This window comes from Stenotrophomonas sp. FW305-C-20-S1, from assembly GCF_058783335.1.
The window spans coordinates 1-49,964 of record NZ_JBYTEK010000034.1; the positions used below are offsets into that span (position 1 = coordinate 1).

The following is a 49,964-nucleotide window of genomic DNA, read 5'->3' on the forward strand; positions in this document are numbered from 1 at the left end:
CCCCCCCCCCCCCCCCCCCCCCCCCCCCCCCCCCCCCCCCCCCCCCCCCCCCCCCCCCCCCCCCCCCCCCGCTACCGATACCACGTGATCAATCGCCGCCCTGGTCGGCGTTGGCGGCGCAGGTGAAGGCCTTGCGCTTGTCCACCAGGCGGCCCATCAGGCGGTCGCTCAGCGGCAATGCGTCGCCATTGAGTCGCCAGTCGTAGATCACGCTGAAGGCCAGCACGCGGGCGACATACTCGCGCGTTTCCTTGTAGCTGATGGTCTCGATCCACAGGTCCGGATCGAAGCCCGGGCGCTGGGTCTGCCAGCGTGCGGTCGGCGTCGGGCCCGCGTTGTAGGCGGCGATGGTCACGTAGGGCAGGCCGTCGTACTTGTTCATCAACTGCCGCAGGTACGCGGTGCCGATGGCGATGTTGGTATCTGGGTCGTACAGGCTGTCAGCGCCGCCGTAGCCGGTCAGGCCGATGGACCTGGCCACGCCGGCGCCGGTCGCCGGCAGTACCTGCATCAGGCCCATGGCGTTGGCAGGCGAACGCGCGCGCGGGGTGAAGGTGCTTTCGGCGCGGATCTCGGCGGCCACCCAGGCCGGGTCGATGGCATTGCGTGCCGATTCACGGCGGATCGTGGCGTCGTGGTGCAGCGGGAAGCGCAGGTCGTACAGGCGTTGCTCCTGCGGCTGCTTGCCGAGCGCGAACACCGCGCGGTCGAACCAACCGTTGTCCTGCGCCACGCGCACGGCGAGGCGACGCTGGGTGTCATCGAAGCGCGTCAGCGCATTGTTCCATTCGGCCACCGCCCAGCCGGCGCGGTCGATCTGGTACAGCGCCATCGCCCGCTGGATGGCCGGATCGCGGGCCACCGCGGCCTGCGCCTGCGCGCTGTCGTTGGGCTTCCACGGGCACAGCGTGTAGGGCTGCTGCAGCTTGTCCGCAGCGAGGAAGCCATGGAAGGTCGGTGCGCGCGCGGCTTCGCGGAACAGCGGCTGCGCCTGCTGTGCCTGGCCGGTCTTTTCCAGCATGCGGCCTTCGAAATAGCGCCAGCGCGAATCGTTGCGCTGGGTCGGGCCCATCTTGCGGATCGCTGCCAGCGTCGCTGGCCAATCGCCGCGCGACATCGCTTCGCGCGCGCGCCATTCGTGCAGGCGTTCGTCGTAGGCCGCATCGGGCACGGCATTCAAGCGGCGGGCAGAGTCGGGCAGGTACGACGCCACCGTCCACAGGGCGATCTGGTAACGCACCTGGCCCTGCTGTTCGGCGCTCAGGCCCAGCGCCTGCGCGTACTGCGGCAGCTGCTGTTCGGTAGCATCCGGGTCGGCCTTGGCCAGCTTGGCCAAGCCGTCGGTGGCGATGCGCCGGCTGCGCTCGTTGCGCGGCCAGTTCAGGGCGCTGGCATTGGGCTTGTCGACGAAGGCGGCGTAAGTGTTGGCCAGGGCCAGATCGCTGGCCGGCAGGCCGCGCGCGGCCGAACGCATCACCGCCGGCTGCTGTGCATCGGCAGCAGCATCGATGCGTTCCCAGCGCAGCGCATCGCTCATGCCACCCTGCGCCTGCAGCACGGCGAACACGGCGTCGCAGGCGTCGGGCAACGACTTGCCGTTCTTGCGCCACAGATCCTGGGCTTCACCGATCCACTGCGGGTCCAGCTTGCCGGTGGCCTGGCGCGCTGTCAGCTGCGCACAGCGCAGGCCGAGGTTGTCGGTGGGAGCCCAGTTGGCCAGCAGCGTCGGCCAGTCCTGGCGGCGCGCTACAGAGGGCAGCCAGGCGCTGCGGAAGCTGTTGGCCACGGCCTGGCCCTGGTAGCGCTTGAGGAAGGCCTGTGCCTGCGCCGTATCGACGGTGTCGATGTTGCGCCGCAGGTTGGCGAACTCCAGCCAGCCATACGCGGGATGGCGGCTGAGCGCGGCGGCCTGGCCGGGATCGAACTGGCCACGTTCGGCGGCGGCGATGGCGGCCTTCAGCTGGGCGTTCTGGGCATCGAGGGACTGGGCACTCGCGCAGCCGATCAGCAGCGTGGTGGCCAGCGGGAGCAGGGACAGGGCGGTCGAAGATCGTCGGGTCATGGCGACCAGCATAGCGGGCAGTGGCTGAATTCAGTTTCGCATTGTGTACACGGCCGAAGATGGCAACGACAGCTGAATGATGGTTGGATCCGCACTGCCGCGAGGGCGGTTGTCCGGCGTAGGTTTGGGCTGGGGCGACCGGCCCTGCTGCAGGGAGCGGCACATGGCATTCAGTAGCGCAGGAAGAAGCGGCCCGCTGGCGGACATCAACGTCACGCCACTGGTGGATGTAATGTTGGTGTTGTTGATCATCTTCATCGTGACCGCGCCGATGTTGTCGCGGCCGATCAACGTGCAGTTGCCGCAGGCCACCGATCGCGTGGTGGATCGCCCCGAACCGCCGCCGCCGATCGAACTGCGCCTGGATGCGTCCAGCCAGTTGAGCTGGGACGGGCAGCCGATGGCCATCGGCGATCTGCAGTCGCGCCTGCAGGCGCAGGCCAGTGAGCATGCCGGCAACCTGCCGGAGCTGCGCATCAGCACCGATCCGTCGGCCGAGTACGACGGCATGGCCAAGATCCTGGCCGCCGCCGAAGCCACCGGCATGCAACGCATCGCGTTCGTGCAGTGAGCGATTCATCGGTGCGGCCTTCCCAAGGGAAGGCCGCACGTGTACCGGTAGCGCCGGGTCATACCCGGCGGCAGACCTGCGATGTGCGCCGGGCTTGGCAGAGACCTCTTCGACACTTCGCCGGGCATGGCCCGGCGCTACCGTGACCCGGGCGGGCATGGCCCGGCGCTACCGTGACCCCGGCGGGGAATGACCCAGCGCCACGGCGATGTTGTCGTACGCGCATTCCGGTGAATACGTAGGCAAATGACGTCATCTGCTTTCAGAATCGTCAAATTCGCGTGAAAGAGTGCCGGGCATCACGCCGCGATGTTTACCGCTTGTTTACAAAGGAGACGCTGCCGCCATGCAGGGGGAGCGCGGCAGTCCATGTCCCGACATTCCTTTGGAGAGAGAGCGAATGAATTACCTGCATCACCGCCCCTTGGCGGTTGCCGTCGCGCTGTGCGTGACCGCACTGGCCCCGTTGGGGGCTGCTGCCCAATCGGCCACCACCGACCTGGATCGCGTCGAAGTCACAGGTACCCGCATCAAGCGCGCTGAAGTGGAAGGCCAGGTGCCGGTCCAGACGCTCAACCGCGCCGACATCGAACGCACCGGCCTGACCTCGATCGGTGAAGTGCTGCAACAGCTCACGGGCTCGGGCTCGGCGCTCAATGCCAAGTTCAATTCGTCGGGCAACTTCGGTTTCCCACCCGACGGCAGCGGCGTCGGCGCGGGTTCGGCGCAGGTGGACCTTCGCCATCTCGGTGCCAAGCGTGTACTGGTGCTGGTCGATGGCATCCGCTGGGTCAATGAATCCTCGGCCTCGGGCGTGGGCTCGGCCACCGATCTCAACACCATCCCGCTGGCGATCGTTGAGCGCATCGAAGTGCTGGAAGACGGCGCATCGTCGCTGTACGGCTCCGATGCCATCGCCGGCGTGGTCAACATCATCACCCGCCGCGATTTCGATGGCGGTCAGGTGACGATGAACTACGGTCAGTATGGCAAGGGCGATGGCACGCAGAAGGGCGTGGACCTGGCCTGGGGCAAGAGCGGCGACCGTTACAGCCTGTTCCTGGGGGCAAGCTGGACCAAGCAGGACCCGGTGTATGCGAAGGACCGCGAGCAGTCGCGCTTCCCGATCCCCGGCACCGGCCTGGCCTTCGGCAGCGGCGGCATTCCGCAGGGGCGCTTCGCCTTCGTCGATCCCAACACCGGTGCCGAACAGGACATCGTGCCCAACACCGGCGTGAGCAGCCCGCGTTACGACGGCAGCGCCGGCTGCAACCGCACCGACGACTACCACTGCTTCACCAGCGCCGACCGCTTCAACTTCGCCGAATACAACATGGTGCTGACACCGTCGGAGCGTAAGGGCCTGTTCGGCCAGTTCCGGTTCGACATCACCGACAACGTGCAGTGGTACGTCAAGGCACTGGGCAACCGCCGCGAGTCGACCAACCAGGCCGGCCCGGAACCGCTGTTCTTCGGCCCTGATGGTGCCACCGGCAATCCGCTGGCCGACAACATCGTGGTCTCGGCACTGAACCCGTACAACCCGTTCGGCTTCGACCTGGTGTCGTCGGGCAACATGAGCCTGATCGGCCGCCGTCCGGTGGAAGGCGGCGCGCGCGTATTCGAACAGCAGGTGGACACCACGTACTTCGCCACCGGTCTGGTCGGCAACTTCCAGGCCGCTGACCGCAGCTGGTACTGGGACGTCAACGGCATGTACAGCAAGAACAAGGCCGAGCAGACCAACTACGGCAGCTACAACATCTACAACGTCAACATGGCGCTGGGCGATCCTGCGGTGTGCGCGGCCACGCCGGGCTGCGTACCGCTGAACATCTTCGGTGGCGCCGGTTCGATCACCCCGGACATGCTGCGCTGGATCCAGCCGGTGGTGCGCGACCGCAGCCAGAACGAGCTGAGCCTGTTCACCGCCAACCTGTCCAGCGATCTGTTCACCCTGCCGGCCGGCCCGGTGTCCTTCGCCACCGGCCTCGAACACCGCAAGTACAAAGGTTCGTACCAGCCTGACCCGCTGACGGTGATCGGCCACTACAACGGCGTACCGTCGCAGCCGACGTCCGGCTCCTACGACGTCAACGAAGCGTACCTGGAGCTGAGCGTGCCGATCTTCGCCGACTCGGCACTGGGCAAGAAGCTGGACCTGAGCCTGGCTGGCCGCTACTCGGATTACTCGACCTTCGGTGGCGAGTTCACGCCCAAGTACGGCCTGCGCTGGCAGGTGACCGATGACTTCGTGCTGCGTACCACCTATGCCGAAGGCTTCCGCGCACCGTCGATCGGCGAGCTGTACGGTTCGGCCGCGCGCGCGGATCTGCAGTTGTTCGATCCCTGCTCGGTGGGCCTGGGTGGCACACCGCCGCGTGGCAGTGCGGCCAACTGCGCGTCGCTGGGCGTGCCGACCGGCTTCCAGCAGGCCAACTCGCAGATCTCGGTGACCACCGGCGGCAACCGCGAGCTGGAGCCGGAGCGCTCGCGCAGCTTCAGTGCCGGCTTCGTGTGGAGCCCCTGGTTCGGCAACGATGCATCGTGGTCGGAGCGCTTCGACGTGGAAGTGACGTTCTACCGCCACAACATCGATGGCGCGATCCAAGCGATCAACGCGCAGACCCAGCTGGACCTGTGCGTGGATACCCTGGACCCGATCTACTGCGATGGCATTACCCGTGCCAGCACCGGTGCGGTCAGCAGCTTCAACAACCGCCTGACCAACCTGGGTTCGATCAAGACCGACGGCTGGGATGTGGACCTGTTCTGGACCCTGCCGCAGAGCTCGATCGGCCAGTTCAAGCTGGGATGGAAGAACACCTTCGTCGGTCGCTATGAGGCCACCGGTGCCGCCGGCCAGCGGCAGCCGCAGAAGCCCGGCGTGGAAGTGGCTGACAGTTCGATTCCGGAATGGACCAGCAACGCCAGCATCGGCTGGACGCTGGACAACTGGAGCGCCAACTGGACGGTACGCCACATTTCCGAGCTGACCGAAGACTGCGGTGACGCCGTGGCGTTCCCGGTGTGCAGCAACCAGGCCGCCGGCACCAACACGCTGTCGGCCACCACCTTCCATGACATGCAGGTGGGCTACAAGATCGACTGGATGAAGGGCCTGCAGCTGACAGCGGGCCTGAACAACGTGTTCGACAAGGACCCGCCGATCTGCCTGTCGTGTTCGTTGAACGGCTATGACGCCTCCACCTACGACATCCCGCGTGGCCGTTACTGGTACCTGCGCGCGGACCTGCGGTTCTGATGTGAGTACAGCAGCGCCGGAGAGATTCCGGCGCTGCTGTTGCCGCGGTAGCGCCGGGCCATTCCCGGCGACGTCTTCTTCAGAACGACCAGGTAAACGTCAGCGAGCCGTTGCGACCATCGCCATACGCACCGTAGCCATTGATCTGCGAGAGGTACTTCTTGTCCAGCAGGTTGTTGAGGTTGGCCTGCACGCTGAACTCCGGCGAGATGCGGTAGCGCACGAAGGCGCTGACCAGTGCGTAGCCGCTCTGCTCGATGCGGCCATAGGCCGGCACCGGGTAGTAGATGCGGTTCTGCCAGTTGGCACCGCCACCGACAGTCAGTTCCTGCAGCGACTGCGGGGTGTAGCTGGTGAACAGCTTCAGCGCGGTCTGCGGCAGGTTGGTGTTGATGTCGGCATCGTTGGCATCCTTGGCCACGTAACGGGAGGCGCCGAACGTGGCGTTCCAGCCCGGTGCCAGTTCGCCGTTGAGCTCGAACTCGAAGCCACGGCTCACCGTGCCGCGTGCGGCGCGATAGGCGAATTCGTTCTGGCTGCCGGGCACCGGCTCGCCAGTGATCTGGCCGACGTTGTCCTGTTCGATGCGGAACACCGCCAGCGAGGCATTCAAACGGTTGTCGAACCAGGCGCCCTTGACGCCCACCTCGTAGCTTTTGCCATCCACCGGGTCCAGATAGCTGCCGTTACGGTCCTTCAGCGTCTGCGGCTGGAAGATCTCGGTGTAGCTGGTGTACGCCGAGTAGGTGTCGTTGATGTCGAACACGAGGCCGGCATACGGCGTGGTCACCTTGTGCTGGCGATCCGCGCCTTCGCCCTCGCTCTTCCAGTCGGTGTAGCGCGCGCCGATGATCAGCTTCAACGGATCGGCCAGCGACAGGCGTGCGGCGGCATAGCCGGCCTTCTGGGTGATGGTGCCCTCGCTGGCCAGCGCCAGCGGGTTCCAGTCCGGCTCGCTGATGTTGCCCGTCCAGTTCAGGTAACTGGCGAACGGGTCCCAGCTCTGGCCGGCGCCGCCGACCTGGTAGTCGCCGTAGTTGGCGTAGTCGCGCTTGTTGTAGCTCAGCCCGGCCATGAACTGGTGCTCGCGGCCGAACAACTGGAACGGACCATCAACGTAGCCATCGACACCGGTGACCTTGCGCTCGGTGTTGTAGAAGCCTGCGGACGGCGAAATGCCCGCACCGGTGGTCTTGTCGAAGTTCGAGGCGCCGGTGGTCCAATCGTTGTACGCAGGGTAGAACAGCTTGTCGTCGGCCTTGGTCTGGTCATGCGTTGCGCCGATCTTGAACTTCCAGCCGTTGCTGAAGGCGTGCTGCAGGGTGGCGAACGCGCGCTTGCTGGTGGTGTCCCAGTAGGTCCAGTTCGGGCTGGCGTTGAACGATTCGTCGTACGGGGTCGCGCTGCCGTCGGAGTACAGCATCGGGAAGCCACCCCAGGTCGCGCCGTTGGCGCGCTTCTGCTGGTAGTCGTAGCCCACGCTGAGCTGGGTATCCGGGGTCAGGTCGGCGTCGATCACCGCATAGCCCAGCGTCTTGCGCTGGTTGTAGCGGTCCATCTGCCCATCGGTGTCCAGGTAGCTGCCGATCACCCGGCCGCGCACAGTGCCGCTGGCGTTCAGCGCGCTGCCCACGTCCACAGTGGTGCGGGTGCGGCCCCAGCTGCCGACGTTCACCGACACGCTGCCGGTCAGCTCGGCGCTGTCGGCGTGCTTGCGGATCAGGTTCACCGATGCCGACGGGTTGCCGGCGCCACTGAGCAGGCCGGTGGCGCCACGCACCACTTCCACGCGGTCATACAGGGCCAGGTCCAGGCCGGAGTCACCGTAGCTCCAGTTCTGCACCATCTGCGTGGGCAGGCCATCGAACTGGTACGCATCGATGTAGAAGCCGCGCGCATAGAACTCGGTGCGCTCGCTGTCGGACTGGGTGCTGGTGACGCCGGTGGTGTTGCCCAGCACGTCGATGATGTCGTCCAGCTGCTGATCTTCGATGCGCTGGTGGCTGATGATGCTGACCGACTGCGGGATCTCGCGCGGCGCCAGGTCGAAGCGGGTGCCGGCCGAGGTACGGCGCACCGAATAGCCTTCGGCGCGCTCGCCCTTCACTACGACCTTGTCGAGGGTGGTCGGGTCGGTGGCGGTTTCGGCGAAAGCGGTGGGTGCGACGGCGCAGAGCGCGACGAGCACGGCAACGGACAGCCGCTGCGGCTGCGGGGTACGGAAGGCGGAACGGATCATGCGGATTCCTGCAACGGGCACGCGCGTTCGGCCGTCATCCAGGAGTCGAGGCGCTACGGGTAGGGGAAGGGCGGGCAGGCCGTCCTGGCACCACCGGAAACGAAAGAAATGGTAATACGAACTATTCCTATTTACAAATCATGAACAAACGCCTGCGGCCTCGAGGCTCGGCTCGGTTGCCGTCAGCGGGTGCCCTGCGGTTGCAGCAGCGGCAGCGGGTCCCGCGCGCCGTCGGCGCCATAGATGCCCCAATGCAGATGGGGCGGCGTGCCCTTGGCGTTGCCGCTGTCGCCAACATGGCCGAGCAGGTCGCCGGGTTGCACCACCTGGCCGCGCGCCAGGCCATCGGCCCAGTCTTCCAGGTGCGCGTAGTAATAGCGCTCGCGTCCCGGCCCGATCACCCAGACCTGGCGGCCACCGAGTCCGCTGTCGCGGATGTCGGCGACAACACCGGGGGTAGCGCTGCGCACCGGCGTGCCGCGCTTGCCGAAGATGTCGATACCCGCGTGCGTGCGGTCGCGCCCGCGCGGTGCGCCGAAGGTATCGGCGATCTGCCGGGGCCGCACGCCGTCCACCGGCACCGGCAGTTGCGTGGCCGGTGGCATGCGCGAGAGTGTCCACAGCATCCTCGGTGCGGCAGCCCACGGGCTGTTCCAGAAGGCCATCGCCGCGATGACCAGGATCAGCAGGACGGCGCCACGCAGCAGCCAGCGGCGCAGGCGTCTGGCGTTGGAGGGGGAAACGGTGTTCATGCGTCACCAGTGTAGGAGCAGGACAGGCTCGACGGCATCTGCGTCATGTCAGCGGCACGTCGAACCCGCGCTTCAACGTGCCCAGCACCACCGACGTTCGGAAGCGCTCGATGTTGTCATCACCGCCGAACAAGCGCTCGGTGATTGCCTCGTATTCCTCCATCGATGCCGCCGAGAGCAGCAGCAGGAAATCGCCGTCGCCGGTGATCGAGTAACACTGCTGCACGGCAGGGTCGTCCTGCACGCGGCGGCGGAACGGGGCGACCTTCTCGCGCTGTTCGCTGACCACGCGCACCTCGACGATGATGGTCAATGGCCGGCCGATTTTCGCAGCGTCGATCACCGCCACGTTGGCGGCGATCACCCCGCTGTCCTGCAGGCGCCTGATCCGCCGCTGCACCGCCGGCGTGGACAGGTGCACGGCTTCGGCGATCTGCCGCTGCGGCAGGGTGTTGTCCTGCTGCAGGAGGGCGAGGATGGCGCGGTCGAAGCTGTCCAGCACGGGGGCGGTGGCCATGGTGAGCAGAAGTTGCGCGGACGGGCCGTCAATTGAGCCAAGTGCTCGCCGCCGACGCAATAGACTGGCGGCATGCAGACGTCTCGAATCGCGCCGATGTTGCCGGCGCTGGCGGTGCTCGGCTCGGTCACCGCACTGGCCATTGGTACCTCCTACGCCAAGCAGCTGTTTCCGTTGATCGGCGCGCAGGGCACCAGCGCGCTGCGCGTGGGCTTTTCGGCGTTGTTGCTGCTGCTGTTCTGGCGGCCATGGCGCTGGAAGACCAGCCGCGTGGATGCGGTCACCATCCTGCGCTACGGCCTCACCCTGGGCCTGATGAACCTGTTGTTCTACATGGCCTTGCGCACGATCCCGTTCGGCATCGCGGTGGCCATCGAATTCACCGGCCCGTTGACGGTGGCGATGCTGTCGTCGCGGCGGCCGATCGATTTCCTGTGGGTGGGTTGCGCGGCGGCCGGGCTGCTGTTGCTGCTGCCGATCGGCGGCGGCCCGGCACTGGACCCGGTGGGCGTGCTGTACGCCATGGGGGCGGCAGCGTGCTGGGGCCTGTACATCGTGTTCGGCAAGCGCGCCGGCCACCTGCACGCCGGGCATTCGGTGTCGCTGGGGCTGCTGGCCGCGTCGCTGGTGGTGGTGCCGGTGGGCGTGGTGCATGCCGGCGCGGCGTTGCTGGAGCCGAAGATCCTGCTGGCCGGGCTGGTGGTGGCGCTGGTGTCCAGCGCGATCCCGATGTCACTGGAAATGATGGCGCTCAAGCGCCTGCCCAAGGAGACCTTCGGCATCCTGATCAGCATGGAACCGGCGGTGGCCGCGCTGTGGGCGATGCTGCTGCTGCATGAGCACCTGCATGGCCTGCAGTGGCTGGCCATCGGCTGCACGGTACTGGCCTCGGTGGGCAGCACGATGACCGCACGGCGGTTGAAGGTGCCAGTGGCGCAGGCGGGGTAGCGCTGGGCCATGCCCGGCGGAGAGCGTGCGGACCAACGGTCCGCACCCACCAGGTCAGCCTGCCAACGGGGTCCGCACCACCAGGGCAGCGTTCCAACCAAGGTTGGGCCCTTACCAGGGGCGGTAGCGCCGGGCCATGCCCGGCGAGCGCAGCGGCAGGGCTCAGCGCAGGGCGTCGGCCGGGACGTCGATTGCCATGGCCAGGGCAAGATGGTCGGAGAACGCAGCGGGCACCGCTTCCACGGTGCGGGTCTGCAGGCCGCTGCTGACCAGGATGTGGTCGATGGCGCGGTCGGGGCGCCAGCTGGGGAAGGTCGGCACGATGCAGCCGGGCGGCTGCAGCCGGGTCTTCTGGTACAGCACCTGCATTTCCGGACGTTCGGCCAGGCAGTTGAAGTCGCCCATCAGCACCGCATTGGGATGGTCGGACAACAGCTCGGCAATGAAGCCGAGCTGGGCCATCCGCGAACCGGCGCCCAAGGACAGATGCGCTACCGCAACGGCCAGGCCATCGCGGCCATCGCCGAACTTGGCCAGCAGCACGCCGCGCCCGCCGATACGGCCGGGCAGGGCGTGGTCCTGCACTTCCACCGGTTCCAGCTTGCTCAGCAGGCCGTTGGCGCTGGAGGCGACGCCACCCATGCGCCGGTTTGGCTGGTGGCTCCAGTAATTGAAGCCGGCGCGTTGGGCCAGGTAATGGGTCTGGTTGGTGAAGCCCGAGCGCAGGCTGCCCGGGTCGGCCTCCTGCAGGCCGACGATGTCATGACCGCGCGCCAAAGTGGCAATCGCGTCAAGGCTGCTGCGCTTGCGACCCGCCGGCAGCGCATGTGACCAGCTGCGGGTCACATAGTCGCTGTAGCGGCGGGTACTTGAGCCGGCCTGGATGTTGGCCGTCAGCAAGCGCAGGGTCCGTGTTGTGGGGGAAGTCACGGCCGGGAAAACGTCTCTTTGATCAGTGAGCCTGGGCCGCACCGCGTTCGCGGGCGATCAGGTGGTCGGCAATGCGCAGCATGTCCGGGAAGCTCTTGCCCTTCACCAGGTACTTGCCGTTGACGATGATCGACGGGGTGCCGCTGATCTGGCTGCGCTGGGCGAACTGCTTGGCCGAGTTGGTCTTGGCATTGACCGCGAAGCTGCCCATGGTGGCGGCGAACTGCTTCGGATCCACGCCGTAGGCACCGTAGAACTTGGCGATGTCATCGACCGAATCAGCACCGCGCTCGCCCTTCAGGGTCTTCTGCGAGTGGATGGCCGAGTACAGCGCTTCGTGGGTCTTCTCCTGCACGCCCAGGGTCTGTGCGGCGTAGAAGGCACGGGCGTAGTTGTCCCAGGTGCCGCCGAACATGGCCGGCACGTAGACGAAGTTCACATCGCTCGGCAGGCCAGCCTTCCACGGGCCGACCAGCGGCTGGAACGCAGCGCAGGCCGGGCAGACGTAACCGAAGATCTCGACCACTTCGACCTTGCCGGCGGCCGGCTGGAACGGCTGGCCGTTCGGGATCAGCTGGTAGTCGGCGCCTTCCACCGGGGCCGGGCCGGTCAGCGCGGCGGTGGTCGGGGCAGGCGCAGCGCTGGCAGCGGTCTTGTCACCTTCGGCAGCCGGTGCAGCGGCTTCGCCGCCTGCGGCCGGCGCGGCCGGTTCGGTGCTGGCCGGGGTCGCGGCCGGTTCTGCCGGGGCGGAGGTGTTGGTGGTGCCATCGTCGGCCTTGCAGGCCGCCAGGATCGGCAGCAGCGCTGCGAGGGCGAGGGCGGCAAAACGGGTCTTCATGGAAGCGTCTCCAGCATCTGGAAAGGTGGGGCCGGCGTCAGGCGCCGGCCAGAGGGAAATGATGACATGCGGCGGCGACAGCGCCGTGTCGATGGTGTGTGTTGGTTCAGCGGCCGCGGGCGGCGCGGGCCTGGGCGATCAGCGCCGAGGCGATGCGCAGCTGGTCGTCGAAGCTCTTGCCACGGACCAGGTACTGGCCGTTGATGATGATGGCCGGGGTACCAGGCACCTGGGTGCGCTGGGCGAAGGCACGGGCGGCATCGACCTTCTTCTGTACCGCCTCGCCGCGCAGGGCCTGCGTGTAGCGCTCCGGGGTCACGCCGTAGGCCTTGTAGAAGTTGGCGAGCTCATCGGCCGAGACGTTCTGCATCGGCAGCGTGCCGTCATCGTGCAGGGCCTTGAACACAGCGGCGTGGCTGCGCTTGGCCACGCCCACTTCGTCGGCGGCGTAGTAGGCCAGTGCCCAGGCATCCCAGGCACCGCCGAAGGCGGCCGGGACCGGGGTGAAGCGCACGTCGGCCGGCAGCTTGGCAGCCCAGGCGGCCAGCTGCGGTTCGAAATGGGCGCAGTGCGGGCAGGTGTAGCCGAACACCTCGACCACCTCGATCTTGCCGGCCAGCGGCTGGAACGGGCCAGGCTGGGCGATGCGCTCGTAGTCTTTGCCTTCGACCAGCGGGGCGTTGGCGGGGGTGGCGGCGCAGGCCGCCAACGGCAGCAGCACCAGCAGGGACAGCAGAAGGCGGGGAATCAACCTCATCGACACGCATCTCCGTTGAAAATGACAACGCCGGCGCAGCCGCCGGCGTGAAGGAAACATACCGCAGCGACGGGCCGTCGTGGCGACCGGCGCCGACCAGTGGCGGTCAGGGGGCGGCAGCCGGTCGCGTCGAAGCGCCTTCGGCGGCGAGATCGTCGGCCTTGTTGTGCAGGCCCTGCAGGTAGCTGGAAAGGGCCTGCACCTCCTGCTCGGTCAGCTTCTGCGCCACCGTAGCCATGATCTGGAAGTGCGCCTTGTCGGTCTCGTTGGTCTGTCCGGCCTGGTACTCCTGCAGGCGCCGGGCGACATAGCTGGCGTGCTGGCCGCCGATGTGCGGGTAGGCCGGGCCGGGGTTGCCGGCGCCGCTGGGGCCGTGACAGGCCATGCAGGCCGGCAGCCCGCGCTGGGCATCGCCGCCGCGGTAAAGCTGCTGGCCGATCTGGTAGAACTTCATGCCCTTGTACGGGCCCTCGGCCACCGGCGTGTCGTCGGCGATGCCGGCGTTGGCCTTCTGCGTGGCGAAGAACGCGCCGATGTCGCGCATGTCCTGCGGGGTGAGGTTCTGCACGAAGGGCACCATCGCCACGGCGGCGCCGGAACTGCGCTGGCCATTGGCGATCAGGGCCATCTGCTGGGCGACGTAGCGCTCGCTCTGGCCGGCGATGCTGGGATACATCTCCACCGTGGAATTGCCATCGGCACCATGGCAGGCGGCACACGCGGTGGCCTTGGTCTGGCCGGCCTTGGCGTCGCCCCAGGTGGTCTTGCTGAAATCCACCTCGAGCGAGGCGGTCCTGATCGGGCCGTTGTCGGGCAGCGGGGTCAGCGTGGTCTGCGCAAAGGCAGCAGCGGCAACAACGGCAGTAGCAAGGGCGGATACGGCAAGAACGCGAGCGTGGCGCATGCTGAAGCTCCGTATGGACCGGCCGGGCGGCGGCGGCCGGCATCGCCCGGATTATCAACGCCGTTTCCTTGCACGGTCAACGCAGCAGTGCAGCATTTTCCCGCTGGAAGGCCCCGGGCCGGGCGCGCGGCGCCGCAACATGCGATCCTATGCGCATGTCATTGCTCATCGAACGCGCCCAATACCACCTCTCTGCCCACAACATGGGGCAGCTGCCGCCCGATGAAGGTTCTGAAGTGGCCTTTGCAGGTCGCTCCAACGCCGGCAAGTCCAGCGCGCTCAATGCGCTGACCCGCCAGAACAGCCTGGCCCGGGTCTCCAAGACGCCTGGCCGGACCCAGCAGCTGGTGTTCTTCCAGGTTACCCCGGACGCCCATCTGGTCGATCTGCCCGGTTACGGCTACGCCAAGGTGCCGCTGGACCTGCAGGCGCACTGGCAGGCCTTCATCGACCGCTACTTCCGCACCCGCGAGGCCCTGAAGGGCCTGGTGGTGGTGATGGACATCCGTCATCCGCTGAAGGACTACGACCGGCAGATGCTGGCCTATGCCGTGCAGCGTGGCCTGCCGGCGCATGCGCTGCTGACCAAGGCCGACAAGCTGAGCCGCAGCCAGCAGATGCAGACCCTGCAGAAGGTACGCAAGGAACTGCATTCGTCGTTCGGCGATACGGTGAGTGTGCAGGTGTTCTCCGGCTCGGCCCGTACCGGCGTGGATGAAGCCCGCGGCATCATCGGCGGCTGGCTGGGGCTGGAATAAGGCGCTCCGCTGCGCTCGCCGGGCATGGCCCGGCGCTACCCTGATGTTTTCCGTCACCGCGATGCGGTAGCGCCGGGCCATGCCCGGCGGCACATCATTTCAGTGGCGAGTATTCCGCCGGTACCCACGCGTAGGCCTGGCCTTCGCTGCGCACGTGCCCCAGCCCGGGGAAGGGCAGGTGCGCGCCGGCAACCCACCAGCCCTTGGCGGTGGCTTCCTGCAACAGGCTGCGACGGCTGGCCGTAGCTGCCTTGCGATCCGAATCGGCCTCGAATGCCGCTTCCGGGTGTGCGAACTGCACGGCATGGAAATGCAGCACATCGCCCCACACCAGCAGTGACTGGCCCTGGCTGTCGAAGCGGTAGGACACATGCCCCGGCGTGTGGCCGTGGGTATCCATCGCCACCGCGTGCCCCGGCAGGGCGTCGCCAGGCTGGAAGGTGTGCAGGCGACCGGCGGCCTGGTACGGCGCGATCGCGTTGCGTGCCAGCGCGAAGGCAAAGCGCACGCCCTGCGGTGCCGTGGCTTCGCTGGCCGGGTCGAGCCAGTAGCGGGCATCGGCCTTGGACAGCCACACCGTCGCATTCGGATAGGCCGGCTTGCCCTGTGCATCGAGGATCCCGCACAGATGATCGGGATGGGCATGGGTCAGCAGCACCTCATCGATCTCGGCCGGGTCTACGCCGGCCGCACGCAGGTTGCCCAGCACCTGGCCCTGGTCAGGGCCGAAGCACTGCGCGGTGCCGGCATCGACCAGGGTCAGGTGCTTGCCCTGGCGCACCAGGAAGGCGTTGATCGCGGTCTGCAGGCCCTTCTTGTCTTCGGGCACATAGCGGCCTTCGAGCAGGCGGCTGACCAGCGTTGGCGGCACGTCGACCACTTCCTGCCGGCCGAGCGCAACCACGCCGTCGAACAGGGCCGTGACCTGCAGCGCACCGATGCGCTGGTGTTGCACGCCCGGCACCTGCTGGGTGGGGGCGGGCGAGGTGGCCTCGGCCAGCGCAGGCAGCGGCAGGGAGGACAGGGCCAGCAGGAGGGCGGCGTGCAATGGCAGATGACGCAGGGTCATGACGGTTCTTCTCGGTGAGTGATGGGCAGGCCCGTTGCGCACAGCGTGCCGTGTTGCGCGTGCGTGCGGCGCTCAAAGCACTGCGCGGAATGCTCAATGGGGGGGTATCGGCAGGGCTGCGCCCTGCACCCGCAGAGGCAACAGCAACGGCAACGGCCGAAGCAACAGCAGAAGCTGGTTTCCTGTGGGATGGCGGGGTGGATCCGGTTGCGGGGGACGCCGTAAACCCATCCATGGGGGCTTGGCCGCGGCATCCATGCCGCGGACACCCCCGCAACCGGACCCACCCCGCCTTCGACAGGTTTCTGCGATCTGTCGGGATGGCATGGCCTGCTTTTGGTGGGTGTCGACCTTGGTCGACACGTAGATCCACGCCATGCGTGGATGCTCTTCGAATTCAATTCGGAATCATCGAAATGAATCGAATGGAATTGGAGGAAATCATCCACGCATGGCGTGGATCTACTGGCCACCGGAATCTGTCAGAGGTGGGGCGGTGTCGGATTGCGGGGTGTCCGCGGCATGGATGCCGCGGCCAAGCCCCCAGGGATGGGTTTACGGCGTCCCCGCAATCCGACACCGCCCCGCCATCCCACGGAATGCACGCTGTTGCTGTTGCTTCGGCTGTTGCCGTTGCCTCTGCGGGTGCAGGGCGCAGCCCTGCTGAAGAACCCTCAAATATCTGTGGGAGCCAGCCCGTACTGCTCGGCGAAGCGCTTGCTGAAACTCGCTGCGGAACGATACCCCGCGCGCGCTGCCACGGTCTTCAACGGCAGATCGGTGGTGTACAGCAGCTGCATGCCATGGGCCAGGCGCGCTTCGGTCAGCAGCTGGCGCAGGCTGGTGGCTTCGGCGGCCAACCGCCGCCGCAGGGTCGCACCGCTCAGCGCGAAGTGCGCCTCAACGTCGCGCGACTGCCAGTCGCGGGCCGGTTCGGCGGCGATGCGGTCGCGGATCTGCTCGCCCAGCGTCGGTGCGTGCGGCAACAGCAGGTTGCCGTGGCCCTGCCGGCACCACGCCAGCACCAGCGTGGCCAGCGCCAACCGCGCTTCGCTGTAGTGGCCGTCCTGCAACGACTGCCGCCAGCTGCGCAGTACCGTGGCGTGATCGCCCAGCGCCTGCCGGGCCAGTGCCGCGCCGGCCGTTGGCAAGGCCTCGCTCCACAGCGTGCGCGCCGCCGCCAGGACTTCCGTGCACAGCGGCACGATCGCGCTGAGGTAGCGGCCGGTCTGCGGGTCCGGTGTGTTGACCACGTCGATGCGGCAACGCTGGGTGATCAGCAGGATGTCGCCGGGCACGAAGGTCAGCGACTGGTGGGCGGTACGTACCTGCTTGCGGCCTTCCAGCAGGATGGCGAACTGTGGCTGGGGAATCTCCACCGAACTGGCACCGTGCTCGCGGCGGGCGGTGATGCAGGCATAGCCTTCAGCGCGTTGGCAGCCGGCCAGGCTGGCCATCTCCGCCAGTAGTGCCATGGCGGTGGGGGGCATGCCGGTCATATGACGTGCGCGCCCAGCAGGCGACCGACCGCGGCCGCGGCGGCCATCGCCAGTGCACCCCAGAACATCACGCGCAGGGCGCCGCGCGTGGGTGATGCGCCGCCGGCGCGTGCCGCCATCGCGCCGGTCAAGCACAGGCCGGCCAGCGTGCCGACCGTGGTGGCCGTGGCGACGTTCTGTACCGGCGTCAGCAGTGCGGTCAGCACCGGCAGCGCGGCGCCACAGGTGAAGGCGGCGGCCGACGCCAATGCGGCCTGCAACGGCCGCGCGCGCAGTTCCTCGGTGATGCCCAGTTCGTCGCGCGCGTGGGCACCCAGCGCGTCGTGGGCGGTCAGCTGTTCGGCAACCTGGCGCGCCAACGCCGGCTCCAGCCCGCGATGGCGGTAGATCGCGGTCAGTTCGTCCAGTTCGCTGTGCGGGTCTTCGTGCAGCTCGCGCTTCTCCATCGCCAGATCGGCATTTTCGGTATCGGCCTGGGTCTGCACCGATACATACTCGCCGGCGGCCATCGACATCGCGCCGGCCACAGTGCCGGCCACGCCGGTGGCGAGGATCGTGCTGGCCGAGGCGCCGCTGGCGGCCACGCCGACCACCAGGCCGGCGACCGAGACAATGCCATCGTTGGCGCCCAGTACGGCGGCCCGCAGCCAGCCGACGCGATCAGCACGGTGCAGCTCGGGATGTCGTGAATGGCGGCTCATGGCCCTGAGTGTACGAGGGTCAAGAGGGTGTCGGTAGGATGCTGAAACCCGTCACCGTCGCATGACGTAACGAGCCGCCACGCTATAGTGCGCCCTTGCGATGCAAGGCTCCCAGCCCCACATCCCCTGCCACCGTCCAGCGAGCCACCCCCTTGTCGAGCCCCAGCCACGTCGCCGATACGCCCATTACCGACCGCTCGCAACTGGTGGCGGAGATCGCCTCCGGCGAGAAGCCCCGTTCGCAGTGGCGCATCGGTACCGAGCACGAGAAGTTCGGGTTCCGCCTGGATGACCTGCGTCCGCCGACCTTCGATGGCGAGCGCGGCATCGAGGCCCTGCTCAACGGCCTGGTCCGCTTCGGCTGGACGCCGGTGCAGGAGAACGGCAACACCATCGCCCTGCTGCGTGATGGCGCCTCTGTGACCCTGGAGCCGGCGGGCCAGCTGGAGCTGTCCGGTGCGGCGCTGGAAACCATTCACCAGACCTGCGTGGAAACCGGCACCCACCTCAATGAAGTGGCGCAGGTGGCCGGCGAACTGCAGCTGGGTTTCCTCGGCATGGGCTTCCAGCCGAAGTGGACGCGCGATGAAATGCCGTGGATGCCCAAGGGCCGCTACAAGATCATGCGCTCGTACATGCCCAAGGTCGGTTCGCTCGGCCTGGACATGATGACCCGCACCTGCACCGTGCAGGTGAACCTGGATTACGCCAGCGAAGCGGACATGGTGAAGAAGTTCCGTGTGTCGTTGGCGCTGCAGCCGATCGCCACCGCACTGTTCGCCGACTCGCCGTTCACCGAAGGCAAGCCGAACGGCTACCTCAGCTACCGCTCGCACATCTGGACCGATACCGATGCCGACCGTACCGGCATGCTCGACTTCGTGTTCGAGGACGGCTTCGGTTACGAGCGCTATGTCGACTACCTGCTCGATGTGCCGATGTATTTCTCCTACCGCGATGGCATCTACCACGATGCCAGCGGGCAGAGCTTCCGCGACTTCATGCAGGGCAAGCTGCCGGTGCTGCCGGGCCAGCTGCCGACCCTGCGCGACTGGTCGGACCACACCACGACCGCGTTCCCGGAAGTGCGGTTGAAGAAGTACCTGGAAATGCGCGGTGCCGATGGTGGCCCGTGGAGCCGGCTGTGTGCGCTGCCGGCCTTCTGGGTGGGCCTGCTGTACGACGACACGGCGCTGGATGCGGCGTGGGATCTGGTGCGTGACTTCAGCCTGGCCGAGCGCCATGCGCTGCGTGATGGGGTGCCCAAGCACGCGATGGGCCTGCCGTTCCGCGGTGGCACCGTGCGCGACCTCGCCCGCGAGGCGGTGAAGATTTCGGTGGATGGGCTCAAGCGCCGTGCGGCGCGTAATGCCGATGGCCAGGATGAAAGCAAGTTCCTGGACGTGCTGCAGGAAATCGTCGAGTCCGGCCTGACCCCGGCCGAGCGCAAGCTGGCGCTGTTCCATGGCCGTTGGCACGGTGACGTGGATCCGGTGTTCCGCGAGTTCGCGTACTGAAAATGCGCCCGCCGGGCATGGCCCGGCGCTACCCGCCACGAATCCGGTAGCGCCGGGCCATGCCCGGCGGGTGGCGTACGCAAAAAAAACCCCGGCAATGCCGGGGTTTCTTCATTCCATCAGCGCAACGATCAGGCCTTGATGGTGGCCATGTCGATCACGAAGCGGTAGCGCACATCGTTCTTGGCCATGCGCTCCCAGGCTTCGTTGACGTTCTTGATGTCGATCATCTCCACGTCGCTGACGATGCCGTGCTCGGCGCAGAAGTCCATCATCTCCTGGGTTTCGGCCATGCCGCCGATCGCCGAACCGGTCAGGTTCCTGCGACCGAAGATCACGCTGCCACCGGTCAACGGCGGGTCCAGTTCGGTCAGCACACCGACCAGGCACATGGTCGCTTCGCGCTTGAGCAGGCCCATGTACGGGTTGGTGTCATGGCTGACCGGGATGGTGTTGAGCAGGAAGTCGAAGCTGCCGGCATGCGCCTTCATCTGCTCGGCATCGCGCGAAACCAGCACTTCGTCAGCGCCCAGGCGCTTGGCGTCGGCGCCCTTCTCCGGGGTGGTGGTGATCATCACCACGTGCGCGCCGAGCGCCTTGGCGAACTTCACGCCCATGTGGCCGAGGCCACCCAGACCGATCACGCCGACCTTCTGGCCCGGGCCGACCTTCCAGTGGCGCAGCGGCGACCAGGTGGTGATGCCGGCGCACAGCAGCGGCGCGGCTGCCTTCAGGTCCAGCGTTTCGGAGACCTTGACCACGAAGCGCTGCTCGACCACCACGTGGTCGGAATAGCCGCCGTAGGTCGGTGCGCCGCTTTCACGCTCGCGGCCGTTGTAGGTCCAGGTCGCACCTTCGGCGCAGTACTGCTCCAGGTCGTGCTGGCAGGCATCGCAATGGCGGCAGGAATCGACCATGCAGCCGACACCGGCGTGGTCGCCGACCTTGAAGCGGGTGACCTCGCTGCCGACTTCGGTGACCCGGCCGATGATCTCGTGGCCCGGCACCATCGGGTAGATCGAACCACCCCAGTCGTCGCGGGCCTGGTGCAGGTCGGAATGGCAGATGCCGCTGTACAGGATCTCGATGCGCACATCGTTCGGGCCAACCGCGCGGCGCTCGAATTCGAAGGGCACCAGCGGGTCGGTATGGGTGTGGGCGGCGTAACCACGGGCGAGGGACATGGGGAATCCTTGGCAGGGTTTGTCGAAAGGCGTTTTACAATACGCTCCGTACCTCAGGGTAAGAAGCGTATATATCGGCATGATTCATCAAGGCAGACTGCACAATCATGGCCACTGACAACCTGACCCACCTGGCCGCCTTCGCTGCGGTCGCCCGCCACCGCAGTTTCCGCCGCGCCGGCGCCGAACTGGCCCTGTCGACCTCGGCGGTGAGCTATGCGATCCGCGCGCTGGAGGAACGGCTGGGGGTGGGCTTGTTCCACCGTACCACCCGCAGCGTGGCCCTGACCGAGGCCGGGCAGCGCCTGCTGGAGCGCCTGCAGCCGGCGCTGGGGCAGGTGCATGACGCGCTGGAGGAAATGAACCACTTCCGCGCAGTGCCGGCCGGCCTGCTGCGGATCAATGCGACGCGGGCGGCGGTGGCGACCCAGTTGGGGCCGCGGCTGGCGCGGTTCCTGCACGCGCATCCGGACGTGCGGGTGGAGCTGACCGAGAACGATGGTCTGGTCGATATCGTTGCCGAGGGCTACGACGCTGGCGTGCGCCTGCACGAGTTCGTGCCCGAGGACATGGTGGCGGTGCCGATGGGGCCGCCGCTGCGCGGATTGATTGTCGGTTCACCCGAGTACCTGCGGCGCAGGCCGGCCCCGCAGCATCCGCGCGACCTGGCCGCGCACGAGTGCGTACGTTTCCGTTTCGCCAGCGGCCATCTGTACAAGTGGCAGTTCGAACGCGACGGCCAGACCCTGGAAATCGACGTACCGGGTCGGCTGACGCTGTGCGAGCAGGGCACCGTGGTTGGCGCGGTGCTCGATGGCATCGGCCTGGCCTATGTGCTGGAAGACACCGCGCGGCCGTATCTGGACGACGGCCGCCTGGTGGCGGTGCTGGAAGACTGGAGCGAGCCCTTCGCCGGGTTTGCGCTGTACTACCCGAAACAGCGGCAGATGCCCGGTGCGCTGCGTGCGTTCGTGGACATGCTGCGCGAATGAATCGCGATCACCCGCGTCAGTAGATCCACGCCATGCGTGGATTGGCGCCCGCTACGCAGCCAGCAATTCATTCGACCAACGCGTCATACCCTGCATCGCTGAACTGGATTAGGCAGAAGCCATGGCCGAACGGATCGGACAGCACGGCGATCTTTCCCCAGCGGCGTTCGCGGATGGGACGTTCGAGCGCGGCTCCGGCCGCAACCGCGCGGGCAAGCGCCGCGTCGATGTCAGCGACCACCCAGTCCAGATGCACCGGCGTCCAGTGGCGCTCGTAATCGCGCACATCGCCGTCTTCGGTCGCTGCGCTGCCGGCATCGTTCTGCAGCAGGTACAGCGGCGTGGGGCCACCGAGCAGTTCCAGCGCACCGGGGCCGAGGCGTCGGCTGCTGCGCAGGCCAAAGGCCTGGGTGTAGAAGGCTTCGGCGGCGGTGATGTCAGGGACGTCGAGGTTGACGATGAAGGAGGCGGCGGAGGCGTTCATGGGGCAGGACCGAGGTCGGGCCGGGCCACGATGCGCTCATGGCCCGGCAGGATCAAGGCGCGGCACACCGGCGGTGGCCGGTGCAGCGCATCCACGCGTGGCGTGGCTCTACGGGGCCGGCGGGTAGTCGAGGTAGCCCTCGCTGCCGCCGCCGTAATAAGTGCTGCGGTCGGGGATGGCCAGCGGGACATCGCGCTGCAGGCGCTCGACCAGATCCGGGTTGGCGATGAACGGTTGGCCGAAGGCGGCCAGATCGATGATGCCTTCCTCGACCAGCCGCAGGGCGCGTTCGCGGGTCATGCCGCCGGCCAGGATCACCGTACCGCCATAGGCCTGCTTGAAGGCCTTGAGGAGGGCCTCGCCGATCGCCGGTGCGCCGTGCAGGTAGTTGTCGTTCAGATGCACATAGGCCAGCGCGCGCTTGCCCAGTTCCTCGGCCAGGTACAGATAGCTGGCTTCGTTTTCCGCATAGGCGGGCATGTCGAAGACCTGGCTGTTCGGCGCAAGGCGCACGCCGATGCGGTGCGCGCCGATGCGCGCGGCCATCGCATCCACGGTGTCCAGGATCAGCCGGGCGCGGTTGCGCAGCGAACCGCCGTACACGTCCTGCCGGTCATTGGTGACCGGGTTGAGGAACTGCTCGAACAGATAGCCGTTTGCCGCATGCAGTTCGATGCCATCGAAGCCGGCAGCGATGGCATTTTCAGCTCCGAGTACGAAGTCGCTGACGATACCCGGCACTTCATCGGTGCGCAGTGCGCGCGGCGGCGTCGGATCGGCGTGGCCGCGGCTGCCGTCTTCCAGATACACGAACGAGGTGTTCTTCGGATCGCTCGCCACCGGCCGCGTGCCGGCGCTCACCGGCTGGCCGCCGTCGGGCTGCAGCGAGCTGTGTGACATGCGCCCGACGTGCCACAGCTGCGCGAAGATCGCGCCCTGCGCAGCGTGTACGGCGTCGGTGACAAGCGTCCAACCGGCCACCTGCTCGGCCGACCAGATGCCCGGCACGTCGATGTAGCCCTGGCCCTGCGGTGAGACCGGGGTGCCTTCGCTGATGATCAGGCCGGCGCTGGCGCGCTGCCTGTAATACTGGGCGGTCAGCGCATTGGCGACGGCGCCGGGGTTGCGGGCACGGGTCATCGGCGCCATTGCGATGCGGTTGTGCAGGGGTACCCCAGCGAGGTCGAAGGGGCGGAACAGGGCGGCGGTCATGTCAGTCATCTCGGAGCGGGGGAGGGCGCCAACGGCGCGACAGCACCATGATGGAGTTGACATGTGGGCACATAAAGGCGGTAGATTTCCCGTCAGGCGGGACAATCTGTCCCCAATGAGCGAGCCTGCCGATGCTTCCCGTCGAATCCCTGAATGGCCTGGCGACCTTCGTCACCACGGCGCGCTCGGCCACCTTCACCGAGGCCGCCGACGCGCTGGGCATCTCCCGCTCGGCGGTCGGCAAGGCCATCGCCCGGCTGGAAACGCGGCTGGGCGTGCGCCTGTTCCATCGCACCACCCGGCGCATCGCGCTGACCACCGACGGCGAGGCGTACTACGCCTCCTGCGCCGCGGCCCTGGATGAAATCGCGGCGGCCGAAGCCTGCCTGGGCTCGGCTGCGCATCTGCCGAGCGGCCGCCTGCGCATCGACATGCCGTCCTCGTTCGGGCGGCTGGTGGTGCTGCCGGTACTGCTGCGCATGTGCAATGAACACCCAGACCTGCAGTTGACGATGACCTTCACCGATCACTTCGTTGACCCGGTGGAAGAAGGCATCGACCTGCTGATCCGCTTTGGCGGCCTGCATCACGCCGAGCACCTGGTCGCGCGCAAGCTGGCCAGCCAGCGCCTGGTGACCTGCGCGTCGCCGGCCTACCTGCAGGCCTATGGTGTGCCGCAGACGCTGGACGAACTGCGCGACCATCGCAGCGTGGTCGGCTTCCGTCATGGCCAGTCGGTGGCGTGGCGGATCGGCAGCGAGGGCACCAACGGCAGCTTCATCCCCAGTGCCACGCACCAGCTCAACGATGGCGATGCGGTGATCGAGGGGGCGATCGCCGGGTTGGGGATCTGCCAGATGCCGATGTCTCTGGTGCGCCATCACCTCCAATCCGGTGCGTTGCAGTCGGTACTGGACCACTGCACGCAGCACCATGTAGACATCCACGCGCTGTGGCCACAGACGCGGCATCTGCGGCCGAAGGTGCGTTACGTGGTGGAAGAGCTGACCCGGCTGGCCGCAGAGGGGGCGTTCGATTGAGGTCCGGATCGGCTCCTGTATACTATCCCCCAGTATAGTTCCGAGGCCGGCCCACGATGCCGCACTCTCCCGAAGAGAAAAAGAAGGTTCTGGCCCGCGTGCGCCGCATCCGCGGCCAGTGCGATGCGCTGGACCGCGCGCTGGAAGCCGGCGCCGACTGCGGGCCGGTGCTGCAGCAGATCGCCGCCATCCGTGGCGCGGTCAACGGCCTGATGTCCGAAGTGATGGAAGCGCACCTGCGCGAGGAGTTCGGCCAGCCCGCCGCCTCCAATGAACAACGCGCCGAACGCGTGCGCGACATGAGCGCGTTGATCCGCTCGTACCTGAAATGAACGACGGCGCGACACAGCGCCGCGCATCCTGTTTTCCGCAAGCCCTTTTGGAGAGTGCCATCATGAAATCCCGTGCCGCCGTCGCCTTTGGTCCCGGCCAGCCGCTGCAGATCGTCGAGATCGACGTCGCCCCGCCGAAGGCGGGCGAAGTGCTGGTCAAGATCACCCACACCGGTGTCTGCCACACCGATGCGTTCACCCTGTCCGGCGATGATCCGGAAGGCCTGTTCCCGGTGGTGCTGGGCCATGAAGGCGCCGGCATCGTGGTGGAGGTGGGCGAGGGCGTGACCAGCGTCAAGCCGGGTGACCACGTCATTCCGCTGTACACCGCCGAATGTGGTGAATGCCTGTTCTGCAAGAGCGGCAAGACCAATCTGTGCGTGTCGGTGCGTGCCACCCAGGGCAAGGGCGTGATGCCCGATGGCACCAGCCGCTTCAGCTACAACGGCGAGCCGATCTACCACTACATGGGCTGCTCGACCTTCAGCGAATACACCGTCGTTGCCGAGGTGTCACTGGCGAAGATCAACCCGGAAGCGAACCCGGAGCATGTCTGCCTGCTCGGCTGCGGCGTGACCACCGGCATCGGCGCGGTGCACAACACCGCCAAGGTGCAGGAAGGCGACAGCGTGGCCGTGTTCGGCCTGGGCGGCATCGGCCTTGCGGTCATCCAGGGTGCGCGCCAGGCCAAGGCCGGGCGCATCATCGCGGTGGACACCAACCCGTCCAAGTTCGAGCTGGCCCGCGAATTCGGCGCCACCGACTGCATCAACCCGAAGGACTTCGACAAGCCGATCCAGCAGGTGATCGTGGAGATGACCACCTGGGGCGTGGACCACAGCTTCGAGTGCATCGGCAACGTCAACGTGATGCGTGCGGCGCTGGAATGCGCGCACCGTGGCTGGGGCCAGAGCGTGGTGATCGGCGTGGCCGGTGCCGGTCAGGAAATCTCCACCCGCCCGTTCCAGCTGGTCACCGGCCGCAAGTGGATGGGCACCGCGTTTGGTGGCGTGAAGGGTCGCAGCCAGCTGCCGGGCATGGTCGAAGACGCGATGAAGGGCGATATCGAGCTGGCCCCGTTCGTCACCCACACCATGGACCTGGATAAGATCAACGACGCCTTCGACCTGATGCATGAAGGCAAGTCGATCCGTTCGGTCGTCCACTACTGAGCCGCGCCGGGCGGCAGGCGCTTGCCTGCCGTCCCTCGGGAGGAAACCTCATGGAACGTATCGAACACCGCGCCTGTGCCGGCGGTTGGCAGGATGTCTACCGCCATCATTCCACCACGCTGGGCTGCGACATGCAGTTCGCCGTGTACCTGCCGCCGCAGGCGGAAACCCGGAAGCTGCCGGTGCTGTACTGGCTGAGCGGACTGACCTGCACCGAGCAGAACTTCATCACCAAGGCCGGCGCGCAGCGCTATGCGGCCGAGCACGGCGTGATCATCGTCGCCCCGGACACCAGCCCACGCGGCGATGACGTGGCCGATGCCGAGGGCTATGACCTGGGCAAGGGCGCGGGTTTCTATCTCAACGCCACCCAGCAGCCGTGGGCCAAGCACTACCGCATGCACGACTACGTCGCTCACGAGCTGCCGGCGTTGATCGAGGCGGGTTTCCCGGCAACCGACGCACGAGGCATCAGTGGCCATTCGATGGGCGGCCATGGCGCGCTGGTGATCGCGCTGCGCAACCCCGGCCGCTACCGCAGCGTGTCGGCGTTCTCGCCGATCGTGGCACCCAGCCACGTGCCGTGGGGGCAGAAGGCATTCGCCGCCTACCTCGGCGGCAACCCGGCCTACTGGGCGCAGTGGGATGCCTGCGAACTGGTGGCCCACGCCAGCGAGCGCCTGCCGCTGCTGGTTGACCAGGGCGAGGGGGATGAGTTCCTGCACAGCCAGCTGCAGCCGCAGCGCCTGCAGCAGGCCTGCGATGCTGCCGGTCATCCGCTGAGCCTGCGCCTGCAGCCCGGCTACGACCACAGCTATTACTTCATCGCCAGCTTCATCGGCGAGCACATCGCGCACCACGCCCGCGCGCTGCACGTCTGACCCTGACGGTAGTGCCGGCCGCTGGCCGGCATTGCCTTGAGAACAGTCGAGCAAGCTCGACGCTACGGCGGCCAGCCGCCACGCATGGCGTGGCGCTTACACGTCGTCTTCTTCTTCCGCCGCTTCACGGCCCTGCTGGCGGATCAAGGCTTGTTCGCGCGCATCGTTGATGGCGTGGCGCACGCTGTCCAGGTCGACGGTGGATTCATCGTGCACGAAGGTGCCGGTGAGCTCACTGTCCGGCAGCAGGCTGCCCGCCTCGAACAGCGCCCACATTTCCTCGCCATACCAGCTGTCCAGCAGTTCGGGCGCGAAACGGCCCAGGTAGGCGGTGAGGTTGTTGACATCCCGCAGCAGCATGCTGCGCGCGGCGTTGTTGCCGCCCGCACTGACCACCTGAGGGAAATCGATCACCACCGGGCCATCGGGACCGACCAGCACGTTGTACGGCGAGAGATCGCCATGGATCAGGCCGCAGCACAGCATGCGCACCACCTGGCGGACCAGGGTCTGGTGGAACTGGCGGGCCTGCTCGGGCTCCAGCTCCACCTCGCCCAGGCGCGCGGCGGAGAAACCGTCGGCATCGGTGACCAGCTCCATCACCAGCACGCCGTGGTAGTAACCGTACGGCTCGGGCACGCGCACGCCGGCATCGCGCAGCTGGTACAGCGCGTCCACCTCGGTATTCTTCCAGGCCGTTTCCTGCTGCTTGCGGCCGTATTTGCTGGCCTTGCCCACCGCACGCGCCTCGCGGCTGCCGCGCACCTTGCGACCTTCCTGGTACTGCACGCGCTGCTGGAAGCTGCGCTGGGCCATGTCCTTGTAGACCTTCGCGCAGCGCACCTCGTTGCCGCTGCGTACCACGTACACGGCCGCTTCCTTGCCGCTCTTGAGCGGGCGTAGAACTTCATCGATCACGCCGTCGTCGATCAGGGCGCGCAGTCCTTCCGGGGTTTTCACGGGATCTCTGGGGCGGCCGGCGCGGACGCGCTGGCCAGAATGGGGAGGAATCTGCGCATTTTACAGGTCGCGGCTGCCCAGCGGCTTCCCGGCTGGCCCGCGAGCGTCGCTGGGCAACCGTCCCACGAGACGGCTGCCACCGTCGCGGATTTTCCAAAGTGGATCACGCCACCGTGGCGGCGCGGCGCGCTATCGTGCGGCCATACGGCCTTGCCGATGGGGGATGCATGCCGGTTGCGCTGGCGCTGCTGTTCGTGGTCTGCCACGGTCTGGCCGTGGCGTTCTGGCCGGGTGCGGCCGGAGAGGGATCGTTCGTGTTCCTGACCGCAGCGCCTCTGCTGGCTGCCGCGGCCTGCCTGTGGCGTGGCCAGCGCGACCGCGCTGCACTGGGCTGGCGGGCCACTGCAGTGGCGCTGCTGCTCTGGGCCGGTGGCATGGCCTTCAACATGGCCGACGCACTGGGCGCCGGACGGGCCGACATCACCCCGCGCGCCAGCCTGCTGCTGTATGTGCTGTACGGTGTGCCGCTGGTGTTCATCCTGGCCCGCGCCCGTCGCGAACGCTGGACCATCAGCCTGATCGACGGCGTGATGGCGGCCCTGCTGGGTGTGTTGTTCTTCGTGCATACCCAGTCCTTCGCCGACCGCATCGATATTGACGACCAGGCGATGGCGCACATGCAGCGCATGTTCGACATCCAGAACCTGTGCATCGCCGGTTTCGCGGTGGTGCGCTGGGTCGCCGGCGATGCGCCTGAACGGTGCAGCTTCTACCGCGCGCTGGCGCTGTATGCGCTGTCCTATCTGCTGCTGGCGTTCTACATCAATCACTACACCGCCGAGCAGTCGTTCGGCGCCTACAACGATCTGCTGATCGACCTGCCGTTCCTGCTGCTGGCGCTGCTGGCGCTGCGTCAGGCACCCGCACCGGGCTTCGTGCTGCATCCTCGCCTGCTGCGATTGGTGCAGGCCGGTGGACCGATCATCCTGCCCTTGTTGTTGCTGGTGGTCGGCACCCTGGTGGTGGACCACGCGCGGCCGTTGGCGCTGACCGGGTTCGTGGTGGCAACGCTTGGCTTCAGCCTGCGCAGCACGTTGCTGCAGCTCGACCTGCTGGAACGACAGGCCGGCCTGGATCAGATGGCGCGGCAGGATGGCCTGACCGGCGTAGCCAATCGCCGTCAGTTCGATACGCTGCTGCTGGCCGAATGGAACCGGGCGCGTCGCAGCGGCAGCGAACTGGCATTGCTGCTGGTGGACATCGACCATTTCAAGGCATTCAACGACGAGCACGGTCATCCCGCCGGCGACCGCTGCCTGCAGGCGGTGGCCGCGGTGCTGCAGGCTACCGCCGGGCGCGCGGCCGACAGCGTGGCGCGCTATGGCGGCGAGGAATTCGCGGTGATCGTGCCCGGCAGCCCGCTGTCGGGTGTGCTGGCGCTGGCCGAGCGCCTGCGCGAGGCGGTGGAAGCGCTGCCGCTGCCGGAAGGCCGGGTCAGCATCAGCGTGGGCGTGGGTTACCTGCATCCGCCGGCGCTGGCCACCGCCGAACAGTTGCTGGCCGATGCCGATGCCGGCCTGTACGCGGCCAAGCGTGCGGGCCGCAACCAGGTGATCCTGCACGCACACGTGCTGGACGACGACAGCGGCGCGCACGACACGCTGGACTGTTGAGCATGGCTGCGCGACTGTCGCAGCAAGCTGCGTGGTCGATCAGCGTTGGCGCAGCCACCCGGCCGGATCCAGCAGGCGCAGGCCCACCGGTGACAGCGATCGTTGCCGCAATGTCAACTGCGTGGTGTGCACGGCCGCTGCACAGTGCGCCAGTTGCCGACGCAGCGGCGCCAGTTCATCGTCCTCGCGTGGGCGTGCGTGCCGCCATTGGGCGATGCGCAGCAGACAGACCAACAGGTCCAGTTCGCTGGCAGAAATGAAGGGCGACCCGGGACGCAGCAGATCGATAGGTGCCTGCGGCGTGGCCAGCAGTGGCAGCAGCTCACCGAAGGCGTCGCGACCTTCGGCGTCGACACCGAGCGCGGCCAGTTGCGCCATGCCTTCATCATGCAGGGCGGGGTCGCGCAGTTGCCGCAGCGCGGCCAGCAGCATCTGCTCGCCCCGGCTGAATTGACGGCCGAAAGCGCGATAACTCACACGGGTGGAAAATACAGGGGAACGTGAGGCCATGCGGGCGTACCTACCGATCGCGTGTTTCCACCAGCACCGGGCAGGGCGCATGGTCGATCGTCCATTGCCCCACCGAGGGCTCGAACAGGCGCTGCAGGCGTGACAGATGGCGGTGGCCGATGACGATCAGGTCGCATTGCAGGCGACGCGCCTGCGCGCTGATCACTTCGCCAGGATCGCCGGAATGCAGCTGTGCGATGGCGTCCACGCCGCGCTCGCGCAGCTCGGCCAGGGCGTCGGCCAGTACCGCTTCGGCATGCGCCTGCTGCCGGGCGGCGGCGGGATACTCACGGCGGTCGGCATCGGTGGCACCTGCGGCCAGTGCGAATTCGGGGTCAAGCACGCACAGCAGGTGCAGGCGGCTGCGGGGGCCGGCCATGGTGGCGGCCAGGTCCAGCACGCGGTCGTGCTGGGGGCCGCCATCAAGCGCGACCAGCAGGGTGTTGAACATGGAAAGCTCCTTTGCAGGGCGCTGATGGTCGCTGATGTCGTCGCGCACACCCATGCCGTGCGCCGCAGTCAATGCGTGCGTACAACGCAATTCTGGATGGTCTGGATTGCAGTAGAGTCATCCCATTTGCGGGAGACTGCCATGCCCTTGCCGGACCTGAACCTGTTGCTGGCACTGGATGTGCTGATCGACGAATGCAGCGTGGCGGCCGCTGCGCGACGGATGAATCTCAGTGCGCCGGCGATGAGCCGTACCCTGGGCCGGGTACGGGTAGCCCTGGGTGATCCGGTGCTGGTGCGCGCCGGCCGTGGGCTCGCCCCCACGCCACGCGCGCTGGAACTGCGTGAGCAGGTGCGCGATGTGATCGAGCAGGCACACCGCGTGTTCAATGCGGGCCGCGAGGTCGACATGGCCACGCTGGAACGAACGTTCAGCGTGCGCGCCAACGATGTGTTCATCGGCAGCTATGGCGGCCGCCTGCGTGATGTCTTCCGCCAGCAGGCACCGCGCTGCATGCTGCGCTTCGTGCCCGAAGGCGATACCGATGACGATGCGATGGTGCAGGGGCGGATCGACCTGTACATCAGCACGGCCGGCAAGCACAGCCCGGAAACCAAGGTGCAGCACCTGTTCACCACCTCGCTGCTGGGCGCGGCACGCGAGGATCATCCGTTGTTCGACGGCGACATCAGTGTCGAGCGCTTCGCCGCGTGCGACCACATCGCCGTGTCCCGGCGCGGGCTTGCGCATGGCCCGATCGACGAAGAGCTGGCAGCGCTTGGCCTGCAACGGCGGGTGGCGGTGGTCATCCCTACCTTCCACGGCGCGATCTTTGCTGCCGCCGATTCGGACCTGGTGCTGCCGCAGATGCCAAGCGTGATGCTCGACCGCATCACCCGCATGGGCCTGCCGCTGCGGATGTTCCCGCTGCCGGTGCCGGTGCGGACCGTAGCGCTGGTGCAGGCCTGGCACCCACGCATGGACAACGACCCGGCCCACCAGTGGCTGCGGCGGGCGATCAAGGGCATGTGCGATTCGGTCGAGGCGGCCCACCACTGATTGCCCGCGGGCGTGCGTTGTACGCACGCCTGCGATGCCGGGCACGCCATTTTTCGCAGGCAACGGCCTTTCTAGACTGCGCTCCCGAAAGTTTCACTGAGTGCAATCCAATGTCTCCATATATGCCGTGTACTGCACGGATCGGCAGCCGGCAGTGAGCACGCCGGCCGCCATGCCCGCGGCGCCGGCAGCGCCCCGGCCCGTCGCTGCCCCCGGCTTCGACCGGCGCATCCTGGTTGGGCTGTGCGGTGTGCTGCTGGCAGTGCTGGTGTCGGGTTTCAACGAGAACGTCACCAAGGTCGCGCTGGCCGACATCCGCGGTGCGATGGGTTTCAGCGTCGATGACGGCAGCTGGATCGTGGCGCTGTACAGCGCCATGTCGGTCAGCGCGATGGCATTCGCACCGTGGTGCGCAGCCACCTTCTCGCTGCGCCGCTTTGCGCTGGCGATGATCGGCGGCTTCATGGTGCTGGGCGTGCTGTGCCCGCTCGCCCCCAACCTGCAGACCTTTCTGCTGCTGCGCGCATTGCAGGGCCTGTGTGGGGGCGCGCTGCCGCCGCTGCTGATGAGCGTGGCGCTGCGCTTCCTGCCGCCGGGCATCAAGCTGTACGGCCTGGCCGCCTACGCACTGACCGCCACCTTCGGCCCGAGCATGGGCACTCCGCTGGCCGCATTCTGGGTGGAGCAGGTGGGCTGGCACTGGGCGTTCTGGCAGATCGTGCCGTATTGCCTGGCGGCGATGGCGATGGTCGGCTGGGGCCTGCCACAGGATCCCCTGCGGCTGGAGCGCTTCGCACAGTTCGACGGCGTCGGCCTGATGCTCGGCCTGCCGGCGCTGGTGCTGCTGGTACTGGGCCTGGTGCAGGGCCCGCGCCTGAACTGGTTCGACTCCTCGTTGATCACGCTGATGCTGGGTGGAGGTGCGGGTCTGCTGGTGCTGTTCTTCATCAACGAGTGGTTCCATCCACTGCCGTTCTTCAAGCTGCAGCTGCTGGCCAACCGCAACCTCAGCTACTCGCTGATTACCCTCGGTGGCGTGCTGTTCGTGCTGCTGGCGGTGATCTCCATTCCTTCCGGCTTCCTCGCCAGCGTGCAGGGCTATCGCCCGCAACAGACCGCGCCGATGCTGCTGTGGGTGGCGGTGCCGCAGGTCATCGCGCTGCCGTTGGTCGCCGCACTGCTGAACATCCGTGCGATCGATTGCCGTTGGGTGCAGGCCACCGGCCTGGCCCTGCTGGCGCTGGCCTGCTGGCTGGGCGCGCATCTGGACGTCAGCTGGATACGCGACAACTTCCTGTGGGTACAGCTGCTGCAGGTGTTTGCGCAGCCGATGGCGGTGCTGCCGTTGCTGATGCTGGCCACCGGTGGCCTGGCGCCACAGGACGGCCCCTTCGCATCGGCGTGGTTCAACACGGTCAAGGGCTTTGCTGCGGTGCTGGCCAGCGGCGTGCTGGAAGCGGTCGCGCAGGGACGCCGCCATTTCCATTCCACCGTGCTGGTCGAGCGGCTTGGCGAACAGCCGTGGCTGGCCGAAGGGCCGCAGCTTGGCGCGCGCCTGCATGCGCAGGTGCAGGCGTTGACCTCGGCCGATCTCTACCTGCTGGTCGCGTTGGTCGCGCTGGCCTTCATTCCCCTCATTGCCTTGATGCCCACCCGCATCCATCCGCCACGTGCCGTGGCCTGATCCCTTCGCAGGAACTCCCCCATGACAATCAATCGAACGTATCTCAACGCGGGCCTCGGCCTGGGCGTACTGCTTCTGGCCGGTGCTGCCTGGCTGCTGCTGCGCGATGGCCGCCACCAGACCACCAACAACGCCTATGTGGTCGCCGACTACACCGTGGTCGCACCGAAGATCGCTGGCTTCGTCAGCGCGGTGAACGTGGAAGACAACCAGGCGGTGAAGGCCGGTGACGTGCTGGCCCGCATCGATGACCGCGACTACCAGGTCGCGTTGCTGGCCGCCCGCGCCGACGTGGCCAATGCGCGCGCGCAGCTGGCCAACGCGCAGGCGGCGCTGGCACAGCAGGGCTCGCTGATCGAACACGCCCAGGCGAGTGTGGATGTCAGCCGCGCCGAACTGACCCTGGCCAGCGCCGACCAGCAGCGCTACCGCGAGCTGGCCCGCGACGGTGCCGGTACCGTGCAGAACGCGCAGCAGGCGCAGTCGAAGCAGGCCGTGGCCAGTGCACATCTGCAACAGGGACAGGCCGCGTTGTCGACCGCACGCCAGCGCACTGACATCCTCGCTGCCGGGGTGCAGGCCGCACAGGCGGCCGTGCAGCGTGCCGAAGCCGCACAGGCGCGCGCCGAACTGGATCTTTCGCACACCGAGCTGCGTGCACCGATCGATGGCGTGGTGGGACGCCGCGCAGTGCGCGTCGGCGCCTACCTGACCCCGGGCACGCCGGTGGCCGCGGTGGTGCCGCTGCAGCGCGCCTTCGTGGTCGCCAACTTCCAGGAAACGCAGATGACCCGCATGCAGCCGGGGCAGCAGGTCGAACTGACGGTGGATGTATTTCCCGGCACGCGGCTGCGCGGCCATATCGACAGCATCGCCCCGGCCACTGGCGTGACGTTCGCCGCGGTGGCGCCGGAAAACGCGACCGGCAACTTCACCAAGGTGGTGCAGCGCATTCCAGTGAAGATCGTGCTGGAGCCGGAGCAGGCATTGCTGGGCCAACTGCGGGCCGGCATGTCGGTGGAAGCCAGCGTGGATCTGCAGCGTCCGCAGCGGGTGCAGAGTGCACAGCGCGAGCGGCACCGCACGGGCGGGGAAGGCGCATGATCCGCGTATTCCCGCGTGGACTGGCTGCAGCGGCACTGTGCACGGCGTTGACCGCCTGCACGCTGGGCCCGGACTTCGTGCGCCCGCAGGCCGAACTGCCCACGCAGTGGCAGGGCGAAGCGGTGGCTTCAGCTGCGCTGGATGACGACGCCAGGTGGTGGTCCGGTTTCGATGATCCGCTGCTGGGGCAACTGGCGACGCAGGTACTGCAGGCCAATCTCGACCTGCAGCTGGCCGCCAACCGGGTGCAGCAGAGCCGCGCCGCGCGTGGCTTCACCGCGGCCGACCGGCTGCCCAGCGTCGGCGCCACTGCCAGTGGCGTACGCGCGCGCAACAGCGAGGTAGGCCTGAACGATCCGTCCGGTAATGGCGGTCGCGATGACTATGGGCTGTTCCAGGCCGGCATCGGCATGAGCTGGGAACTGGATCTGTGGGGACGCGTACGCCGTCAGGTGGAAGCGGCCGACGCACGCGTGCAGATGGCTGAGGAAGATGCACACGCGGTGCGCATCGCGCTGCTGGCCGAGACCGCGCGTGATTACCTGCAGTTGCGCGCGACGCGCCAGCTGCTGGCCATCACCGAGGATAACCTCAGCATCGCCCACGACATCAAGCGGCTGACCGAAGCGCGCCAGCGCCAGGGCGTGGCCAGCACGTTGCAGGTCTCCAGTGCGGCGGCGCAGGTGGCATCGCTGCAGGCTCGCATCGCACCGCTGCGGCACCGCGAATCGCAGCTGCGCAATGCACTCGCGTTCCTGCTGGCACAGCCGCCGCAGGCACTGGATACGCAGCTGCAGAGCGCGCGCCGCGATTGGCCCGCGTTGCCGACCGTGGCCGTGGGCGTGCCCAGTGAACTGGCCGAGCGTCGCCCGGATGTCCGCCGTGCCGAGGCTGCGCTGCATGCTGCCACGGCGGGAATTGGCGTGGCCAAGGCCAGCTTCCTGCCGCGCATCACCTTGAATGGCGATGCCGGTTTCCAGGCCAGGCAGCTGGATGATCTGGATGGCTGGAACGCGCATCGCTTCAGTATCGGCCCGTCGATCAGCCTGCCGATCTTCCAGGGCGGACGCCTGAAGGCCAACCTGGCGCTGAGCAGGCTGCAGCAGCAACAGGCGGCCCTGCAGTTCCGCCGTGCCGTGCTGCAGGCCTGGCATGAAGTGGACGATGCCATCGACGGCTATGCCGCCGAACAGCAGCGTGCCGCGCAGCTGCACGTGGCGGTGGATGAGAGCGAGACGGCGCTGGGTGCGGCGCGTCGGCAGTACCGGGCCGGCGTGGTCGACATGCTGGATGTATTGAGCACCCAGCGCATCGCGCTGGACAACCAGGCCGCGCTGGCCAACAGCCAGGCGACCGCCGCGATTGCGCGCGTAGAGCTGTATCGCGCACTGGGCGGCGGTTGGTAAGGCGCAGGATGGGTAGTGCCGGCCGCTGGCCGGCAGGTGCCGTATGCATGAGTTGCCGGCCAGCGACCGGCACTATCCTGGCAGGCAGCCCGCGTCAGGCCGCCGGCTTTTCGCGTTTGCGGAACAGCAGATAAGGCCAGATACCGATCAACACCGCTGCGATGACCGTGCCGTAGACCAGCGCGAACACTGACTTGCCCGGCTCGGTCCAGACCATGCCCAGCAGAAGCAGGCCGAACACGATGGTCGGCCCGCCCAGCAGGATCATGGCGAAGGTCTTTATCCGTCCACTGGTGGGCGCATTGGCGAGCTTGCCGACCATGTCGGTACCACCGAAATGCACCTGCAGTGCATCGTTGGTGGAACGGGCGGGCTGCGGTTTTGCGGGTTCCGGCGGTGCCACCGGCTGCTGCAGATCCATTTCCCGAGGCGCCGGCGGCAGCAGGTCCGACAGGTTGGTCTGCTCGATGAGCGCTTTCAGCTTGGGGTCCATGTGCAATCCGTGCGGTCACCGTTGGCGGCGGCACGATACCAGCACACCCAGATGCCGGGTAGTGCCGGCCGCTGGCCGGCAGCTCGGCAAGGTGAAGCCGGTAGTGGCCAACCTTGGTTGGCAGCCTTCAGGAAAGCGCCAACCAAGGTTGGCGCCTACCAGAGCCGGAACTCAACGCACGTCGCGCAGTTCCCAGTGGTGCCCGGCCAGCAGGCGCAGGCGCTGCTTGAACACGTCACTGTCGATGCGGGTGGTGGCCACCAGGTTGATGCGCAGGTCCTTCTGCTCACCGGTCACGGTGGCCTCCGGATCGGTCGCGCCCCACTGCGGCTCCACCGCATCCGGGTCCGGCTGCTTGTCGCGCCAGCGCTCGAACAGGCTGCCATTGCGCAGCGCGTTCTGCAGTTCTTCGGCGAAGCCGGCAGCGCCCTGCGAATGGAAAGACAGGTCGGGGTCGTTGCCGCGGGCCTTGGACGGTTCGGGCAGGCTGATGTGGTACTGCGCAGGCATGTTGATCTCCTTGAGGTGCGGCTAGGCTGGCATAGGCGCGGTGGAATCGATGTGCAGATTCCAGAGCGCGGTTGGCCTTCATTCAAATCGATGCGGCCCATCGGCAAAACCCACGGTGACCGCGCCCTTGCCGACGTTGACCATGCCGGTCAGGCTCATCACCGATTCGTACACGGTCACCCCATGGCCGGCGCAGACCTCCTTCATCTGCGCATAGCCGGGCAGGGCACGCAGCTCGTCCAGTTCGCCGCCGTAGCTGACGCACACGGTCGGCGTCATCAGGCCGGCGCGTACGCGCTGGCCGACCACGCCGAACAGCTTCAGCACGGCATTGTCGAAACCCTTGATCTTCGCCACCGGCCCGGTCTGCCCGCGATAGCCATGCAACACCGGCTTGATGTCCAGCGCACTGCCCAGTGCGGCGCTGAGCAGGCCGACGCTGCGGTCGCCCTTGTGCCGGGCGCGGGCACGCATGTAGTACAGATCGCGGGTGACCATGTAGCCGTGCACGTTGCCGGCCAGTTCTTCCAGGCGCTCGCGGATCTGCTGCACGCTGGCATCACTGGCGCGCAGCCGCACCGCTTCCACCGCCGTCACCGCCTGGGCGGCGAACAGGTTCTGGGTATCCAGCACGCGCAGCGCGAATGGCGAGTTGAAGCCGGCCGCCTGCCGCACCGGCTTGTAGTCGTTGAGGATGGCGAAGCTGGCCTGCAGTGCATTGTCGTGGATCGGGCTGCGGGTCTTGGTGATGGTCATGCAGAACACATGGTCGTAGTCGATCACCAAGCGTTGCAGGAACAGGTCTCGGATCTGGTTGACGCTGAAGGGGATGGTCTCCGCTTCGGCGCCGTGCTCGGCGACGTGCGCGTGCAGGAAGCTGAGCGTTGCCTGCTCGTCGCGGTGGTCGGCGAGCACCGCTTCGCCGATCCGCACGGTGATCGGCAGCAGCACGATGTTGTGCTCGGCAATGAAGTCCTGCGGCAGGTCGCAGGCCGAGTCGACGACGATTCCGATGCGCATCCGCGGCTCCCCCTCCAGGGCGGTTGTAGGTTCGGAAATGTGAAAACTATCTCAAAACGGCGGCGGGCGCGCGAGGGAAACGCGCCGCTCCCTGTTCAGCGACTGCGCTGCACCGCCACCGGCAGGGCCACCGCCTGCTGCCAGTCCGGCCGGTCCAGCAGGCTGGGGTCGTCCAGCACCGCCGCCATCAGCGGGTGGGTATCGTTGCCCCAGAACAGTTCGCCGTCGATGGCCAGGGTCGGCACGCCGAACACCCCGGCCTCGATCGCCGCCTCGGTGTTGCGTCGCAGCTGCTCCTTGATGGCCGGCTCGCCAATGGCCGCCTCTACGTCGCTGATACCCAGCCGGGCGGCGGGTTCGCGCAGGGCCTCAGCCGTGTCGCCGGCGTGGCCGTCGCGCCAGATCCAGTCGAACAGCGCATCCACCGCCGCAGTGCTGGCACCGGCGGCCAGGCACAGGCGCAGGGCCGCCAGCGGATTGAACGGGTGCCCGGGCGGGAAGCGCAGCGGGGTGCCCTCGGCCTGCGCAGTCCACAGCAGCTGGCGGTACATGAAGCGGCGCTTGGCCGGGATCTCCGCCGGGCCCAGGTTGCCCAGATGGTGCAGTACCGCACCAAAGGCGATGGGCACCGGTTGGATGCGCCCGAACTGCGGCAGCTGCTTCACCTTCTGCCAGTGCAGGTAGGAATAGGGCGAGACGAAGTCGAAATACCAGCGCAGGGTGGGCATCGATGGCTCCTGGTTACGGTCAGGGCTGCGCGTTGCGCTGCAGGTAGCGGTCGCGCAGTTCGGTCTGGCGCGAGCGCATCGGCATCGCGCGGCCGCCCAGCCAGACCTGTTCGGCATAGTGCGCCACATCCAGCGGATCGCCTTCCCACAGCACCAGGTCGGCACGCTTGCCCGGCTCGATGCTGCCGATCTGGTCGGCCACGCCCAGCACCTCGGCCGGTACCCGGGTCAGCCCGGCCAGTCCGTCGGCCCAGGGCAGGCCGTTGGCCACCGCATTGCCGGCCAGCTGGCGCATCTTGCGTGCATTGTGCGAGGCGTCATCGCGCTGGGCGAAAGCCACCGGTACGCCCGCGCGCCGCAACCGCGCGGCATTTTCCAGGGTGGCGCCGATCTGGTCGAAGGTCGTCGGCAGGTTGCCCAGCGCGTCCACGAATACCGGCACCTTGGCCGCTGCCAGTTCCGGTGCCAGCTGCCAGGCCTCGGCACCGCCGGCGACGGCGATCTTCACCTTCTCGCGGGCCGCCCAGCGCAGCAGCTGGCGGATGTCGGCCGCGCGGTCCACCTCCACCACGATGCGGCCCTGCCCGGACAGATAGCGGGCGAGCGTGCGGCGGCCGGCCGGGGTCAGCAGCGCATGCGGCGAGTCGGCGTCGACCTGGCCGCGTGCCTCGTCCACCATCTGCTGCAGCAGCATCCACTGCGCCGCGCGCGATTGACCGGTCAGTTCAGATGCTGCAGCACCCAGGCGCAGGTACAGCGCGCGCGGGCCGATCGGGTCGGCACTGCCATCGAAACGCACCACGCCGCCCTGCCCGGCGACGAAGCCACCGCCGGTGGCCGCGCCCAGCGCAGTGAAGCCGATGCCGTCCAGGCGCGCCACCGGAATCAGCACGGACGCCGGGTTATAGGCCAGTGTCACGTCGAACTCCGGGCGCAGCGGCTGCTCGCCGATCTTCAGGGCGCTGTCGACCGTGCTTGATTCACCGGATACCTCCTCGATGCCGATCTCGGTGATGCCACCGAACAGGGCAGGGGTCAGCATGCGTCCCTTGGCTTCGACCACCGGCACACCGGCCGGTGCGGACAGGCCCCGGCCCACCGCACGGATGATGCCGCCCTGCACCAGCACATCGGCATCTTCCACGTTGCCACGTGCGCTGGCGGTAGCGACGGTCGCACCGCGCACCAGCAGGTCCTGCGCCGAGGCTGCGGTTGTCATCAACAACAGCGCAACCAAGGTAGCGCCGGGCCATGCCCGGCGGCGCTTGTTCAACATGCCCATCAGCGCAACTCCTGTCCAAGCTGGAAATCCGACCGCGGCGTTGCCGATGGCGTGCTGCGGTCGTACACACGGCGGCCATCGACGAACACCTGCTCGGCCAGTGCATACGAACTGAAGGGATTGCCGTTCCAGATCACCACGTCGGCCATCTTTCCGGCCTCCAGCGTGCCGGTCTGCGCCTCGATGCCCAGCGCCTTGGCGGCGTTGGCGGTCATCCAGGTGATCGCGCGTTCCGGCGCGATCTCCGGCATGTGCGCGCGGCGCGCGGCGGCCATCACCTTGGCTGCTTCCTGGTTCAGGCGCTGGATGCCCTCGGGCGAGTCGGAGTGGACGATGGCGCAGCTGTTCTTCGGCCGGTCGACCAGCGCGATGTTCTCGGCGATGCCGTCGAAGGCTTCCATCTTGAAGCCCCACCAGTCGGCCCACAGTGCCCCGCATACGCCTTCGGCCGCCAGCCGGTCGGCCAGTTTGTAGGCCTCCACGCCGTGGTGGAAGGCGGCCACCTTGAAGCCGAATTCCTTGGACAGATCGAGCATGGTGGCCATTTCATCGGCGCGATAGCAGTGGATGTGCACGCGGATATCGCCCTGGATCGCACCGGCGAGCGTATCCAGCTTGAGGTCGCGCTTGCCGCCGGCATCACCGGCGCTGTCGCCCTTGTCGCTGCCGAACCAGCCCTTGCGCTTGGCCGGCTTCGGCTTGTTCTTGGCGATGTAGTCGGCCGCGTCGATGAAGGCTGCGCGGTAACCGGCCACGTTGCCCATCCGCGTTGCAGGTGCCACGCCCTTGCCGCCACCGTAGACGCGCTTGGGGTTTTCGCCGCAGGCCATTTTCAGGCCCCACGGCGCGCCGGGGAACTTCATCGCCTGGTAGGTGGTGGCAGGCACGTTCTTCAGCGTTACGCCGCGGCCACCGACCAGGTTGGCCGAGCCGGGCAGCACCTGCATGCTGGTCACTCCGCCTGCCAGCGCCGCCTGGAAACCGGGGTCCTGCGGCCATACCGAGTGCTCGGCCCAGACGTTGGCGGTGACCGGCGCGGTCATCTCGTTGCCGTCGCTGTGCGCGCCGACACCGGGGCTGGGATAGACGCCCAGGTGCGAGTGCACGTCGATCAGGCCGGGAGTCACCCACTTGCCGTCGGCGTTGATGCGGGTGACGCTGGCATCGACCTGCAGCGCATCGCCGACGGCGACGATGCGGCCATCGCGCAGCAGCACATCGGCGTTGTCGAGGCGCTGGCCGGTGCCGGTCAGCACCGTTGCGTTCTGGATCAGCAGCGGCCCGTCGGGGTGCGCCTGGTAGGTGCTCGGGTAGGGATCGGCCACGAAGCGCGAAGCGCCCACGGCCGGCGCCGTGCTCAGCGATACCAGCGCCAGACCCAACCCGGCGCGCAACAACGTCGATGTCATGCAGATCCCCTTGGCAGCGTGTTCAACCCACCGACGCTAGCCGGGGAGCGGCGTGCTTGCCAAGTGTCCTTTTTCACGGATCGCCATCGGCCATCTCGACGGCAACGACTGCCTCCCGGAAAATGGTGCTCCCCACGCCGTACCGGAGCGCCCATGAAGAGCAAGCAGGACATCGTCGACAACTGGCTTCCGCGCTATACCGGCGTGCCTCTGGACCAGTTCGGCCAGCACATCCTGCTGACCAACTTCGGGGGCTACCTGCATACGTTCTCCGCGCTGACCGGGGCGCCGGTGATCGGCCTGGACCGGCCGATGGCCAGCGCCACCATCGACGGCATCACCATGATCAACTTCGGCATGGGCAGCCCCAATGCCGCGATCATCATGGATCTGCTGTCGGCGGTGATGCCCAAGGCCGTGCTGTTTCTGGGCAAGTGCGGCGGGCTGAAACGCAAGAACGAGCTGGGCGACCTGGTGCTGCCGATCGCGGCCATCCGCGGCGAGGGGACCTCGGGCGACTACCTGCCGCCGGAAGTGCCGGCCTTGCCGGCCTTCGCCCTGCAGCGTGCGGTTTCGACCATGATCCGCGACCTCGGCCATGATTACTGGACCGGCACCGTCTACACCACCAACCGCCGGGTCTGGGAGCACGACGAGGCCTTCAAGGAGCGGCTGCGGGCGATGCGCTGCATGGCGATCGACATGGAAACCGCGACGATCTTCGCTGCCGGCTTCGCCAACCACATCCCCAGCGGGGCCCTGCTGCTGGTTTCAGACCAGCCGATGATCCCGGACGGGGTGAAAACCGAGGCGTCCGACGCCAAGGTCAGCTCGCAGTTCGTGGAAAACCATATCCAGATCGGCATCGAGGCGCTTAAGCTTATCCGGCGCAACGGCAAGTCGGTCCGCCACCTGCGCTTCGACGAATGATGATGATGGCCTGGCGCGGCGCGCCGGCCCTGGGGAGTAGGTGATGGACGTTGCCGCGCAAGTGGTGGATTTCTGGAAAGACGCGGGCCCTGAAAAGTGGTTCACCCGCGATGACGCGTTCGACGCGCGGTTCCGTACGCTGTTCGCGGACGAACACCACGCTGCCGCATCGCGCGCGCGCGAGCACTGGCTGGGCAGCGCCGAGGGCGCGCTGGCGCTGATGCTGCTGCTGGACCAGTTCCCGCGCAACTGCTTCCGCGGCACGGCCCATTCCTATGCCACCGATGGCCTGGCACGTCACTACGCCACGCGCGCGATCGAGGAGGGGCTGGACCTGCAGCTGGTCCCCAAGCTGCGCGCCTTCATCTACCTGCCGTTCGAGCACTCCGAAGATCCGCTGGACCAGGACCGCTCGGTCGCGATGTTCGACGTGCTGGGTGACAAGGAATACCTGCAGTACGCCGAACTGCACCGCGACATCATCCGCCGCTTCGGCCGGTTCCCGCACCGCAATGCGGTGCTTGGCCGCATTCCGTCGCCGGAAGAACTGGATTACCTGGCCGAAGGCGGGTTTGCCGGGTAACCGGAACGTCAGCCCCCGCGCTTGGGGCACGGAAGGAGTAGATCCACACCATGCGTGGATGGGCTCAACAAAAAACGCCGGCTTTCGCCGGCGTTTTTCCTGTGCATCAAGCGCAGCCGATCAGTACTTCGGCACGCCGTTGTCCACTTCGTCCGACCAGGCATCGATGCCGCCGGTGACGTTGAACACCTTGCTGAAGCCCAGCGCACGGAACTGCTCTGCTGCCTGCGCGCTGCGGCCACCGTGGTGGCACAGGAAGGCCAGGGCGGTGTCCTTGGGCAGGGCTTCCAGCTCGGCGCGGCCGTTGCCATCGAAGCTCTTGAACGGTACGCCGACAGCAGCGATGGCGCGTTCTTCGGCCGGGCGCACGTCCACCAGCATCACGTTGCCGGCACGCACCAGGTCGTCGGCATCACGCACGCTGATTTCCTGCACCGGCTTGGGCGCGTTCGGGTTGTCGATCGCCAGGCCCTTGCCACGGATGTCGTCGACCCAGTCGATGGTGATGCCATCGGCGCGGCGGGCGCTGGCCAGGTCGAACTGCACGCGCAGGCCGTTGGACTCGGCGGCGATCGCGCCTTCATCGTACGGGGCCAGCTGGAAGTTCGGCTGGAAGCGGGCATCGATGCCCAACTGCAGCGACGCCCCCGGTGAATCGGCCAGCGCGCCCTTCAGCATTTCCACCGCGGCGGGGGTGACGGTGATGCGCGGCGGGGTGCGGTCCGGTGCAGCCAGGCCCAGCACGCTGCTCAGCTCGCCGCTGGCGGCCATCTGCAGCACGATGTCGCTGCCGCCGACCAGTTCGCCGTCGATGTACAGCTGCGGGATGGTCGGCCAGTCGCCATAGGCCTTGATGCCTTCACGGATCTCCGCGTCAGCCAGCACGTTGACGTGGGCGAACTCCACGCCCAGGTCCTGCAGGGCACCCACGGCCTTGGCCGAGAAGCCGCACTGCGGCATCGACGGCTGGCCCTTCATGAACAGCACGACGCGGTTGTCGTTGAGGATGGTTTCGATGCGCGAACGCAGGGCGGGATCGAGGGACATGGCAGTCATGGGTCCGAAAAATTCGAATCATCAATTCTACCCCCCATGGCATCATGGGGCATGACCAACGCAGGAACATTGCATCGCATCCCGACCCGGCCCTGGCGCTGGGTGCCCTGGCTGGTGCTGTCGCAGCTGGCCGTGATCCTGGTCTGGGTGCTGGCGGGCTGGCACTGGGGCCTGGCCCTGATGGTGGCAAGCCACGCGCTGTTCATGGTGCCGGTGTTCCTGCCCAACAGCCGCTTCTACGCGCCGGTGCTGAGCCGGTTGCCCGAGGCTGGCAACAGCGTCTGGCTGACCATCGACGACGGCCCCAGTGAACAGACCCCGGCGGTGCTGGATCTGCTGGATCGGCACCAGGCGAAGGCGACCTTTTTCCTGGTCGGCGAGCGCGTATTGGCGCATCCGGCCTTGGTGGAGGAGATCCTGCGTCGCGGACACGACCTCGGCAACCACAGCCACAGCCATCCGCAGGCGCGCTTCTGGCGGCTGGGCCCGGGCACGATGGCGGCGGAGATCGAGGGCTGCCAGCAGGCGCTGCAGGCGGTGAGTGGGCGACCGGTGCGCTGGTACCGCTCGGTGGTGGGCATGACCAACCCGTTCGTGGCGCCGGTACTGCGCAAGCTGGGCCTGGTGCGCGTGGGCTGGAGCGCCCGCGGTTATGACGGCGTCGGCTGCACCCCGGATGGCGTGCTGGCGCGTCTGCTCCCGGACCTGCGCCCGGGCGCGATCGTGCTGCTGCATGAAGGTGCCGCACATGGCCACAACCTGGCCATCATCGAACGGGTGCTGCAGGTGCTGGACGAGCGCGGCCTGAAAGCCGAACTGCCGGCCAGGTGACCGGTAGCGCCGGACCGCGCCCGGCGAGCGCGCAGCGCGGCAAGAGCGAAGCGACCCGCGTTTGCTCATCGCTTTTCTCCTGTCTTCCGTGGTGGACGCGCCCGTAAACCGTCCGTGTCCGGGTGGGGTGGGCTGCGCGGGGTATCCGCGCCATGGATGGCGCGGCTAAGCCCCCAAGGAGGGGTTCACGGCGTCCCCGCGCAGCCCATCCCGCCCGGGCAGCCCCCGTAGACCGCCGCCCACCACGAGGGGCTCAGCCGTTGGCCGCAGTTCCCGGCCGCTCGGCCACCAGCAACCAGCTGTTGAACGGCGTGCGCCCATGCAGCGGACGCAACGGAGCCACCTGCATGCCGGCAGCCGCCAGCGTGGCCTGCAGCCGCTGCGGATCCGGGTAGTGGCGAGGTCGCGTGCCCATCCAGCCGACCAGCCAGGCCAGTCGGTCAGCCACCCGCGTGGTGCGGTCGCGGCGGTCGCCGGTCGCCAGCGGCGTGCGCAGCAGCAGGCGGCCACCGGGCGCGACCCGCGCGCTCACCGCGCGCAGCAGCTCCAGTTGCGGCGCTTCGTCCAGGTACTGCAGCACATCCAGCAGCAGCACATGTCCACCATGCACCGGCAATGGCGCCTGCACATCCAGACAGTCGAACCGTACGTCGGCCAGGCCACTGCCGGCGCGCTGCGCACGGGCGATCTTGTCGCTATCCACGTCCACCCCGAGGTACCGCTGCTGGCGACCGCGCTGGCGCAGCACATGTGCGAACAGGCCCAGCCCGCAGCCCAGGTCGAGCACCGGCTGGCCGTCATCGGGAAGGTGCTGCAGCACGCCGTCATACAGCGGGTCGCTGCCCAGCTTGCCGCGCGTGTAGTAGTAATCGCGGCGGCTGCCCCAGGCCTGCATCGGCCGGAAGGACTCGGCGATCAGGCGCGCCTGCCCGGCATCCAGTGGCGAACAGGGCAGGGGCGTGCCGTTCCGTGGCGTGCCGTCCATCGTCTCAGTCCGTCCTGCCCAGCAGGTGTGCGGCCACCGGCAGCGCACGCGCGCTCCACAGCGCGTACATCCGTGCGGACGGGTGCAGGCCATCCTCGGCGATCATCGCCGGGTCAGCGCCGGTGTCGCGGCTGATATCGGTGATGTCGACGAAGGCAACGCCCTGCTGGGTGCTGATCACCTCGGCGGCAGCGTTGAACTCGTCGGTTTCCAGTTCGATCTGGCCCAGGTCGCGGCCGCTGCCTGCACCGTACGGCGTGGTGCCCCAATCCGGGAAGGACAGCACCAGGACCCGGTCCGCACGGCCGCCGGCAAAACCAATCGCGCGCTGCAGCAGGGCCTGGAACTGCACCTGGTACTCGTCCAGCGGACGCCCGCGATACTGGTTGTTGACGCCGATCAGCAGGCTGACGAAGTCAAACGGCCCTTGCGGCGCAACGTCGTCGATGCCGGCGTCGAGCTCGTCGGTGGTCCAGCCGGTGGTGGCGATGGTCTGCGGGTCGCCCAGCGCGATGCCCTGCGCGCGCAGGGCGGCCGCGAGCTGATGCGGCCAACGGCCGTCGACCGCGACCGCTTCACCGATGGTGTAGGAATCGCCCAGGGCCAGATACGACAAGCCCATCGATCAAGCCACCGACCGGCGGGGCTTCATCGGCACCACCTTGGTGGCGTCTTCGGCACGGCGGGCGAGGGCGCGGTCGATACGGGCGAACACGTCGCGCATCACCGACGCCTCCGGCAGCAGGGTCACGCGGAAGTGATGGCGGTAAGGCACGTTGAAGCTCGAGCCCGGCACCACCAGCACGCCGTCGTTGTTCATCAGGTCCAGCGCGAAATTATGATCGTCGAAGCCCTTGGCAGCGGCACCGACCACGGCCGGGAACGCGTACAGCGCGCCGGCGGGGGCAACCAGCGACAGGTGCTCGCTGGCCTCGCAGGCTTCGATCACTGCACGACGGGTTTCATACAGGCGGCCACCCGGTGCGCACAGCTCCGAAATGGTGTCCGGGCCGTTCACTGCGGCGTCGATGGCGTACTGGCCCGGCACGTTGGCGCACAGGCGCAGTGCGCCCAGCAGGTCCAGCGCGGCGCGGAAGTCGCCCAGCCGCGCGTCGTCGCCGCTGAGGTGTGCCCAGCCCACCCGCCAGCCGCAGGCGCGGTGCACCTTGCTCAGGCCACCGAAGGTCAGGCAGGGATGGTCACCGGCCAGCGGTGCGACCGGCTGGAACACCGCGTCGTCGTACAGGATCTGGTCGTAGATCTCATCGACCAGCAGCAGCAGGTTGTGGCGGCGCGCGATCTCGACCACCTGCTCCAGCAGCTCGCGCGGGTAGCTGGCGCCGCTGGGGTTGTTCGGGTTGATCAGCACGATGGCGCGGGTGCGCGAGGACACCAGCGTCTCGATCTCGCTCGGGTCTGGCTGGAAGCCGTTCTCGGCGGCGCAGCGGTAATACACCGGGCGGCCATCGTTGAGGATGGTCGAGGCCGACCACAGCGGGTAGTCCGGCGAGGGCACCAGCACTTCGTCGCCCGGGTTGAGCAGCGCACGCAGCGACAGGTCGATCAGCTCGCTGACACCGTTGCCGACGAACACGCGGTCCGGATGCGCATCCGGTGCGCCACGGCGGGCGTAGGCAGCGGCGATTGCCTCGCGGGCGACCGGCAGGCCCTGCTGGTGGGTATACGGATCGGTGCGGCCCATGTCATCGGCGATCGCGCGCTGCAGGTGTTCCGGTGCACGGAAGCCGAAAGCGCCGGGATTGCCGATGTTGAGCTTGATCAGCTTGTGGCCCTGCGCTTCCAGCTCCCGGGCTCGCCGTGCCAGTTCTCCGCGGATTTCGTAGCGCACTTCGGAAAGGCGCTCGCGGATGACCAGGGGTTTGGGCGAGGGAGTGGACATGGGCGGTGGGCCGCAAAAGGCATGGGGCTTCCATGGTAGCGGAATTGCTGCAGCGCATGGCAAGGGCCGCAGGGCCCGCCAGCATTGGGCTGGGCGGCACCACACAGGTAGAATGGCGGCGATGACCCAGACCCCCGATTTCACCGCTCTGCAGACCATTGGCTGGCCCTGGCCGGGCCCGCCGCAGCAGGCCGACTGGCAGGCTGTGATGGCCGCACACCCGCAGGCCCACCCGGCGCGGGTGATCGAGCAGCATCGCACCCACTATGTGGTGGCTGATGGCCCGGAGGCATCGATCAAGGCCGAATCGCTGCCGGAGTGGCAGCGCCCGCGCTTCCCCAGCCACGAACGGCCGGCGGTGGGCGACTGGGTGCTGCTGGATGGCATCCGCATCGTTGCCCTGTTGCCGCGACGTACCGCCATCAAGCGTGGCGCTGCCGGTGAGCATTACCACCAGCAGGTGATCGCCGCCAACATCGATACCGTCTTCATCGTCTGTGGCCTGGATGCGGACTTCAATCCGCGCCGTATTGAACGCTACCTGCTGCTGGTGGGCGGTGGCGGTGCCGAACCGGTGGTGGTGCTGACCAAGGCCGACCAGACCGAGTACAGCGAAGATGCGCTGGCGGTACTGGAAGAACTGGAGATGCAGGGCATCGCCCTGCATGCGATCAATGGCCTGGATGCCAACAGTGTTGCAGTGCTGGAGCCGTGGCTGGGCCCCGGCCGCACGGTGGTGCTGGTGGGTTCTTCCGGTGCGGGCAAGTCGACGCTGACCAACACGCTGCTGGGCGAACAGCGGATGAAGACCAATACGGTGCGCGCCAACGATTCGCGCGGCCGTCATACCACCACCCACCGCGCACTGATGCCACTGCCGATGGGCGCCTGCCTGATCGATACGCCGGGCATGCGCGAACTGAAGCCGACCGGCGAAGAAACGCTGGCCGAAGGCGGTTTCGCCGACATCGAAGCGCTGGCCGCGCAGTGCCGCTTCCGCGACTGCATGCACCAGCAGGAACCCGGCTGTGCCGTGCGTGCGGCGATCGATGCCGGCGAGATCGAAGAGAGCCGGCTGCTGAATTACTTCAAGTTGAAGGAAGAAGTGGCCGCCGCCGCCGCCAAGCTGGCCGTGCGCCAGGCCGAGACCGCGCAGGAACGCGGTGGCAGGAAGGGCAAGAGCCAGCAGTTCCGCCCGGCGGGCAAACCGCGCCGGCGCTAAGGCTGGAGAATGGTGGCTGCCAACCTTGGTTGGCACTGTCACGGCAGGGGCAGCCCAGTAGATCCACGCCATGCGTGGATGCTTCCCGCGCATGCATATCTGTGCCAACCAAGGTTGGCACCTACCAACGCGCGGGCAGGGCGTTATAGTCCGCCCATGGAACCGACCGCGACGCTGGACCGTGACGTGGCCCACCATGCAGCGCTCGATGCGCGCCTGGTCGAGGCCGTAGGAGGCATCCGCCTGCTGGGCCTGACCAGCTGGCCGGCGACACTGCAGGCACCCTTCCTGGACAGCGTGGCCCGTGGCCAGCCGACGCTGCCGGTGGTCGACTACCCGAAGCTGGACTTCAGCGACGAGCGTCGCGCGCTGGCCGCGCTCGCTGCCGAGTGTGACGAAAGCCATCCGCTGGGCCATTACGTGCGGCAGTCCGCGCAGAGCTGGGATCTGGCCGCGCAGCTGCTGGAAGGCCTCGGCACCGCGGCCGTGGATGCTTGTTCGATGCAGTTGTTCGGTTCGCCCGAGCAGCCGTTGCCGGGCAACGGACCGAGCACGCGCGATGCGGCGCGCCACTTCATCCAGATTGCTGCCGAACTGGATCACGAACTGCTGGCACCGGAAGAGCAGGTGCCGGTCTCGGCGATCGCCCTGCAGCTGCAGCTGCAGAATGATCTCGATGCGTTCTTTGAATCACGCATCATCCAGGTGCAGCTGGACCCGGAGCTGGTCTCGAAGGCGGCTGCCGGACCGACCCGCATCCGCCTGCGCACCAGTGCGCGTTTCAGCGCCTACGATCGCGCGCAGCTGTTCCATCATGAAGCGCTGGTGCATTCGTTGACGGCGTTGAACGGTCGCGCGCAGCCGGTGCTGCCGAGCCTGGCGCTGTCCTCGCCTCGGGTGACGGCCACCCAGGAAGGACTGGCGACGTTTGCCGAGCAGATCACCGGCAGCATCGACATCGAGCGCCTGAAGCGCATCAGTCTGCGTACCGAGGCGATCGCGATGGCGCGCGAAGGTGCGGACTTCATCGAGGTGTTCCGCTACTTCTGCGATGCCGGGCAGAACCCGGAAGAGAGCTTCGCGTCGGCGCAACGGGTATTCCGCGGTGTGCCGCCGAGTGGCGGCCTGGCCTTCACCAAGGACACGGTGTACCTGCGCGGGCTGGTGTCGGTGCATACCTTCTTCCGCCACATGCTGGCCGAGGATCGCCTGCAGGTCTGCCGCTGGTTGTTCGCCGGCAAGATGAGCCTGACCGATGCGATCGCGTTCGCCCCGTTGTTCGAATCGGGCGTGCTGAAGCCACCGCGCTGGCTGCCGCACTGGATGAGCCGGGCCAACGGCCTGGCCGGCATGCTGGCGTTCTCGCTGTTCGCCAACCGCATCCGGATGGACCAGCTGGCACCGGAATGAAATGCGTTGGCGGCTTGTGGCGTCTTGATTGATATCGGGGAGAGCGGGGGGCTTGCGCTGGCCAGGACACGCCGCAAGTACGTCCCTGTAGGCTCGGCCACGGCATCCATGCCGTGGACGGTCCTGGCCAGCCC

The 49,964-nt window shown here is 67.5% G+C and carries 47 protein-coding genes; 20 read left to right on the forward strand and 27 right to left on the reverse strand.

Translation table 11 applies throughout. From position 1 onward, the window contains the following. Positions 1 to 88: 88 nt before the first annotated feature. Positions 89 to 2,074, reverse strand: a complete 1,986-nt coding sequence (locus AC3WTC_RS16130) for a transglycosylase SLT domain-containing protein (protein ID WP_492711925.1) — start codon at positions 2,072 to 2,074, stop codon at positions 89 to 91. Positions 2,075 to 2,225: 151 nt separating this feature from the next. On the opposite strand from AC3WTC_RS16130, the gene AC3WTC_RS16135 reads away from it, so the two are divergent. Together AC3WTC_RS16135 and AC3WTC_RS16140 are read left to right on the forward strand one after the other, a co-directional pair. After that, positions 2,226 to 2,633, forward strand: a complete 408-nt coding sequence (locus tag AC3WTC_RS16135; RefSeq protein WP_025878672.1) for an ExbD/TolR family protein — start codon at positions 2,226 to 2,228, stop codon at positions 2,631 to 2,633. Positions 2,634 to 3,033: 400 nt separating this feature from the next. After that, positions 3,034 to 5,898, forward strand: a complete 2,865-nt coding sequence (locus AC3WTC_RS16140; RefSeq protein WP_059065107.1) for a TonB-dependent receptor plug domain-containing protein — start codon at positions 3,034 to 3,036, stop codon at positions 5,896 to 5,898. 79 nt (positions 5,899 to 5,977) lie between these two features. On the opposite strand, the gene fhuE is transcribed toward AC3WTC_RS16140, so the two are convergent. The 3 genes from fhuE to AC3WTC_RS16155 all read right to left on the reverse strand — a co-directional run bounded on the left by fhuE (position 5,978) and on the right by AC3WTC_RS16155 (position 9,406). Next, a complete protein-coding gene (gene fhuE, locus AC3WTC_RS16145; RefSeq protein ID WP_140227669.1) occupies positions 5,978 to 8,137 on the reverse strand; it encodes a ferric-rhodotorulic acid/ferric-coprogen receptor FhuE in 2,160 nt (719 codons plus the stop codon). A gap of 182 nt (positions 8,138 to 8,319) precedes the next feature. After that, the gene (locus AC3WTC_RS16150) at positions 8,320 to 8,889 is read right to left on the reverse strand and encodes a M23 family metallopeptidase (RefSeq protein WP_492711928.1); all 570 of its coding nucleotides are present in this window, start codon (positions 8,887 to 8,889) and stop codon (positions 8,320 to 8,322) included. Between the two features lie 43 nt (positions 8,890 to 8,932). Further along, complete coding sequence (locus AC3WTC_RS16155; RefSeq protein WP_492711930.1) at positions 8,933 to 9,406, reverse strand: Lrp/AsnC family transcriptional regulator; 474 nt, start codon at positions 9,404 to 9,406, stop codon at positions 8,933 to 8,935. A gap of 72 nt (positions 9,407 to 9,478) precedes the next feature. Here AC3WTC_RS16155 and AC3WTC_RS16160 point away from each other — a divergent pair, with 72 nt between their 5' ends. Further along, positions 9,479 to 10,354 carry an EamA family transporter gene (locus AC3WTC_RS16160; protein ID WP_492711931.1) on the forward strand — a complete coding sequence of 292 codons (876 nt, stop codon included), beginning with the start codon at positions 9,479 to 9,481 and terminating at the stop codon, positions 10,352 to 10,354. Positions 10,355 to 10,516: 162 nt separating this feature from the next. Here the strand turns inward: AC3WTC_RS16160 and AC3WTC_RS16165 are convergent, their stop codons facing one another. The 4 genes from AC3WTC_RS16165 to AC3WTC_RS16180 all read right to left on the reverse strand — a co-directional run bounded on the left by AC3WTC_RS16165 (position 10,517) and on the right by AC3WTC_RS16180 (position 13,783). Then, a complete protein-coding gene (locus tag AC3WTC_RS16165; protein WP_025878666.1) occupies positions 10,517 to 11,254 on the reverse strand; it encodes an endonuclease/exonuclease/phosphatase family protein in 738 nt (245 codons plus the stop codon). A gap of 52 nt (positions 11,255 to 11,306) precedes the next feature. Continuing rightward, entirely contained in the window at positions 11,307 to 12,122 is an 816-nt protein-coding gene (locus AC3WTC_RS16170) for a thiol:disulfide interchange protein DsbA/DsbL (protein ID WP_025878665.1), read from the reverse strand. A gap of 106 nt (positions 12,123 to 12,228) precedes the next feature. Continuing rightward, on the reverse strand, positions 12,229 to 12,879 hold the full coding sequence (locus tag AC3WTC_RS16175; protein WP_025878664.1) for a thiol:disulfide interchange protein DsbA/DsbL: 651 nt from the start codon (positions 12,877 to 12,879) through the stop codon (positions 12,229 to 12,231). 106 nt (positions 12,880 to 12,985) lie between these two features. After that, positions 12,986 to 13,783 (reverse strand): c-type cytochrome, encoded by a 798-nt coding sequence (locus AC3WTC_RS16180; RefSeq protein WP_492711932.1) that lies wholly within the window; start codon positions 13,781 to 13,783, stop codon positions 12,986 to 12,988. A gap of 155 nt (positions 13,784 to 13,938) precedes the next feature. On the opposite strand from AC3WTC_RS16180, the gene yihA reads away from it, so the two are divergent. After that, positions 13,939 to 14,541, forward strand: a complete 603-nt coding sequence (yihA, locus tag AC3WTC_RS16185; RefSeq protein ID WP_025878662.1) for a ribosome biogenesis GTP-binding protein YihA/YsxC — start codon at positions 13,939 to 13,941, stop codon at positions 14,539 to 14,541. Positions 14,542 to 14,635: 94 nt separating this feature from the next. On the opposite strand, the gene AC3WTC_RS16190 is transcribed toward yihA, so the two are convergent. The 3 genes from AC3WTC_RS16190 to AC3WTC_RS16200 all read right to left on the reverse strand — a co-directional run bounded on the left by AC3WTC_RS16190 (position 14,636) and on the right by AC3WTC_RS16200 (position 17,810). Further along, positions 14,636 to 15,610 carry an MBL fold metallo-hydrolase gene (locus tag AC3WTC_RS16190; protein ID WP_117311379.1) on the reverse strand — a complete coding sequence of 325 codons (975 nt, stop codon included), beginning with the start codon at positions 15,608 to 15,610 and terminating at the stop codon, positions 14,636 to 14,638. A gap of 674 nt (positions 15,611 to 16,284) precedes the next feature. Further along, positions 16,285 to 17,109: a helix-turn-helix transcriptional regulator gene (locus AC3WTC_RS16195; protein ID WP_025874080.1), complete on the reverse strand. Its 825-nt coding sequence runs from the start codon at positions 17,107 to 17,109 to the stop codon at positions 16,285 to 16,287. After that, on the reverse strand, positions 17,106 to 17,810 hold the full coding sequence (locus AC3WTC_RS16200) for a VIT1/CCC1 transporter family protein (RefSeq protein WP_313443633.1): 705 nt from the start codon (positions 17,808 to 17,810) through the stop codon (positions 17,106 to 17,108). The genes AC3WTC_RS16195 and AC3WTC_RS16200 overlap by 4 nt, the downstream gene beginning before the upstream one ends. A gap of 152 nt (positions 17,811 to 17,962) precedes the next feature. On the opposite strand from AC3WTC_RS16200, the gene AC3WTC_RS16205 reads away from it, so the two are divergent. Beyond that, positions 17,963 to 19,327 carry a glutamate--cysteine ligase gene (locus AC3WTC_RS16205; protein WP_025874082.1) on the forward strand — a complete coding sequence of 455 codons (1,365 nt, stop codon included), beginning with the start codon at positions 17,963 to 17,965 and terminating at the stop codon, positions 19,325 to 19,327. Between the two features lie 131 nt (positions 19,328 to 19,458). Here AC3WTC_RS16205 and AC3WTC_RS16210 read toward each other — a convergent pair whose 3' ends face one another. Beyond that, positions 19,459 to 20,511 carry an NAD(P)-dependent alcohol dehydrogenase gene (locus AC3WTC_RS16210; RefSeq protein WP_025874083.1) on the reverse strand — a complete coding sequence of 351 codons (1,053 nt, stop codon included), beginning with the start codon at positions 20,509 to 20,511 and terminating at the stop codon, positions 19,459 to 19,461. Positions 20,512 to 20,618: 107 nt separating this feature from the next. Between AC3WTC_RS16210 and AC3WTC_RS16215 the strand changes: the two genes are divergently transcribed. Further along, positions 20,619 to 21,503 carry a LysR family transcriptional regulator gene (locus AC3WTC_RS16215; RefSeq protein WP_025874084.1) on the forward strand — a complete coding sequence of 295 codons (885 nt, stop codon included), beginning with the start codon at positions 20,619 to 20,621 and terminating at the stop codon, positions 21,501 to 21,503. 67 nt (positions 21,504 to 21,570) lie between these two features. Here the strand turns inward: AC3WTC_RS16215 and AC3WTC_RS16220 are convergent, their stop codons facing one another. Together AC3WTC_RS16220 and AC3WTC_RS16225 are read right to left on the reverse strand one after the other, a co-directional pair. After that, positions 21,571 to 21,987: a VOC family protein gene (locus AC3WTC_RS16220; protein ID WP_492711935.1), complete on the reverse strand. Its 417-nt coding sequence runs from the start codon at positions 21,985 to 21,987 to the stop codon at positions 21,571 to 21,573. Positions 21,988 to 22,095: 108 nt separating this feature from the next. Further along, entirely contained in the window at positions 22,096 to 23,199 is a 1,104-nt protein-coding gene (locus AC3WTC_RS16225; protein ID WP_492711937.1) for an alkene reductase, read from the reverse strand. Positions 23,200 to 23,330: 131 nt separating this feature from the next. Between AC3WTC_RS16225 and AC3WTC_RS16230 the strand changes: the two genes are divergently transcribed. The 4 genes from AC3WTC_RS16230 (at position 23,331) to fghA (ending at position 26,624) form a co-directional block, all read left to right on the forward strand. Next, complete coding sequence (locus AC3WTC_RS16230; protein ID WP_492711938.1) at positions 23,331 to 24,239, forward strand: LysR family transcriptional regulator; 909 nt, start codon at positions 23,331 to 23,333, stop codon at positions 24,237 to 24,239. A 56-nt stretch (positions 24,240 to 24,295) separates the two neighbouring features. Then, on the forward strand, positions 24,296 to 24,571 hold the full coding sequence (frmR, locus tag AC3WTC_RS16235) for a formaldehyde-responsive transcriptional repressor FrmR (protein ID WP_492711939.1): 276 nt from the start codon (positions 24,296 to 24,298) through the stop codon (positions 24,569 to 24,571). Between the two features lie 62 nt (positions 24,572 to 24,633). Next, positions 24,634 to 25,743 carry an S-(hydroxymethyl)glutathione dehydrogenase/class III alcohol dehydrogenase gene (locus AC3WTC_RS16240; protein ID WP_218787980.1) on the forward strand — a complete coding sequence of 370 codons (1,110 nt, stop codon included), beginning with the start codon at positions 24,634 to 24,636 and terminating at the stop codon, positions 25,741 to 25,743. 50 nt (positions 25,744 to 25,793) lie between these two features. After that, positions 25,794 to 26,624, forward strand: a complete 831-nt coding sequence (fghA, locus tag AC3WTC_RS16245; protein ID WP_140227665.1) for an S-formylglutathione hydrolase — start codon at positions 25,794 to 25,796, stop codon at positions 26,622 to 26,624. 96 nt (positions 26,625 to 26,720) lie between these two features. Here the strand turns inward: fghA and AC3WTC_RS16250 are convergent, their stop codons facing one another. Next, on the reverse strand, positions 26,721 to 27,584 hold the full coding sequence (locus AC3WTC_RS16250; protein WP_025874091.1) for a PA4780 family RIO1-like protein kinase: 864 nt from the start codon (positions 27,582 to 27,584) through the stop codon (positions 26,721 to 26,723). A gap of 227 nt (positions 27,585 to 27,811) precedes the next feature. Here AC3WTC_RS16250 and AC3WTC_RS16255 point away from each other — a divergent pair, with 227 nt between their 5' ends. Then, positions 27,812 to 29,257 (forward strand): GGDEF domain-containing protein, encoded by a 1,446-nt coding sequence (locus AC3WTC_RS16255; protein ID WP_492711942.1) that lies wholly within the window; start codon positions 27,812 to 27,814, stop codon positions 29,255 to 29,257. 39 nt (positions 29,258 to 29,296) lie between these two features. Here AC3WTC_RS16255 and AC3WTC_RS16260 read toward each other — a convergent pair whose 3' ends face one another. Together AC3WTC_RS16260 and AC3WTC_RS16265 are read right to left on the reverse strand one after the other, a co-directional pair. Continuing rightward, positions 29,297 to 29,767 (reverse strand): hypothetical protein, encoded by a 471-nt coding sequence (locus AC3WTC_RS16260; RefSeq protein ID WP_492711944.1) that lies wholly within the window; start codon positions 29,765 to 29,767, stop codon positions 29,297 to 29,299. Between the two features lie 10 nt (positions 29,768 to 29,777). Continuing rightward, the gene (locus AC3WTC_RS16265) at positions 29,778 to 30,218 is read right to left on the reverse strand and encodes a universal stress protein (RefSeq protein ID WP_492711946.1); all 441 of its coding nucleotides are present in this window, start codon (positions 30,216 to 30,218) and stop codon (positions 29,778 to 29,780) included. 141 nt (positions 30,219 to 30,359) lie between these two features. Here AC3WTC_RS16265 and AC3WTC_RS16270 point away from each other — a divergent pair, with 141 nt between their 5' ends. The 4 genes from AC3WTC_RS16270 (at position 30,360) to AC3WTC_RS16285 (ending at position 35,471) form a co-directional block, all read left to right on the forward strand. Further along, positions 30,360 to 31,277 carry a LysR family transcriptional regulator gene (locus AC3WTC_RS16270; protein WP_025874094.1) on the forward strand — a complete coding sequence of 306 codons (918 nt, stop codon included), beginning with the start codon at positions 30,360 to 30,362 and terminating at the stop codon, positions 31,275 to 31,277. Between the two features lie 154 nt (positions 31,278 to 31,431). After that, positions 31,432 to 32,961 (forward strand): MFS transporter, encoded by a 1,530-nt coding sequence (locus tag AC3WTC_RS16275; RefSeq protein ID WP_492711948.1) that lies wholly within the window; start codon positions 31,432 to 31,434, stop codon positions 32,959 to 32,961. Positions 32,962 to 32,982: 21 nt separating this feature from the next. Further along, the gene (locus AC3WTC_RS16280; protein ID WP_140227661.1) at positions 32,983 to 34,065 is read left to right on the forward strand and encodes an HlyD family secretion protein; all 1,083 of its coding nucleotides are present in this window, start codon (positions 32,983 to 32,985) and stop codon (positions 34,063 to 34,065) included. After that, positions 34,062 to 35,471, forward strand: coding sequence for an efflux transporter outer membrane subunit (locus AC3WTC_RS16285; RefSeq protein WP_492711950.1), 1,410 nt, complete (start codon positions 34,062 to 34,064; stop codon positions 35,469 to 35,471). The genes AC3WTC_RS16280 and AC3WTC_RS16285 overlap by 4 nt, the downstream gene beginning before the upstream one ends. Before the next feature lie 94 nt (positions 35,472 to 35,565). Here the strand turns inward: AC3WTC_RS16285 and AC3WTC_RS16290 are convergent, their stop codons facing one another. The 6 genes from AC3WTC_RS16290 to AC3WTC_RS16315 form a co-directional block, all read right to left on the reverse strand. Next, on the reverse strand, positions 35,566 to 35,964 hold the full coding sequence (locus AC3WTC_RS16290) for a hypothetical protein (RefSeq protein WP_312962872.1): 399 nt from the start codon (positions 35,962 to 35,964) through the stop codon (positions 35,566 to 35,568). Between the two features lie 171 nt (positions 35,965 to 36,135). Next, positions 36,136 to 36,474, reverse strand: coding sequence for a hypothetical protein (locus tag AC3WTC_RS16295; RefSeq protein WP_025874099.1), 339 nt, complete (start codon positions 36,472 to 36,474; stop codon positions 36,136 to 36,138). A gap of 78 nt (positions 36,475 to 36,552) precedes the next feature. After that, positions 36,553 to 37,494 (reverse strand): DegV family protein, encoded by a 942-nt coding sequence (locus AC3WTC_RS16300; protein WP_032975417.1) that lies wholly within the window; start codon positions 37,492 to 37,494, stop codon positions 36,553 to 36,555. A 95-nt stretch (positions 37,495 to 37,589) separates the two neighbouring features. Beyond that, complete coding sequence (locus tag AC3WTC_RS16305) at positions 37,590 to 38,222, reverse strand: 2-hydroxychromene-2-carboxylate isomerase (protein ID WP_080149859.1); 633 nt, start codon at positions 38,220 to 38,222, stop codon at positions 37,590 to 37,592. 19 nt (positions 38,223 to 38,241) lie between these two features. After that, on the reverse strand, positions 38,242 to 39,441 hold the full coding sequence (locus AC3WTC_RS16310) for an amidohydrolase family protein (RefSeq protein ID WP_492711955.1): 1,200 nt from the start codon (positions 39,439 to 39,441) through the stop codon (positions 38,242 to 38,244). Between the two features lie 62 nt (positions 39,442 to 39,503). Next, the gene (locus AC3WTC_RS16315; protein ID WP_025874103.1) at positions 39,504 to 40,913 is read right to left on the reverse strand and encodes an amidohydrolase; all 1,410 of its coding nucleotides are present in this window, start codon (positions 40,911 to 40,913) and stop codon (positions 39,504 to 39,506) included. Between the two features lie 153 nt (positions 40,914 to 41,066). Between AC3WTC_RS16315 and AC3WTC_RS16320 the strand changes: the two genes are divergently transcribed. Together AC3WTC_RS16320 and AC3WTC_RS16325 are read left to right on the forward strand one after the other, a co-directional pair. Beyond that, positions 41,067 to 41,843 carry an AMP nucleosidase gene (locus AC3WTC_RS16320; protein ID WP_025874105.1) on the forward strand — a complete coding sequence of 259 codons (777 nt, stop codon included), beginning with the start codon at positions 41,067 to 41,069 and terminating at the stop codon, positions 41,841 to 41,843. Between the two features lie 43 nt (positions 41,844 to 41,886). Continuing rightward, a complete protein-coding gene (locus tag AC3WTC_RS16325) occupies positions 41,887 to 42,426 on the forward strand; it encodes a DUF924 family protein (RefSeq protein ID WP_059065070.1) in 540 nt (179 codons plus the stop codon). A 120-nt stretch (positions 42,427 to 42,546) separates the two neighbouring features. On the opposite strand, the gene grxD is transcribed toward AC3WTC_RS16325, so the two are convergent. Next, positions 42,547 to 43,473 carry a Grx4 family monothiol glutaredoxin gene (gene grxD, locus AC3WTC_RS16330; RefSeq protein WP_025874107.1) on the reverse strand — a complete coding sequence of 309 codons (927 nt, stop codon included), beginning with the start codon at positions 43,471 to 43,473 and terminating at the stop codon, positions 42,547 to 42,549. A 60-nt stretch (positions 43,474 to 43,533) separates the two neighbouring features. On the opposite strand from grxD, the gene AC3WTC_RS16335 reads away from it, so the two are divergent. Beyond that, entirely contained in the window at positions 43,534 to 44,313 is a 780-nt protein-coding gene (locus tag AC3WTC_RS16335; RefSeq protein WP_033831985.1) for a polysaccharide deacetylase family protein, read from the forward strand. Between the two features lie 253 nt (positions 44,314 to 44,566). Here the strand turns inward: AC3WTC_RS16335 and AC3WTC_RS16340 are convergent, their stop codons facing one another. The 3 genes from AC3WTC_RS16340 to AC3WTC_RS16350 are packed head-to-tail and all read right to left on the reverse strand — an operon-like array spanning position 44,567 to position 47,198. Continuing rightward, positions 44,567 to 45,298, reverse strand: coding sequence for a class I SAM-dependent methyltransferase (locus AC3WTC_RS16340; RefSeq protein ID WP_032975423.1), 732 nt, complete (start codon positions 45,296 to 45,298; stop codon positions 44,567 to 44,569). 4 nt (positions 45,299 to 45,302) lie between these two features. Further along, complete coding sequence (locus AC3WTC_RS16345; RefSeq protein WP_312401160.1) at positions 45,303 to 45,920, reverse strand: SGNH/GDSL hydrolase family protein; 618 nt, start codon at positions 45,918 to 45,920, stop codon at positions 45,303 to 45,305. A 3-nt stretch (positions 45,921 to 45,923) separates the two neighbouring features. Continuing rightward, on the reverse strand, positions 45,924 to 47,198 hold the full coding sequence (locus AC3WTC_RS16350; RefSeq protein ID WP_099843618.1) for a pyridoxal phosphate-dependent aminotransferase: 1,275 nt from the start codon (positions 47,196 to 47,198) through the stop codon (positions 45,924 to 45,926). A gap of 112 nt (positions 47,199 to 47,310) precedes the next feature. Here AC3WTC_RS16350 and rsgA point away from each other — a divergent pair, with 112 nt between their 5' ends. Together rsgA and AC3WTC_RS16360 are read left to right on the forward strand one after the other, a co-directional pair. Next, positions 47,311 to 48,420 (forward strand): ribosome small subunit-dependent GTPase A, encoded by a 1,110-nt coding sequence (rsgA, locus tag AC3WTC_RS16355; RefSeq protein ID WP_492711953.1) that lies wholly within the window; start codon positions 47,311 to 47,313, stop codon positions 48,418 to 48,420. 156 nt (positions 48,421 to 48,576) lie between these two features. Next, positions 48,577 to 49,830, forward strand: coding sequence for a flavohemoglobin expression-modulating QEGLA motif protein (locus AC3WTC_RS16360; RefSeq protein ID WP_059065065.1), 1,254 nt, complete (start codon positions 48,577 to 48,579; stop codon positions 49,828 to 49,830). Positions 49,831 to 49,964: the final 134 nt, after the last annotated feature.

Bases quoted from the DNA above. Each gene is read 5' to 3' on its own strand.
- AC3WTC_RS16130 (WP_492711925.1), bottom strand. From the start codon at position 2,074: ATGCTGGTCGCCATGACCCGACGATCTTCGACCGCCCTGTCCCTGCTC.
- AC3WTC_RS16135 (WP_025878672.1), top strand. From the start codon at position 2,226: ATGGCATTCAGTAGCGCAGGAAGAAGCGGCCCGCTGGCGGACATCAAC.
- AC3WTC_RS16140 (WP_059065107.1), top strand. From the start codon at position 3,034: ATGAATTACCTGCATCACCGCCCCTTGGCGGTTGCCGTCGCGCTGTGC.
- fhuE (WP_140227669.1), bottom strand. From the start codon at position 8,137: ATGATCCGTTCCGCCTTCCGTACCCCGCAGCCGCAGCGGCTGTCCGTT.
- AC3WTC_RS16150 (WP_492711928.1), bottom strand. From the start codon at position 8,889: ATGAACACCGTTTCCCCCTCCAACGCCAGACGCCTGCGCCGCTGGCTG.
- AC3WTC_RS16155 (WP_492711930.1), bottom strand. From the start codon at position 9,406: ATGGCCACCGCCCCCGTGCTGGACAGCTTCGACCGCGCCATCCTCGCC.
- AC3WTC_RS16160 (WP_492711931.1), top strand. From the start codon at position 9,479: ATGCAGACGTCTCGAATCGCGCCGATGTTGCCGGCGCTGGCGGTGCTC.
- AC3WTC_RS16170 (WP_025878665.1), bottom strand. From the start codon at position 12,122: ATGAAGACCCGTTTTGCCGCCCTCGCCCTCGCAGCGCTGCTGCCGATC.
- AC3WTC_RS16175 (WP_025878664.1), bottom strand. From the start codon at position 12,879: ATGAGGTTGATTCCCCGCCTTCTGCTGTCCCTGCTGGTGCTGCTGCCG.
- AC3WTC_RS16180 (WP_492711932.1), bottom strand. From the start codon at position 13,783: ATGCGCCACGCTCGCGTTCTTGCCGTATCCGCCCTTGCTACTGCCGTT.
- yihA (WP_025878662.1), top strand. From the start codon at position 13,939: ATGTCATTGCTCATCGAACGCGCCCAATACCACCTCTCTGCCCACAAC.
- AC3WTC_RS16190 (WP_117311379.1), bottom strand. From the start codon at position 15,610: ATGACCCTGCGTCATCTGCCATTGCACGCCGCCCTCCTGCTGGCCCTG.
- AC3WTC_RS16195 (WP_025874080.1), bottom strand. From the start codon at position 17,109: ATGACCGGCATGCCCCCCACCGCCATGGCACTACTGGCGGAGATGGCC.
- AC3WTC_RS16200 (WP_313443633.1), bottom strand. From the start codon at position 17,810: ATGAGCCGCCATTCACGACATCCCGAGCTGCACCGTGCTGATCGCGTC.
- AC3WTC_RS16210 (WP_025874083.1), bottom strand. From the start codon at position 20,511: ATGTCCCTCGCCCGTGGTTACGCCGCCCACACCCATACCGACCCGCTG.
- AC3WTC_RS16215 (WP_025874084.1), top strand. From the start codon at position 20,619: ATGGCCACTGACAACCTGACCCACCTGGCCGCCTTCGCTGCGGTCGCC.
- AC3WTC_RS16220 (WP_492711935.1), bottom strand. From the start codon at position 21,987: ATGAACGCCTCCGCCGCCTCCTTCATCGTCAACCTCGACGTCCCTGAC.
- AC3WTC_RS16225 (WP_492711937.1), bottom strand. From the start codon at position 23,199: ATGACCGCCGCCCTGTTCCGCCCCTTCGACCTCGCTGGGGTACCCCTG.
- AC3WTC_RS16230 (WP_492711938.1), top strand. From the start codon at position 23,331: ATGCTTCCCGTCGAATCCCTGAATGGCCTGGCGACCTTCGTCACCACG.
- frmR (WP_492711939.1), top strand. From the start codon at position 24,296: ATGCCGCACTCTCCCGAAGAGAAAAAGAAGGTTCTGGCCCGCGTGCGC.
- AC3WTC_RS16240 (WP_218787980.1), top strand. From the start codon at position 24,634: ATGAAATCCCGTGCCGCCGTCGCCTTTGGTCCCGGCCAGCCGCTGCAG.
- fghA (WP_140227665.1), top strand. From the start codon at position 25,794: ATGGAACGTATCGAACACCGCGCCTGTGCCGGCGGTTGGCAGGATGTC.
- AC3WTC_RS16255 (WP_492711942.1), top strand. From the start codon at position 27,812: ATGCCGGTTGCGCTGGCGCTGCTGTTCGTGGTCTGCCACGGTCTGGCC.
- AC3WTC_RS16260 (WP_492711944.1), bottom strand. From the start codon at position 29,767: ATGGCCTCACGTTCCCCTGTATTTTCCACCCGTGTGAGTTATCGCGCT.
- AC3WTC_RS16265 (WP_492711946.1), bottom strand. From the start codon at position 30,218: ATGTTCAACACCCTGCTGGTCGCGCTTGATGGCGGCCCCCAGCACGAC.
- AC3WTC_RS16270 (WP_025874094.1), top strand. From the start codon at position 30,360: ATGCCCTTGCCGGACCTGAACCTGTTGCTGGCACTGGATGTGCTGATC.
- AC3WTC_RS16280 (WP_140227661.1), top strand. From the start codon at position 32,983: ATGACAATCAATCGAACGTATCTCAACGCGGGCCTCGGCCTGGGCGTA.
- AC3WTC_RS16285 (WP_492711950.1), top strand. From the start codon at position 34,062: ATGATCCGCGTATTCCCGCGTGGACTGGCTGCAGCGGCACTGTGCACG.
- AC3WTC_RS16290 (WP_312962872.1), bottom strand. From the start codon at position 35,964: ATGGACCCCAAGCTGAAAGCGCTCATCGAGCAGACCAACCTGTCGGAC.
- AC3WTC_RS16295 (WP_025874099.1), bottom strand. From the start codon at position 36,474: ATGCCTGCGCAGTACCACATCAGCCTGCCCGAACCGTCCAAGGCCCGC.
- AC3WTC_RS16300 (WP_032975417.1), bottom strand. From the start codon at position 37,494: ATGCGCATCGGAATCGTCGTCGACTCGGCCTGCGACCTGCCGCAGGAC.
- AC3WTC_RS16305 (WP_080149859.1), bottom strand. From the start codon at position 38,222: ATGCCCACCCTGCGCTGGTATTTCGACTTCGTCTCGCCCTATTCCTAC.
- AC3WTC_RS16310 (WP_492711955.1), bottom strand. From the start codon at position 39,441: ATGACAACCGCAGCCTCGGCGCAGGACCTGCTGGTGCGCGGTGCGACC.
- AC3WTC_RS16315 (WP_025874103.1), bottom strand. From the start codon at position 40,913: ATGACATCGACGTTGTTGCGCGCCGGGTTGGGTCTGGCGCTGGTATCG.
- AC3WTC_RS16320 (WP_025874105.1), top strand. From the start codon at position 41,067: ATGAAGAGCAAGCAGGACATCGTCGACAACTGGCTTCCGCGCTATACC.
- AC3WTC_RS16325 (WP_059065070.1), top strand. From the start codon at position 41,887: ATGGACGTTGCCGCGCAAGTGGTGGATTTCTGGAAAGACGCGGGCCCT.
- grxD (WP_025874107.1), bottom strand. From the start codon at position 43,473: ATGTCCCTCGATCCCGCCCTGCGTTCGCGCATCGAAACCATCCTCAAC.
- AC3WTC_RS16335 (WP_033831985.1), top strand. From the start codon at position 43,534: ATGACCAACGCAGGAACATTGCATCGCATCCCGACCCGGCCCTGGCGC.
- AC3WTC_RS16340 (WP_032975423.1), bottom strand. From the start codon at position 45,298: ATGGACGGCACGCCACGGAACGGCACGCCCCTGCCCTGTTCGCCACTG.
- AC3WTC_RS16345 (WP_312401160.1), bottom strand. From the start codon at position 45,920: ATGGGCTTGTCGTATCTGGCCCTGGGCGATTCCTACACCATCGGTGAA.
- AC3WTC_RS16350 (WP_099843618.1), bottom strand. From the start codon at position 47,198: ATGTCCACTCCCTCGCCCAAACCCCTGGTCATCCGCGAGCGCCTTTCC.
- rsgA (WP_492711953.1), top strand. From the start codon at position 47,311: ATGGCGGCGATGACCCAGACCCCCGATTTCACCGCTCTGCAGACCATT.
- AC3WTC_RS16360 (WP_059065065.1), top strand. From the start codon at position 48,577: ATGGAACCGACCGCGACGCTGGACCGTGACGTGGCCCACCATGCAGCG.